We start from the raw sequence: 57,671 nt of genomic DNA, 5'->3' as shown, positions 1-57,671 counted from the left end.
GAAAACTTCGTTGACAGACTAATCAGTCATCTGAGCAAGAAGCCGACTGAAGTCGGCACTCCGGTATGCGCGATTTAATGTTAAAAAACCACTAGCGAGAGCACCGAACATTCTTGCGGTTGTTGCCATTCTATGCGATACTAACGAGAGAGAAAGTAGCAACTTGCGCCAGCATAGAAATCCACTCCAATGAAACACACCTTCTACCGGATCGTCCTCACGCTCTTTGTTTTGAGTATCGCCCTCGTTGCCTCAACAACCACGGTGCCAGCGGCTTCAACCGTGTCGGGCAGTGGTACGTCAAACCCGCTCACCGACCGAGTCATCGTACGCGTGCGCGACGAGGCCGGGGTGCAGGCACAGCTTGCCGCCGATCCCACGACCTTCACTGATGCCTTGGGCACACGCGTGCAGGCGAGCCTGACGTATGTGCGGCCCTTCGATGCCACCACCCATATCCTGGGCGTGGTCGGGGTGACGACGCAAGCCAATTTCGATCGCCTGATCCAGCGACTGGCTCAGGATGCAGAGGTTGAAGCAGTTGCTCCCGATACGCGGATCTTTGCGCAGATCGAGCCACAAGATCCGGGGTATCAAGCGTATGGCTGGTCCTTCAAATCAGTGACGCCGAACAATTACGGAGCCAACCTGCCCCCCGCGTGGACGGTCACAACCGGCAGTGCCAATATTGTCATTGGCATTGTTGACACGGGCATCCTGCTCAACCACACAGATCTGGCGGGGCGCCAGATCCCAGGCAACCCTGGCTATGATGTCATTGACGACCAGGCTGTCGCAGGCGACGGCACTGGACGTGATGCCGACCCGAGTGATCCGGGTGACTATGTCACCGAAGCCGAGGCAGCCTCGGGGCCACTCGAAGGGTGCGAAGTGAGCGATAGTAGTTGGCACGGCTCACATGTTGCGGGAACCATCGGTGCCCAAGCGAACAATAATCGCGGCCCCGCTGGGGTCAACTGGGTCTCACCGATGGTGCATGTACGCACGCTCGGCAAGTGCGGCGGCTATATTTCTGATGTGCTGGATGGGCTCTTGTGGGCTGCCGGCGAACCCGTGGTCGGCCTCCCGTTGAACCCCAACCCGGTTCAGGTGGTCAATATGAGTCTGGGTGGCGGCGGGACGTGCAACAGCTTTATCCAGGAGATCATTGATCGGGTGGTGCAGCGCGGCGTCGTGGTGGTCGTTGCAGCCGGCAACGAAAATAGGAACGTCAGTCAGACGATCCCGGCAAGTTGCAATGGGGTGATCAGCGTCGCTGCGACCGCCCAGTCAGGTAATCGGGCTGGTTATAGCAATTATGGCGAGTTGATCACGCTGGCGGCCCCTGGAGGAGATCTGCGCTATGACAATGCGATCTATTCAACGATCAACAGTGGGCGGCGCGGCCCCGAAGCGGATGCGTACGGGTTCTATCAGGGTACGAGCATGGCGACCCCGCACGTCGCGGGCATTGTCAGCCTGATGCTCTCGCTCAACCCGCTGTTGACCCCTGCTGAGGTGCGGACGATCCTTGAGGCCACCGTCACACCGTTTCCTGCTGGCAGCACATGTATTGGGGACTGCGGAGCAGGCATCATCAATGCTGGTCAGGCCATCGAAGCGGTCGCCCGCCAGATGCGACGGGTCAGTTTTGCGACCGAACAGAGTAGTACACGCGAAGGCGCAAGCGTGACAGTCACGCTCAGGCTCAACCTGCCTGCCGCCGAGCCGGTCATCATTCCGCTGACGATTGGAGGCGAGGCACAACCTGACGATTATACGCTGAACCCAGCCCAGGCGAGCTTCCCGGCGGGCGCGACCGAGACACAGATTGTGGTCGCGGCACGCACTGATACGCGGCAAGAGCCCTCTGAGACGCTGATCCTGGGCTTGCAAAGCACCACACAGGCAACCCCAAGTGCGCCGATGCAGCATATGGTGGTTATTGAAGATGTGCCGGTAGAGCCAGAGATCACCGTTACACCTGCGAGTTTTGCCTTTGGGGAGCAACAGGTTGGTACGACGAGCACCTCACGACGGATCGAGATCCAGAATAGTGGCAATGCCACCCTCGTCTTACAGGGCCTCGCGGTGAGCGGAGCGTTCCAGCGGGAAGGCGGCGATTGCCCCACGCTCTTCCCAGCGGATCTGGCCGAGGGTTCAAGTTGCAGTGTTGACCTGGTCTTCAGCCCAACGCGGATCGGGCTCCACACCGGAAGTCTTGCCATCAGCAGCAATGCAAAGGATGCCCCCACATCAATCGCGTTGAGCGGGCGCGGTGCTGTTCCAGCGCTTGGCTACACGCCAACGTGGCTACATTTTGGGGAGGCTTTTGTGCCACAACTGGTGACGATCACCAATCCGGGGCGGGCACCGCTGGTCATCAATAGCGTGACGATCAGCGACACCTTTAGCCGTCTTGAGGGAGGGAGTTGTGCCGCGACCTGGCCGGACACGCTCGCCCCAGGCGCACATTGTACCCTCCAGATCACGCCCGTTGTGACCGGGGCCACCAGTTATAGCGGCACGCTCAGCATCGCCAGCAACGTGCCAGGTGGACCATATCAGCTTGAGCTCACTGGTGGCGCGCTGATCACCGCGACGCATTCAGCGGTCATCAGCACCACGGCGCTGACCGTCACCGACACGACGATGACGATGGAAGCCACCTTGCAACGCACCGAGGGCATCACCGAAGCAGTCAGCCTTGCCTACCGAGTCATTGGTGAACGACCTGACGGCCAGGGCAACCTTGTGCTGGCACGCGCAAGCGTCACCTTTGCGCCCGAGGCAAGCGAGGCGACCTTACGGCTCAACTTCGACCGTTTCAGCCTCTATGGAGTGCGCAGCTTGCTGCTGGAGCTCGGCGAACCAGCGCTGGAAAGAGAGGTCGGTACCAGCGTCCAGGTTGCGCTGCCGCTCGAGGAGGCCTTTGTGTTCTTGCCGTTGATCAGGTAGGGGCTAGCGGCAATACGTTGCAAAGAAGGGCTGACGGACGGCATAGCCCCCTTCCCAACGGGGTGAGGAGCCAGACACCCTCCCCCAGCGGGGGAGGGATGGGGTGGGGGCGAAAGGCTTCATTGCGAGGTTCGTGCATACCGCTCCCGCCCCAGTTTTCAGGGATATGGGGTATGCTTGCTTGACCGTTTGGAGTGCCGACCGATGGTCTTTCAGCAAATGATCCGCTCTGAACCCGATGCCGTGGGGCTGAAGCCCTCGGCTCGGGGAAGCGAAGCCCGCCTGCGCGGGCTAGACCGGATTCATTTCTGGAAGATCATAAGTCGGCACTCCCATTACTGCAAACTGTCAAGCTGATTTGAAACAGGTCTTACGGCTCGATCATCACATCATTCAAGAACACTTGACCGGTCGTAGGGGTCACGATCAGCCCCTTGACCCAGGTGCGGGCAGCCACGAAGCGTCGGTTTTGCCAGAGCGGAATTTCGACGACATCGTCAACCCACATCTTCTGTAGTTCGGCATAGGCAGCGCTGCGCTCTGCCGGGTTCAGGATCTGGCGTGCGGCCTCCAGTTGCGCCTGCGAGGCCGGATTGTCATACTTGGCAAAGTTCCAGAATGGGGCACCGAAGGCCAGGGCGAAGATATCGGGATCACGCCAGCCGATGACGTCGAAGCTCAGATCGAAGTCGCCTGCGGTGAGCGTCTCGTTCACCAGTTTCGCGTCCTGCACCACGATCGTGAGATCGATACCGATCTCCTTCAGCTGGCTCTGGAGGACCTGGGCGGCCAGATTTGCTACCGAATCGTCGCTGATCAGCAACTCCACCGCAAAGGGCTGCCCGTCCTTTTCGACAATCCCATCGCCGTTGCTATCGGCCCAGCCAGCCTCAGCCAGCGTTGCCCTGGCCGCAGCGAGATCATAGGCAAATTGCTGCTGGGCATACGCCTCGGCTTCGGGGCTGTAGGCGATCATAGCCTGGTTGATGAAGGCATACTGCGGTGCCGCAACATCGCCCAGCACGGTGGACAGCGCCTCGCGATCGATAGCGTAGGCAATGGCCTGGCGGACGCGCAGATCGCTAAACAGGGGATGCTGATGGCTCATCACGAGCCCGGTGTAGCCGGGTCTGGCCAACTCGTACAACTGGATGTCAGGGTTGGCCCGTAGGCGCTCGATGGCAGAGGCCGGCACATTCATGATCAGATCAACGGCACCGGTCTCCAGCTCGCCGGCCAACGTTGTGTCCTCGGGGATCGCGCGCACGTACACTTCCGTCAGGTGCAGAGGGCCTTTGTTTTCGACAAAGGGCAAATTGGTCTGATAGTTGTCGTTGCGCACCAACAACAGGTCACTTCCAGGCGTGAACTCCGCGACGACAAGGGGGCCGCTGGCGATCGGGTTGATCGCAAACGCCGGATCGCCCACTTGCCTGGCGAGGGCCACATTCCACGGGCCACCATAGACGGTCTCCAACACCGCAAAGAGCGCTGCCGGCGGGGCAGTGAAGGTGGCCTCAACCGTGGTGGCGTCTACCACATTGATCGCAGCCAACGATTCCAGATCGGAACCAAAGGGGCTGATCTCCTTGTAGCGCAACCAGGAATCTTTCAACGCCTGGGCATCCAGCGGGTCGCCGTTCGAGAACGCCGCACCTTCCGGTAGGACGATGGTCAACACCGTGCCATCGTCTGAAAATGACCAGCTTTCGGCCAGATCAGGGATCAATGCGCCGGTTTCGCTGTCGATCCGCACGAGGGTCTGACCGATCTGTTCTACATCCAACTGGGCGCCATCGTAGCTCTGGTGGGCATCCAGAATATCGGGTAATTGGGGGGCAGCAGCCACCAGACGGGTTCGTGCGGCAACCGTGGGGGCTGCGGTCGCCGCCGCTGCGTTTGTGGCCTCAGGCGCCTGGGTCGGCGGGGCGGTGGAGGTAGCAGGCGCACCGCAGGAAACCAATACGCCCAGGACGAGCAGAGAGATGATCGCGAACTGCCAATGCCTCATGGTGTCCCTTCCTTATCATTAATCATTGCGAGATCTAGACTGGAACTGAAAATGTCAATCAGCGTGATAACCACCGCGCCGCCGATCGGTTTTTGTCGCCCGGTTGTTTGAGCAACGGCATTGATGCAATGCTCACACCGGTCAGGAATTGTCCGGCGAAAAAGATCTCGACAATCACAAAGCCGGCGTGAAAGAAGAGGACGCCGCCGGCGCTGGCCACGCTGAGCGCCCCAGCAACGCGCAGGTTTAGCTCCAGATTCTTGTGGAGCTCGTCTACCAACTCAAGAAGAGTGATCAACTGCTCAAGATGGGCGTCCATCAGCACCACCTGGGCCGTATCGGTCGCAGCAGTCGTGGCCCCGTGCAGCGAGATCGACACGTCAGCTTTCTTCAGCGCAATCGCGTCGTTGATGCCATCGCCGATAAAGCAGACCGAGCGCCCTTCCGCTTTAAGCTGGCTCACCAGATCGGCCTTATGTTGCGGCAGAGTATTGGCGAAGTAGCCATCCATGCCGAGCTCTCTAGCCAGGGTCTGGGTCGGTGCCTCCTGATCGCCGGAGATGATGTAGAGCTTCTTGCCCATGCGGCGCAAGGCCTCCATCACCTGTTGCGCCTCGGCCCGCACAGTCGTGCGCAGCTCTAGCGCGCCCACCAGCCCTGCATCCGTGGCCACAAAGACCAGCGAGTGGCCCTGCGCCTGACAGTGGGCAATCAAGGCTTGCATAGACGCCGGAATACTAACTCCCTCCAGTTCCATGAAACGCCAGCTCCCGACGCGCACCGGGAGAGCATGCGGTTGGTCAGCGAACGCTTCGATCACCTGAACCTTAATCCCGTAGCCAACTTCGTAGTGAGCGTCGGCAACCCTGGGGATGCGAAGCTGCCGTTCGTCGGCGGCAGCCAGGATGGCCCGGGCGATCGGATGAACCTGCCGGTGTTCGGCGGCGGCGGCCAGCCGCAAGATGCCCTCCTCGTCCAGCTCGGCGCAGAGATGAATCCCAATCAGGTGAGGTTGCTCGATAGTGAGGGTGCCGGTCTTGTCAAAGACCATCGTATCGACGCTACGCAGTTTTTCCAGCGCCTCCCCATCCTTCACCAGGATGCCCCGGCGCGAGCTGTCGTTGAGGAAATTCAGCAACGTCAAAGGCGCCAGGCCCAGCATACTCATAACGAAGTTACAGCCCAGGATGGCGAAAGCGGCGGCCGGGCCGCCTACAATAAAGCCAAGGCCGGAGCCGATAAGCATCGGCACAAGCGAGCGGTCGGCAAGCTGCGCCGCTCGCTCTTCGATCGAGGAGCGATAGCGGGTCGTACGGTTGAGGATCTCCTTGATCTGGGCGGCCGTGGTTTCAGTGCCGGCCCGCTCGACGCGCACCAGGATGCGCCCCGACAGCACGATGGTGGCGGCCAGCACGCTATCGCCAACGCCCAACTCCACCGGCTGTGCTTCGCCCGTCAACATATGTTGATCAATCGACGCCGCCCCTTCCACAATCACCCCATCCACGGGGATCATCTGGCTCACATCGATCACGAGCACATCGCCGACCTGCACCTGCTCAAGCGAGGCTTCGATCTCTACGCCATCAACCAGCATCCAGGCCTGGCGGGGCTGTCTACCAAAGATATCTGCCAGTTGATCCTGGGTGTAGGCTTCGCTGAGTACTTTGACCTTGCGTGCAAAGGTCATCATAATCAGACCGAGCGCGCCAATGACCAGATAGCCCCCGAACCACATGCCGGCAAAATAGATCAACTCGACGTGCGTGGAGCTGAATTTCCGATCATGCACCGCCTGCTTATAGGCGACCTTGGCTGAGGGGATCATGAGATACAGCCCGATGGCACTAGAGAAAATCCACACCGGTATGCTCAGCAGACTAGAGAGCCCCGCCAGCCCCAGGCCGAGCATACCGATAGCCAGCGAATGGTTGGCTTGCCTCTGCTGTGGGCTTAAGTCCAGATCCCGGTTGCCCAGCAAATCGCGCTGCTGTGCCTGCCGTCGTCGGCCAAAAAGCGGGTCAATATGGTCATACACCCAGCGCTGATAGTGATTATCGACTATCTCCAGACGTGCGTGGAACGCAGCCCACAGCCGGATCGCCTCGCGTCGCACCTCCGTCTGCGGCAAGCCCGTGAAGGCATTGGGGCGGTTCACGGCCTTGACTTCCGTGTCGGCCAGCACCACAGCCAGATTGCGACTGTGGATGCGGCCAGTACGTGCCCGGATGAGCTTTTGGAAGGACGCATCCATCCTGGTGAAAGCAGCAGCAGTTTCGTACTGTATTGTTTTGCCAAAATCACTTGTTTTTTCGCCAAAATTCGCAGCAACTTTTGCCATGTCAGAGGCAAATGGGTCACGGGGGGGTGCGGCTGCGAATCGGCCATCGGTGTTGGTTAAGTGGCCGATCAAGAGGGTACGCGGAGCAAGGGTGAAGACACCACGTCCAATGTTTTTCTGGCGTTGTTTCATAAGTTTTTGTATGTTTGTTTCGGATCGAATATGTCGCGGATACCATCGCTGAGGAGGTTGAAGCCAATAGCGGTCAGCAGGATCGCCAACCCCGGAAAGGTCGAGATCCACGGCGCGTCCTGCATATAATTGCGACCCTCGTTCAGCATAGAGCCCCACTCGGGGGTGGGCGGTTGCACGCCGAAGCCAAGAAAGCTGAGCGCCGCCGCCATCAACAATGCGCTGGGCAAGGTCAACGTGACCAGAACCAGCAGCGTAGGAAGAAGATTGGGTAGAATATGGTGGCGTATAATATGGGCATGACTGCTGCCCATAGCCATGCTGGCGAGCACATATTCCCGCTGCCGTATAGACATGACTTTCGCCCGGGTCACGCGGGCGAAGGGCACCCAACTGACCAGCGCGATGGCGATCACGGCCTGGAACAGGCCGGCGCCCACCGTCGCGATCACCGCCATCGCCAGAACCAGCGGGGGGAAAGCCCACACAATGTCGGTCAAGATAGCGATGGCGACATCAAGCCGTCTACCAAAGTAGCCTGCCAGTATCCCCAAGGGCACCCCAACCACCAACTCGATGACAACCACGATCAGCGCGACCAGCAACGCGATGCGCGCCCCGTACAACAGGCGGCTCAACAGATCGCGGCCCAGGCTGTCGGTACCCAGAAGAAAGCGCTCGCTCGGTGCGGCGCGGATGAAATCGAGGTGCTGCGCATCGTAAGGATAGGGGGCCAGATAGGGTGCCAGCAGCGCCGCCATAGTTATCGCCCCAAGGATCAGCAGCCCCACCAGCGCCGCACGGTGGCGCCACAACCGCCGCAGATCCGTTTGCCATGGCCTGCGTGCGGGCCGATCCGGCATAGGGAGGGGGCCAGCCTGCTCTGTAGGCTCTTGTGGTGCGGGTGCTGTCGAAGTAATCATGCGCGATGAATCCGCGGATCGAGCAGCGCCGTCAAAATATCGCCGAGCAAGTTGGCGAGCACGGTGCTGATCGCGATAATCAAAAGAATGCCCTGTACCACGGGAAAGTCTTTTTGCATTAACGCCTGGTACATCAGACGCCCCACGCCGGGCCAGGCAAAAATCGTCTCGACAATCACCGCGCCACCCAGCAGCCACGGGAGGCTGAGGGTAAGCAAGACAACCACCGGGATCAAGGCATTGGGCAGGGCGTGGTGCAAAAAAACCCAGATCGGGTGTTGGCCCTTTGCCCGCGCCGTGCGAATATAGTCTTCGTGCAACACTTCAAGCATCTCGTTGCGCACCAGGCGCGCCAACGACCCCATCTGCGGCAGGGCCAGGGTCAGCACGGGCAATACGAGCGCCCCCGGGCTCTGATAACCGGAAAGAGGTGCCCAGCGCAATTGCAGCCCAAAGACGAGCACAAGCATCAGGCCCAGCCAGAAACCGGGCATCGAAAACCAGAAGACGGACAGATAGGTGATCAGGGTATCCAGCCAAGTATGTTGCTTGATTGCCGCCAACATGCCCAAGCCGATGCCAGCCAGCGTGCTCAGGGCAAACGCAACCAGGGTCAGGCGCAGCGTGAAGGGTATTTGCTCGCCGATCAAATGAATGACCGGGCGCTTGGCCGCAATAGAGATGCCCAGATCCCCCTGCACGACGCGGCCGAGCCAGCGTCCATACTGTACGAGCAAGGGCCGATCCAGCCCCAGTTGCGCCCGAATCTCCTGCACGCGCTCCTCTGAAGCGCGCAAGCCCACCATAGTGCGGACAGGGTCGCCCGGCGACAGAAAGAGGATAGCAAACACAAGCAGTGAAACTCCCAACACCACGGGGATGGACAAGAGCAAGCGCTGGAACAAGTAGATGTGCATAACGGATTCTATTTGCTTTTCAGTTCATCCAGGGGAAGATGACAGGCGATGGTGTGACCATCCCCAGCATCCTGCCAGGGGGGAATCACCTCTTCGCAGATCGGGCCTAGCTTGTACAGACAACGGGTATGAAATGGGCAACCAGCTGGCGGATTGGCCGGACTCGGCAGTGATCCGGTGAGACGAATGGGTGGTTGTTCGCTCGTATCTGCTGCGATCACTGCCGAGAGCAGCGCTGCGGTGTAGGGATGGCTGGGTGCAGCAAAAACCTGGGCCGCCGTCCCAATTTCGACTAATCGGCCGAGATACATCACACCAATACGGTCAGCGATATAGCGCACGACACCCAGGTCGTGCGACACAAACAGATAGGCACAATTGCGTTCGCGTTGCAAATCAACCAGCAGATTCAGGATGGCGGCCTGCACCGACACATCCAGGGCCGAGACGGCCTCATCACAGACGATCAGATCCGGCGCGCTGGCAAAGGCGCGGGCAATCGCAACGCGCTGTTTTTCGCCGCCGCTTAACTGACTGGGATAACGCCAGGCATAACTGGCATCCAGGCGCACAGAGGTGAGCAATTCGCTCACGCGTGCCTGCCGTTCAGCACCATTTTTTAGGCCAAAGCGCTGCAACGTACGATCCAGAATGTATCCAATCGCATGGTGTGGGTTCAAGGTTGTATCGGGCTGCTGGAAGACCATTTGCACCGCCCGGCGCACATGGTCAGGGCGTTCAGAGGCAGGCAGCGTCACATCGCTGCCCTGAAATACGATCCTGCCCTCGCTGGGGGTCAGTAACCCGACCACACAGCGCCCCAGCGTCGTTTTGCCACAGCCGCTCTCACCCACAAGCGCGACGGTCTCGCCTTCGTGAACGGTCAATGAGACGTCGTTCACTGCCCGTACCATCCGCTGCTGGCGACCGAAGAAGGCCGTGGGTTGGGTTCCGTAGTATTTCGCGAGCGTGTCGATTGCCAGCATGGGCATGTGCCGCTCTTGCGGTCGGCCATCCACGCGATGCAGCACGTCCTGATCGGTCTGAAGGCGCTCATGCGAGCGTCGGGCAGCGATCTGCTCGGCAAAGAAGCAACGTACCGCATGGCTAGGTAGCTCGATGCTCGCCACAAGATCAGGTTCCTCCTGACGGCAACGGTCATGGCTAAAGCGACAACGGGGATGATAGACGCAGCCCGGAGGCAGCTGGGTTGGCAGCGGCACGCGGCCCTCGATGGTTCGTAGGCGACCATGGCGGTAGTGCCGATCCAACTGAGGCACACATTCAAGCAGATCAAGCGTATAGGGATGGCGTGGCCGGCGAAATACCGTGTCGATAGCGCCGGACTCAACCAATTGGCCGGCATACATCACCCCGACATGATCGCACACCCGGGCAATCACATTCAGGTCGTGGCTAATATAGAGAATCGCCGTGTCAAACGTTTGTTTGAGTTCATTGATCAGATCCAGCACCGCTGCCGCCGTGGTCGCATCCAGGCCGGTGGTCGGCTCATCCATAATCAGCAGAGCGGGGTTGGTAATCAGCGCCATCGCAATCACCACGCGTTGCTGCATCCCTCCACTGAGTTGATGCGGGTAGCGGCGCATAATCGCTTCGGGGTCGGGCATATGCACCCGTTCAAGCATCGCCAGCGCCCGTTGGCGGGCCACCGCTTCATCGGCCTGTTCATGCAGGCGAACCAGTTCCATAATCTGCACATCAATGCGCAGCGATGGGTTCAGCGCGGCCAGCGGGTTCTGATAGACCATGCCGATGCGTCGGCCACGCAGGCGGCGTAACTCATCGGCAGACAGCGTGCCGACATCCTGACCCTGCACCAACACATGCCCGCCACTGATGCGCCCGTTGCGTCCCAGGTAGTTCATAATCGCCAGCGCGGTGGTACTCTTGCCGCAGCCCGATTCGCCGACCAGCCCAAAGGTTTCGCCGGGCCTGATCGTGAGCGACACACCATGCACGACATTGACCCAGCGGCCATACTGGCGGTAGGCCACTTGCAGATCCTTGATCTGTAGCACAGGATTTTCTGGGGAGGCGAGCGAAGCGTGCGCGGGTGGCGTTCCCGGCAGCAGCCCCGTGGCCGGGTCGGGGCTGCGGAGCTGGCGATCAGACGTACTAGCGGGATCGAAGGCCGCGCTCATCCCATCGGCCAGCAGATTGACCCCGATAACCAGCGAGGCAATTGCCAGAGAGGGAAAGACCATCACCCAAGGTGCCGTCAGGATAAAATTACGTCCTTCACTCACCTGCAAGCCCCAGTCAGGTGCCGGTGGCTGCACACCCATGCCCAGGAAACTCAGCGCACTACCGATCAGGATGGCATAGCTCACATTCAGGGCTGCCTCGACAACAATCGGCCCTCTGGCGTTGGGAAGGATCTCGCGGACCATAATATACCAATTGGTCTCGCCGCGCAGGCGAGCCGCATCAACAAACTCCAGCTCACGTACCGCGAGGACAACGCTGCGGACCACACGGGCAATTGGTGGCATAGTCACAATACCAATGCCAAGAATAACGTTGATCAGGCTTGGCCCAAGTGTACTCAGCAACAGCAGCGCCAGCAACAAGGTCGGAAAGGCCAAGAGGACATCCATTGTCCGCATCAGCCAATTGTCGATCCAGCCGCGATAGTAGCCAGCCACCAGGCCAACCGTAACGCCCAGCAAAAGACCGAGGGCCGTCGCCGAGCCGGCGAGCACCATAATATCGCGACTACCCACAATCACGCGGCTAAAGACATCACGGCCAAACTGGTCGGTGCCGAACCAGTGCGCTGCCGAGGGCGGCTGCAGGGTCGCCTGCAGATTCTGGGCCGTATAGGCATACGGGGCCACGAACTCACCGGTCAGGGCCAGAAAAACATACAGCCCCACCATCAACAAGCCGGCCAAACCCGCCGGATGCCGGTAGAGCAGCACAAAACCCTGCCCAGCTCGGGCCAGGCGCGACGGGCGAGAGGTAACGGCATCGGGCGGCACCTGCGTATGATGGGTGGTTTCCTGAATTGAGTCACTTGATTCTTGAAGCATACACTTTTACGCTGAGCGGTTGGCGGCTTCGCCGTCAAACGTGCAGAGAACCCTACCCATAGCGAATACGCGGATTTAAATAGTAATACAGCAGATCCGCCGCCAGATTGGCCAGCCCGAAAATCAAGGTCACAATCAGCACACTGGCCTGGAGGAGCGGAATATCCTGATTGCTCGCCGCCAGCAGCAAGAGGCGTCCCAGACCAGGATAGGCAAAAACATTCTCGACGATAATCGCGCCGCTCATCAAGAAGCCGACATTAAGGGCAATCACGCTGATTGTGGGCAACATGGCGTTTTTCAACGCATGGCGCCACACAACAGTGTGGAGCGGCAAACCCTTGAGGATGGCCGTGCGAATATACTGGCTCTCCATCACCTCAATGATGCTGCTCCGGGTCTGGCGGGCAATATGAGCCAGCAAGGCCATAACCAGGGTCAGGGTGGGCAACACCAGAAACCGGGCCGCTTCAAGCGGGCTGATATCAGGCTCGATCATGCTCGACGAGGGCAACAGACCCAGCCAGGATGAAAAGAGCATAATCAGAAAGCTCGCGAGCACAAAGCCGGGCAACGAGAGCGTAAGCAGCGTACCGACCGTCACCAGTTGATCCGGCCAGCGGTCACGCGTCAAGCCAGCGATAATGCCGAGCAGAATGCCCAGCGGCACACCGATCAAGAGCGTCAGGCCGGCGATTAGCACCGTGTTAGAGAAGCGCTGCAACACCAGTGGGCGCACCGGCACATTCAAATAGAGCGACTCGCCCCAGTCGCCCATCAACATGCCTTGGAGCCAGCTGAGATAACGAACCAGAGCGGGCTGATCAAGATCGAGCTGGGCACGCAGCACCGCCAGCGACTCTGGTGTGGCATACTGGCCTAAAATCATCGTCGCCACATCGCCCGGCAAGACTTCTGTGACCACAAAGACGAGCACCGAAACCGCAAACAGCGTCAACAGCACCATGGCAAAGCGTTGCAACACAAATCGTAGCATCGGGTGTTACCTGGGTAGACCTCGTTCGGCTACGCCAAACCAGGATTGACCCGGTTGGTGTGGGTTCATGACTTCGCCGCGAACCCACACCAACCATTGTCAAGTGGATGTGAACTTTGTCTTACTGGTACTTATGCTGTGGTTAGCCAGGTCTCATCGAAGTACATCCAGCTTGTGGGGATCATCTGTACGCCCTGTACGTTGGCCTGTGTCGTAGACAACAGGGATTTGAAATAGGGAATGATCTCCCCACCTTCGTAGCTAATCAGTTCTTGTATCTCGCGATACATCGCTTGGCGCTGTGCTGGATCAGCTTCGCTACGTACCTCCGAAATCAGGGCATCCAGTGCCGGATCCTGGATCCCCGTTTCAAGCCAGGCTCCATCGGATCGATAGCCCATATGCAGGAGCATATCGGCATTGGCAAACACCGACCATTTACTGGTGAAGAAGTTCGTTTGCATAAATACTTCCGTCCAGTAGGTTTCGCCTGGATGGCGCTCGATAGCTACCGTAATGCCAGCGGGCTTGGCCATCTCTTGAAAGGCCACGGCCATTGGCACCATACCAGGGCGCGAATCCGATGTGGCGAGCGTAATTTCCAGGCCATCGGGGTAGCCGGCCTCGGCCAACAAAGCCTTGGCCCGCTCGGGATCGTACGCGAGCGGCGCAATGTCCGCCCAGGCCGGATCATTTGGCGCCACCGGCTGATCATTACCGGCCACACCATAGCCCTGCAGCACGGCCTGCACCATGCCCTCGCGATCCACACAGTGTTTGAAGGCCTGGCGGACACGCACATCATCAAAGGGGGCGCTGGTAACATCCATAACGAGCGAGTTGTGTTCGCCGCTGGGCGTCTTGAGCACACGGAGATCGGCGCTCTGCTCTAGGGCCGCCACAACTTCGGGTTCGATCTGCCAGATTACATCGACAATGTTGCTCCGCAGCGCCTCGATGCGGGCAGCCGAATCGGCAATATACACAAAGCGCAGTTCGTCGAGATACGGGCGGGGCGCATTCCAGTACGCTTCGTTGCGTACCATGGTGGTCTGTTCGCCGGCACGTTGCTCACTGAAGCGGAAGGGGCCGGTGCCAGATGGTTCAGTCGCCAGTTGTTCGGCAGTCCGATCGTGCGCCACAATCAGGAACCAGCCCAGGCTGGTATACGCGGGAAAATCGGTCGTTGGGGCATTGAGATAGAAGCGAACCGTCGTATCATCCACTGCTTCCACCCGATCAACCATATTCATCAAATTCAGCCCCGGCGATCCCATCTCCGGATCGAGGGCACGCTCATAGGCAAAGACAACATCCTTGGCGGTGAAGGGCGTACCATGATGGAACGTGACGCCCTCGCGCAGGGTAAAAGTCCAGATCATGTTGGTTTCGTCCGGCTCCCAGGCTACAGCCAGGCCGGGCTGTGGCACCTGATTTGCATCCAGGCGCACCAGGTGTTCATGGGTCGCCAGGGCAACGTGGAGATCCTCAAGCCTAGTTATCAGAGCCGGGTCAAACACGCCTCGTGGGATCACGAACGCCACCCGCAGAGTGCCGCCGCGCTGTGGTTCGCCAGCCGCTGGCGCTGGGGCGCTTGTACTCTCTGCTCCTTGCTGAACTGTGGGTGCACCGCAGGCTACCAGCGCTGCGGCGATCGCGGTACCTCCCAGCACCTGGAGAAAATCGCGGCGGGTGAGCAGTGTGAGCCGTACATCGTTCTTGGTCATCTGAATTCCTTCCTGATTCTTTTCCTGCTGTGCAAACAGGGCGCAGCAGATACGTCACAGCATCCTAAGTTGCCCACTCGATCTAGGCCCAATGCCTTGCAAAGAAGACCTCACAGGTCTGCTCATCTGCATTGGGACGCTATCATCAAGACCTGTGAGGTCGCTTCTCGTCCTTACTTTGCAAGATATTGGTTCTCGATTACCCTGGCGGAAGAGCTAATCTGGCGGATCAACCATGCTGACCGGATCGTTTTGCCAGTGCCGAATGATCGGCAGCATCGAGTTGGTCACGCCGGTAGTTAGACCCAGCCAGCTAAGGAGTGAGGCCACAAGAATGTCGAAGTGCCAGATATAGACACCAACCACACTGGTGATCCCAGGCATTACCGACGCCAGCAGATTGCGCCGCATCGTGGCATGAAGCTGGTCGGATAGCTCAAACAGCGTAACCAGACGGCTGAGGTTTTGGTCAAGCAAAATGATCTGGGCTGTGTCCATCGCCACGGTTGTCGCCCCGTGCAGTGATACCGAGACCTGCGCTTTCTTGAGGGCAATGGCGTCGTTGATACCGTCACCAACGAAGCATACTGATCGCCCCTCGGCATTCAACTGGTCGATCAGGTTGGCCTTTTCCTCGGGCAGCACCTCGGCAAAAAAGTGATCAATGCCCAATTCATGCGCCAGCCGTTGGGTGGGTTCGGCATGATCGCCCGAAATGATATACAGATCCAGGCCGCGCTGCTTGAGCTTCTGAACCATGGCACGTGCTTCGGGGCGCATGGTAGGATGCAGCTCAATCGCTCCAGCCAGGTGATCGTCTACGGCGACATAGACCAGCGACTGGCCCTGGGCATAACACTGCTGCTGCACGGTTTCAATCTGTGCGGGAATGGTGATGCCTTCGTGTTGCAGAAAGCGAGCACTGCCTACCCGCACGACCAACTCGTCGAGTTGCACGGTCAGGCCATACCCCAACGTGTAGGCGGCGTCGCTAATTGGAGGAATGGCAAGCTGACGTGCAGCAGCCGCATGCAGAATCGCTCGGGCGATTGGATGCGTCTGCTTGTACTCTGCGGCAGCGGCAAACCGTAGGATCGCATCGTCGCTGTACCCATTCGTCGTGTGGATCGCCCCTACGTGGGGTTGTTCCTGGGTCAAGGTACCGGTTTTGTCAAAGACCACCGTATCCACCGAGTAGACGAGTTCCAGGGCCCGCCCATCTTTGACCAGTAGACTATGATCGGCGGCCATCGCCAGGAAATTCAGCACACTCAGCGGTGCAGTCAGCCGGGTCTGATAGCCAATTGAGCATGTTATCGCCGCAGTTGCGCTCACCGGCCCCAACGCGACCAGCGTCACAAACCATACACCGAAGGTCAACGGAACACTATAATCGGCAATCAGCAGACCCTGAAGTTCGGTAGACGAACGATAGTCGGCGGTACGATCAAGCACCTTGCCAATCTGGGCCGCCACCGTATCACTCCCAGTCTTTTCGACCTGGATGTGGAGTGTGCCAGCCAGCAGGATGGTGCCCGCATAGACCGGAGCACCGGTATGTTTCTCAGCCGGCTGAGCCTCACCGGTCAGCATATGCTGATCAACACTGGCACTGCCGGTCACGATGATGCCGTCGATTGGGATCAACTCGCCGGGATGCACGATGATGCAATCGCCCACTTGCAATGAGTCGAAGGGGATTTGGACTTCGACTCCATTATGCACCAGCCAGACAAAGCGCGGCATCTCGCCGAGAATATTCGTCAGCCGTTTGCGCGAGGTGTCGCGGGTACGGGCCACAGCTTTGTTCGTCAGGCTGAAAACCACGCCGAATATCGCTAAGAGCAGGATCTGGCCAACGAGCAACCAGGAAGCGATCGCGAATGCACCCAAGAAGCGGACGCCGATCGTCCGTTTCTGGATCAACTCGTCATAGGCCTGCTGCGCAAAGTCAAGCCAGGCTAGCACCATCAGGAACACTGCCACCAGCATCAGCGGTTGAAAGAGGAGGGTGCCGATACTCGCTGTAACAAGCGCCACCGCTGCGCGCGTAATGCCCCGGTTCACAACCCGTTCTTCGGGGCGAATCTCTCGCTCTTTGTCATCGCCAAGGATCCGTACAAGGTATCCATGCGTACGTTGGTTCAGCAGTGGCCCAATATGGGTGCCAACCAGCGCCGCGCTAGCGTCATACAGATCATCAAGCAGCGGATTGATGGTGCGCTCTTGGACACGATCCAGAGCAGCGAAAACCGCATAACCGCCCTGTTTCAGCGCAGCCATCCCCTCAGGCGGCGGCAGACGCGGGGGGGTATCATCTGTCGCCAGAATCAGGTTGAACGAATGGCGGTCGCGCCACTGCTTATAGCTACGCACCCCGGCATAGGCCGCCCCGCGAGCGGCGAGGAATTCAAGCAGCATAATTAATGGAGTCCTTCTTCCCGCAGCAATGGCAGCAGAGCATGGCTAAGCCCAACAAACAGCGTCCCCTACGTGATCAGGATGTTGACTCGCTAGGCGCGGCCGGCGATGAAGATGAAGCATGCAAACTGATATAAAGCCGCGAAGTAGGCTAAGGCTCATCCTACTCGCCAAGCGCCTTAGAAACGCCTTGGCATCTGGGTCTTGGTTATGCGCACAGCGCATACCACCGCAATGAAAAAAGGCGTCTGGGAGAATCTGGTTCTCCCAGACCCTCTTATGTTCTCCTCACGTCGCAGTTGCACGCTCGGCGGTAGACAGCGTTCGCAGGTGCTTCTGCACGTCCAGCACGAACTTGCGGGAGAAGAAGTAGATCCACTGGATGCTGGAGATGAGGAGCGCTTGGCCCGAGATCATCAGCGTGATCGTAACAACGACGATCACAACCATCTGGGCACTCCGCCGCAAATCGCTAAAGCCATGCTCGATGATAACCCCCAGGTTGTAGATATCGAGCGGCAGGCCGAGCCACTTAACCGGGTCGAAGAGCAACGTACTGGCGAGATTCAGGCCGAGCGAGAGCGTTGAGAGCGTGTAATTCGTCTTGATCGCACGCTCTTCGCTCAGCGCCGTCACCTCATCGCTCTCAACAATGACGGCATAGGATTTCACCCGGCTACCGTCAGGCTGGATCAGCCAGGTGGGCGTCCGAACCTGTCTACGCTTGAGCAGGATGCGTGTACCGGCGACGATCAGGCCACCTGTGATCAAGATGGTTGCGGTAACCATTGCGACGTATCCTCCTGGTAGTAGTGCTCATGCTCAACCCGGGTGCGCACGTAGGTATGCATCAGCCGGGGGAGCGCAAAGCCTTCATGGGCGACGATCACCAGTGAGCGGCGCTTGAGACGCTGGAGCCCACTGAGCAGATCCGAGAGCCGGACAGGCAAGCTAACCTTGTTGCGGAGAGCATAGTGCAGTTGCGATGGCGCAAGGGCCTGGGTCACGCAGGCGAGCGTCGCAAGAATCATGCGCTCGAGCGGATCGAGCGCCGCAAACTCGTTGTCGAGCACGCTCCGCACGCTATCAAACAAGAACGTGTGGGCGTTGGTATAGTCAGCGAGGCGGCCAGAGCCATAGCTCTTGATCGTGCGCGCAGCGAGATGGAGGAAGAGCGGTGCGCCATCGTACTGCTCAGTCAGTCGGCGTGCAAGCAGCGAGCCTTCGATCAGACCATAGGAAGAGAGGAGGCCTTCAGCGGCCTCGTGGGGCAACCCACCGAGGCACAGCGAGTGGGTGACACTCGATGTGACTTCGAGGTAGGTACTAAGTGCAGGCATCTCGCGCCCAACCAGCAGCAGGCAGCTCTGATGCTCGCTTGCCACGATGCCCTCGATCAGCCGCCAGAAGGACTCGGCCCTGCCAGCCGTGAGCGGAGGCTCGGCCAGGCGTTCAAGATCGTCGAGCACGAGCAAGCAGCGCCGACGGCGCAACTGCGCGAGCAACAGCGCCTCGCGTGCCTCGTGCCGTGCGCCCTGATCTGGCTGTTCCCCGAGTTGACTCAGCCAGTCGTCGAGGAGTTGGTGCGCCGAGCGCAGGTCGCGGCACGAGTGCCAGAGGATTGGTGGGTTGCCCACCGTGCCAAACGCCCCCTTACTCTCGGCATGGGAGAACATCTGCGCAACGTAGCGGGCCAGGGCCGTCTTGCCCATGCCGACCCTGCCGGTGAGCATGAGCAGCCGACACTGTTCGCGGGCAATCCACTGATACAAGCGGTGCGCCTCCTCTTCGCGGCCGAAGAAGAGTGACGCCTCAGGGCGGTTCACCTGGGCTGGCGCAAGCTGCGGTTCACGCAGCGCCCACTCGGCATGCTGTCGCCCAGGCGCCCGCACCTGGTTATCACCTGGTCTGCGTAGCGGCGCCAGCGCCTTGATTCGTGCATAGATGGCCTGCGTCTCGGCGGTGGGCTCAATCGCGAATTCACTCCGTAGCGCACGCCGGCACAACTGGTACTGCATCAAAGCGCGCTCGCGCTCGCCCAGGGCTGCAAGCAGTTCCATCTGCAACTGGTGAGCCTTCTCGTTCCAGGGCTCAAGCCGCAGAAGACGCCGGGTAGCCTCCATGCCCTGCGGGTAAGCCTCCTCCTTGAGGGCCTGCACGGCGAGATCATGCAGGCTGTGCACGACAAGCTGATGCAGATGATCGCGCTGCCTGAGCATCCACTCCTCGAAAGCAGGCGCGTCTGACACATAGAAGCCGGTGAGAAAGTCGCCCTCGTAGAGCGCGAGCGCCTCGGCCATGGCCTTCAGCGATTGAGGGTGGTGATCGTCCTTGAGCACAGCGCAGAGGCGCTCGACGTCGAGCCAGGCCTGAGCGGCGGGGTTCAGGCCTACCATGTGCCGGGTGATGATCAGGTGATCGCCAAGCAGCGTACGCAGGATGGGCAGAATATTGCGCAGATTCTTCCGGGCTTGAGCATCCGGCATGTCGTACCAGAAGAGGCTCGCCAATTCATCGCGCAGGTGGTTGCGCCGGGTCATCGCCAGGTAGAAGAGCAGGGCCAGCGCTTTCTTGCTCGTAATCTCGCTGAGCAAGGTTCCGTTAAGGCGAACTTCCGGGGCACCGAGCAGTCTGAGGTAGAGCATGGTTTACCGCCACAAAACGAGCGTCAGGGTCGCAATGGTGACGCCCACAGCTAATAAAAAGATAGGCCGTATGCGCGCCTCGAGGCGCTCTGCCGCAGGATCCAAACCCGACGCACGCAACCGTGCGCTACCCAGCGCCACACCGCCGCAGAGCAGGGCTAGGCCAAAGTAGACGTAGAAGCTGTTTATGAGCGGGATGGTGGTGCCTGCCGCGCCTACCTGGCTGTTGAGCGCAGCCAGCGGCACGAGCCCGCCAAGCGCCGCGAAGACCGCGATCAGCACCCGCTCCTGGACGCGGTCGCTTGGCAGCAAGAGCGAACTGAAGAGGATCGCGCACAACACCAGTAGGGGCAGCACGGTGGTGGCAAACACGGGTAACGTGCGCCGTAGGGTGACTCCTGCCGTGAAGCCTGAAATATCGAGCCGCGCACTCAACTCGTCGCGTGTCGGGTCGCCGAGAAGCGAGTCGGTGCTCAGACCCGCACGCTGTGCGTAGATGCTGGCAACAGTCCATTCGCCGAGGTTACGCAACGCCTCTGGGTCAGCGATTCCGCCATCGACCATTGCGACGTCCGCCGTTGCACCGCCATCAAGCGGTGGGGTAGGCTCGCCGTCGCCCGTCTGGCGATCACGTGCATAGAGAATTTGCTCGGCGGTTGCATCGGCGTTGACGAAGCCAAGCGCCAGGTTCTGCTGATCGAAGGGAAAGCGTCGCAGGTCGGGCGCACTGCGAAACTCACCCCGCACGCGCCAGAGCCAGTACTCACTCCCGTCTTCCATAACCAACTGACGCACTGGCTGCTCGCGCTCAAAGGTGCCGCTCACCATGTCGGGGAAGCGCAGCTTGGTGGGATCGGCAACCCGAGCGCCATTGATGCGCGCAAAGCGCATCCATAGATAGAAGTCGGCGGTAAAGCGCGAGCCGCGCATATCGATCGACGTGAGTTCATTGATGAAGATCCCGGTATGGGCCACCAACTGAAGCCGAGCGTAGCGCCCAGGGCTGAGTTCAAAGATCGCACCCGAAGCCAGCTCGGTCGGGTCGGGCGTTAGCACCGTGACAATCTGCGCCGAGGCCGACTCGAAGTGCCCGCGGCGAAAACGGCCAACTCTGATCGCCAACTGGCGGCCCTTGCCCTCGTCAAACCAGACGGGCCCGAGCAGGCCGGGCAGCGCCTGCTCGGGGCTGTTGAGGCCACGCAGATAGACCCCCAAAGCCTCGCGCCGCGCCGGCAGGTTGCGGCTGATCGCCGGGTCGATTGCGGTAGCCCGTACCGCAGCTACGGCCAGCGTCGCCGCTTCGTAGCCAGAGACGGCTGACCAGTCCGGATCCTGTCCAAAGCGGGTTCGGTAGCGCTCAGCGAAGGCGAGGGTTGCGCCATTCGCCGAGTCAAGGATGAGTGGTGCCAGCGCGTAGAGCTGATTGGTAAAGAAGCCGGGCTGTTCGCTCTCTTCAGGCTGATTTTTCACTAGTTCGGTGAAGCTCTGCTTGCCAAACGAATCACCCCCAAGAAACGGCCCGCTCACACCGCGTCGGCGGAGGGCGATCAGAATGCGGGCACCCTCACGGTCGAGGGTCAGCAGAACGATTGCGGGAGGAGCGGGGTTCTGCGCAACCTGTTCGGCCATCTCGCTTGCCTGAATCGCATCGCTGAAGACGTAGTAGTCGGCCTGCAGTTCAAGCCCTGTGGCTGCACGCTCAAAGCCCTCACGCAGGGTCTGGCCGTATGACGTATCAGCGACGAAGACCGCCGCCTGCTTCTGACCAAGCACCCGCACAAGATAGTTGGCGAGCAACTCGCCTTGCTCGCTATTCTTGAAGAGCAACCGAAAGGTTGTCAGGTTTGACGTGATCTGGTCTGATGTCGCATTCGTCGGAAGGGCGACCATGTCTGCGGCCGCAAACGTCGGCCCAGTGGCAAGGGCGGTTGAGCTGAAAGCGGGTCCCAGCACTAGCAGCGCCTGGCTGGCCGCAATCTGCTCGGCCACGCCCCGCGCTAGCTCGCTGCTGCCCTCGTCATCGTAACTGGTGAGCTTGAATGGCGGACCCGATCCGCTGGCATTGGCTTCCTCGATCGCCATCTGAATGCCCTCTGAGGGCGGAAGGCCGCTCGCGGCCGCCTCGCCGCTGAGGGGCAACTGCACCGCGAGCTCGACGGCTCCAGCGGATGGGATCGGGATTGCCGATGGCACACGGTTGTAGATGAGCAAGCCCCCCCCACCGATGATGATCATGCCGGCTAGCAGCAGCAAGGCCTTTCGACGGCGTCCGACGCTCTGCGGTCGCAGGCGAACTGTGGTCGGTGCTGCGGCGGGTTTTTTACGGAACCAGCTTCTGCGCTGGTGCTCTCCGCCGGGTGGTCGCCGCTTGAACATCGGGAGGGAAGAAGCCTGCGCCTTGGTTGATCGACGGTACTCTGCAGAATGTCTGGCGCGAAGGACGCCAACAAGCGCACCGATGCTCAGCGCCACGAGGACTACGGCAACCAAATACACGATCACAATGCGCTCCTCCGGCGTTGTCAAAAGAGCCCCGCTAGCTGCAAGCCGCGTGCATTGCGTTCAAGTATATGGGGAGTGTCGTGAGGGCGGGATCGTTACAAATTGATGATTGACTAATGATGCTGCGGATCGAAAGAAGCGATCCGCAGCAGGGCGGCTCACCGACTGGTCTCGAGGATCACACTGGAGGGGAGCGCTAGGTTTTCAGGCCAGGTCGTGCTGGCATCGTAACGCACGCCGTTCAGCACCAGGCCAATGAGCGGTTCGCCGCCGAGCGCACCCTGCGCTTGCGCGTTTGGTACCACGGCCTGCCCAAGCCTGGCCCGGTGCATCCGGGCACCTGAGAAGATCACCCGTTCGCGGAACTGCGTGCTGACAAAGCTGGCACCCTCGATCCGTGCGCCGCCCATATTGGTACGGGTGATCGTCGCCTTATCGAACACGCATTCGCGCAAGTCGGCCCCCGAGAGCGTCGTTGTATCGAGCGTTGCCCCGATCATGGTCGCCCCGCGCAGGTTGGTACCCGACAGGTCGGTATTGCTCAAATTTGCGCCGGTCAGATCAACTTCGCGCAGATCCGCGCCCTGAAAGCTTGCGCCAGATCCCTCCGTCTCGTCGCCAAGCACACTCCCGGCGAGGTTCGCGCCTGCCAGGTTCGCGCCACGCAGGTTGGCGCCGACCAGGCGCACGCCGCTGAGATTGCTACCCGCAAGGTTGACATTGATCATGCGGGCCTGCTCAAGCGTCACGGCGGTGAGCACCGTAGTGCTCAGGTCGAGTCCCGTCAGGTTGGCCCCAGTCAGGTCGGCACTACTCAGGTTGGCCTCGGCCAGATTTGCGCCGGTCAGGTTGACTTCAGTCAGGTTCGCACCCTTGAGATTGGCACCCCGCAAATCTGCGCCGCTGAGCACTGCGCCGGCCAGATTCGCACCCGCCAATTCGGCCGCACGGAGATCGGCCCCAGCCAGATCAACCTGGGCAAGAGTGACACTATTGAGCTGCGCACCGCGCAGATCGACCCCTCTAAGGCTGGCGTTCTGCAGATTGACCTTTGTGCAATCTGGCGGGCAGCCCAGCGGAAGCTGAAACCGCGCCACACATCCGCTGAGCAACAGTAGTCCGGCGAGCAAGGCCAACAGATACAAGCTTCTGCTGATCACAAACACCTGCCTCACTTGTTCGCATCAGTGGCAAGCGCTGTTTGAAGGGCTGCCGCTGAGGTACGCAGAACGGTTTCGCTTGGTGGAAAGATGCCTATCTCCTGGCTGGCTGCATTCGCCTGCCGCAAATAGAAGGCGATAAAAGCCGCGACCTGGGGCTTCCTGCGCAACGTCGCGGTATCGGCGTAAAGATAGAGCGGCCGGGCCATGATGTAGCGACCCGCTTCGACATTCTGATAGTTTGCCGCCACACCCGCGACTCTGATCGTCTGGATCGCGTCGATATTCGCCTGAAAAGCGGCATAGTCCAGAAAGGCGATGCCATAGGGCGTGTTGGCCAGCGCCGCCCCGAGCGCGACCATATCGTCGCTCATAATGGTGTTGCTCGCCGAGCTCAGCTCCTCCTCGGTCACGCCAACCGTTTGCTCGAAGAAGGTACGCGCACTGGAACCGGCAGACGGCACAAAGCGCTCAATTGGCTGGCGCGGCCAGCGTGGGTTCACATCGAACCAATTTTTGGCGGTGAAGATCCGTCGCAACTCATCGAGTGAGGCATTCCTAAGAAACTCGTTGCGCGGATGCACCACAACCACAACCGCGTCTGTCCCGACCCGTAGGCCCACCGGTTCGTGCGCGTTTTCCGCACAAATGGCGCGCTCTTCAGCGGTGATGAGACGGCCGGCGTTCACAAGATCGAGATCACGCGCTTCGCACAGGCGGACGAGACTAGAGCCGGTATCCGTAATCGCGATGCTCAGCGTGCCGGGATATCCCGCTGCCTCAAACTTGTCGGCAATCGCACGGGTCAGCGGGTAGACCATCGCGCTGCCTGCCATCGCGATCGCCCCCTCGTAGCGAGCAGGGACAACGGTGCCGAGATCGATCCCGCCGACGTCGGACACCTCGGTTGTGACAGGCAGCACAAGCTCGAAGCCAAGCAGGCTCTCCAGAGCCGTCTTGCTATCGGGCGACCAAACGACCGTATCGTCAAAACGCACGCCCTTGAGCCGAGCATTGCGGAGCACCTGGTTGAACTCGTTTTCGCGCAGTGCCGCAAAAAGCGGATCAACCTGGAGATCAAGATCGGTGATGGTGCTTACCAGGAAGCGGGCACCGCTAATGGTGGCACCGCGCAGATCAGCGCCGTCAAAATTCGCCCCGATCGCGGCTACGCCACTCAGGTTGGCCCCATTGAAGACGACCGAGGCGAGGGTACTGCCGATGAGCGTTGCCCCGGCCAGGCTCGCGCCGGTCAAATCAGCCCCGGTGAGATCGACAAGATTGAGCCAGGCACCACTCAAGTCCGCCCCGCTCAGGTTAGCCCCGCTCAGGCTGGCCCCGCTCAGATTGGCCCCGCTCAGATTGGCCCCGCTCAGGTTGGCCCCGCTCAGGTTCGAGCCACTCAAATCAACCCCGCTCAGGTCAGTTTGGGCCAGATTGGCCTCTACCAGCAGCGCATCGGTGAGCAGCAGGCCATGCAAACTGACTGCGCCGCGCAAATCGACGCTGGTCAGATTGGCCCCGCTGAGATTGGCACCGCTCAAGTCGGCCCCAAACAAAGTTACGCCACGCAGATCAGAATTGCTGAAATTTGCCCCCACCAGCTCGGTGCCGCTGAGATCGGCGTTGAGCAGGATCGCGTCGGTGACGCTCGATCCCGAGAGGTCGGCCCCAGCGAGTGCGGCGCGCTCAAGCGTCGTACGCGCCAGATTGGACTCGACCAGATTGACCTCACTGAGATTGGCCCCATTCAGGGAACTTCCGGCCAGGTCGGCCCCCATACAATCGGGGGCACAGCGCACAGGGTTAAGCACCGTGACCAGACTCACGACGACAAGCGCGCCGATAATGACGGTAAGCTGGAAGAGGCGCCAGAGGATCAACCGCACGATCATTCCTCACTCTCTGCCTTGAAGTCGTGTCGGCTTCAGTTCACGCTGGAAGCACATGCCGACGAGGCTACCATACCGTACCACCGCCTTAAAGACGCCTTGAAACATGCGAAGCCTTGCCTAAAGGCCAACAGTATCTTTCAAAGAAGACCTCACAGGTCTGCTCGTCGGCATTGGGATGCCATCATCAAGACCTGTGAGGTCTGTTCGCGTCCTGCTTTGAAACGTATTGCACCTAAGGCGTTCTTAAGGCGATCGCCCACTATGCTAGACCATGCCGACTAGCAACGGGAGGATGAAGTGTTCCTTGAGATCATCGTCAATGCCATCAACATTATCAGCATGTTGGGCTGGACGGTCTTCATCATCTTTGGCTTGTTTACCTTTTTTCGTCTGCTCTTCCGCTATGGCCCGCGGAAAGCGTTGCGCTTTTTGCTCTCGTTGCCGGTGCTGATCACAGTGGTGCTCCTGATCGCCTTTAGCGGCCTGAGCTTTGCGGTACGATATGTGCCACCTGAAAACGTCGCCGTCGTGCCCTCGCTGCTCTCACCGCGCGGCATCAGACCCCAGGCCATGCGCCCGGGTTTTCATATGATCTTTCCTTTTATTGAGTCGACGATTGAATATCCGGCCTACTGGCAGACGTATACCATGGCGAGTGCGACCGAGGATGCCGATGCAGCCGACGACACCTCTATTCGCGCACGTACCAGTGATGGACAGGAGGTGTTGATCGACTGCTCGGTTATCTTTCGGATCGACCCGGTTCAAGCCGTACTCGTGCATGTAGACTGGCAGAATCGCTATCGCGACGACTTTGTGCGTACGGTGGTACGCGGCCAAATCCGCACCCAGATCTCGCAATTTACTGCCGAAGAGGTGAACAGTTCGGCGCGTCTCGAGCTTGAGGATTTGCTCAACGAGTTGCTGCGTGAAGAGTTACGCCGCAAGGGCTTCATCCTCGACCAACTCGTCATTCGTGATATCTCATTCTCAGCTGAGTTCGCAAGTGCGATCGAGCGCAAGCAGGTGGCTTTGGAAGATCAGATCGCGAGCCAATACCTGGCGCAGAGGCAACGTCTCCTCGCGGGGGGGCGTGCCGACGCGCTACTGATCGAGGCGCGGGCGCGGGCCCAGGCGCTCAAGGTGATCGGCGAAGCCCTGGCGACCAGTCCAGAACTGCTGAGCTACTACTACATCGAGCGCCTCGCACCCAACATCCAGGTGATGCTACTGCCTGCCGATCAGCAGTTCATTCTACCAATTCCCCAGCTCACCGCAACGAGTTCGGTCAGTGCAACCAATCCGCTTACGCCCACCGTCCCGCTGACCGACCTGAACACGCTCAATACGACGCTTCCGTTACCCGCTGTCCCCGAGTTCGACGACGCCGCATCGAGTGAACCGTAGATTATGTGAAGGAGTCGGAATTATGAGTCTTTTCATCTTTGGAAGCATTGTCGCCATCGTTAGCGTGATTACCGGCATCTATCTCGGCGGCCGCATGGCCGAGCGCGAGGAGCAAAAAAGCAAAGAACTGCCCGTGGCAGCACCAACTCCGGTGAGTGAAGCGACTTCAGATGCGCCTGCTGAGAAGCGCCGTTTCTGGTTTGGTGCTTCCAACCAATCCGAACAGGCCCTCCAGTTCCAAAAGTGGGCCAGCGCCAACCTCCCGAATGCCGAACTACGCACCTGGATCGACGGCCTCTCTAAAGAGCAGGTGAGCGCCCTGGCCGATCAACTCGCCCATTTCTGCACCAATCTCGGTTTCAACCTAGACTGGCTCACCAACCAGCGCCTGTCCGGCAACCCCAGCCTCGAGAAGGCGGCGATCGCGATTGTCAATCACTACTGTAGCGCCTGTTTTCAGGCTACCACGATCCAGGGCGATTTCGAATTCTTCAAGCAGGCGCTTGAGCTGCTCGATCAACCCTTCAGCCGCGAGCACAAGCTGATCACCCAGAAGATCTACGCTGATCTGGTACGGCGCGAGGCCGCCCCGGCGCTCTCACCCGATCTGATGGTCGCCAACGAGCAGGCTCGTCAGGAGCAGATCGGCGTTATGCTGCGCGAGGCCGCGACCAACAACTGGACGATCTTCATGGCCGTCTTTGAAGAGGCGAGCCGGGCCGATGGTGCGACGAAGAAGCCAAGTTGGGGCAGCAGTCTGCGCAACACCTTCCGCCGCCGCGAGCCGACATCTCACGCCGCTCCAGCAGCGAGCGCCGAACCGCAGGTCGTTGCGTCCAGCAATGAAACAGCCTGATCGATTCAGGCTTCTCCCCTGCTTGGGCACGACGTGAAGAAGCATTCGCGCCCCTCCTCTCCCGTGCAGGGAGAGGAGGGGCGCTTTCACATGCACCCGGCGGGCCTACGATAGCAAGCCCAACGTGCGCGCACGACTGACGGCCTCGCGGCGATTGCCCACCTCAAGCTTGGCGTAGATGTTTCTCGTATGGGTGCGTACCGTCGTCACCGCGATGATCAACTGCTCGGCGATCTCCTGGTCGGTGCGACGCTCTTGCAGCAGCAGCAGGATCTCTTGCTCGCGCTCGGTCAGCAACGCCGGTGCCGCAGCCGAGCCGACACTCAACTGCTGAACGGGGGAAGCGGGTACCGACAACAGCGCCTGGCCGTCGGCACACAGGCTGAGCAAGTGGGTGATATACGCACGATCCGGGTGATCAGGCAGCAACTGGTGCAGCAGTGGGGCCAGGGTTGGCCCGCAGTCCAGCAAGGAGCGCACGAAACCGCGTGGCGCAGCCAGAGCGACCACCCGTGTCAGCAGCACCAGGGCCGCCGCCACGTCGCTGCGGGCCTCATGCACCAGGGCAAGTTGCGCACCGGCGCGGATCTGCCCGAACAGATTGTGCGCCGCCTCGGCCTCAGCCACGTAGCGGCTCAGGTTCGCCTCAGCCTCGACCAGACTCGCGGGCGTCGCCTGGTGGATCTGCACGAGGGCGTGGTGCCAGCGGCCATGCCCCAGCCAGAAGGTGTGGCCCGCGTAGATCCGGGGATTGATCAGCTCCAGCTGCAAGCCGGCGCTGATCAGGTCGTTCCGCGCCAGCGCAAGCAGGGCGTCGAGCGCTGCCGCGAACGCAAACAGGTCACTGCGAGCGCGATCGCGGGCGAAGGCGCGCATCCGCTGCGCGTACGCGGCGGCCAGATCGAAATCGCCGCGCAGCAGTGCGATCTGCCCCAAACCGAGCAGACTGTCTTGATATACGTGCTCCTGCGCATGGTGCGGATAGCGGCTCGCACGAAGGAAATGATCTTGCGCAGCGTCGAGTTCGTTGCGCTCATAGTGATAGCGCCCGAGCAGGTAGTTCCCCCAGCAGAGGAAGAAGCGGTCGGTGCTGCTAGGATCCGTCACCATAGGGCTAATGTCGCGCTCGAAGGTGCCGAACTGTCCGGCGATATGGTAGTTATAGCCGAGCCCAAATAGGATCGTCATGCGGGCCGTGAGGGCCTGCGCATCGAACTGGCCTAACTCCTGGTGCATGAAAGCGATGCCGCCCGCACTATCGCCGAGATGAACCATGGCCACCGTATAGTGGATGACCGCGAGCGCAAAGATTTGCCCCCGCCGCCGCGGAATAAGCTGCAGCGCCTGTTGGGCATGGCGCTTCGCCGTGGTGTAGTTGCAAGCCCAAAGCGCGGCGATAGACTGGATCAGCGCGATGTCGCCGCGCAGTTCCTCGTCCTCCGCGCCGCTCGGGTGCGCCGCGCTCCTGGCTTGCCAGGCGCTGATCTGTTCGACGATCAGCGGGAGGCTCGTGAAGTTCAAGCGCACAAAGCTCACGAAGGCGCGGGCCAGCAGCAGGCGCGGGCGCTCCGCGATCACCGCCTCGGGCAGCAGCGCGAGCAGGGACGCAAGCCGGACGAGCCCGTCCTCGCGCTCAAGAAGCACGGCATAGCTCTGCTCGATCAGGCTGGCCGCCAGATCTGGATCACTGGCCTTGAGCGCGTGACTTACCGCCTCATCGATCAGCCCCTCCCCGGCAAACCAGGTGCTGCAGCGGCGGTAGAGCGCCACGATCCCGGCGTCGCCGACAAGTTCGTGAAGCCGAAAGACGAGCAGATCGCGCACCAGATGGTGATAGCGATACCAGACCTGCTCGTCATCGAGCGCCACCAGGAATAGCCCCCGCCGCTCGATCACGGCAACCGTCGCCCGGGCTACCTCCAGGGGCATGTCCTCCAGCAGATGCACACACAGCCCGGGGCAAAAGCGCTCGGGTAGCGCCGAGTACAGCAACACACGTTGCAGGTCCTCCGGCTGATCGTTCAGCACCTCGTCGAGCAGGTAGTCGGCAATGTGGCGGCTCGTCCCGCGCAGGCCCTGGGCTAGGGCGCGAACGTCGGGCGAGCTACGCAACGAGAGGCTGGCAAGCTGGAGGCCCACCGCCCAGCCCTCGGTGCGCTGGTAGATCAGGTCAACAAGCTCATTGGGCAGCTCGGTACGGAGACTCTCGCTGAGCAAGGCCCGCGCCTCGTCAGGCGTAAAGCGCAGGCTGGCGGCGCGCACCTCGCCGAGCATGGCTCGACCACGCAGGCGCCCCAGCACCCAGGGCGGCGAGGTGCGGCTGATCACGACCAACTGGACGTGGTCGGGCAGATAGGCAACCAACCAAATCAGAGCGTCATGGATATTCTGATCCGCAATCTGGTGAAAGTTGTCGAGCACCACGGCGAGGGAGGCGGGCAGATTGGCCAGATCGTTCGCCAGCGTAGCGGCAAGCTCATGCACCGGCGGGAGCGGTTGACTATTGAGCAGGGCCGCACTCTCGCTGCAGCTTGCAGGGCAAACTTGTTGGATCGCTGCGACGAGGTAGCGCCAGAAGTGCCCGACCGCGTTATCCTGCTCGTCAAGCGAGAGCCAGGCAAACGGCATCCCACTCTTGGTCAGCCACTGGATAACGAAGGTTGTCTTGCCAAAGCCAGCCGGGGCGACAACCAGGGTTAGCCGACGCACGGGTTGTTCGCCGAGTTCTGCCAGCAGACGCAGCCGTTCGACCAGGCGATTGGTTATGCGCGGTGGACTGAGTTTCGTGCGAATGAGGGGAGGGGCCATGATCATGCCTGACGTGAGCAACAAGGTCACTACGAGAAGTATACCATGGCCGCTGTTGACCACAATCGGCAAGGCCCAAGGTGGCTCAATGCAACCATGTTGCCCGACGCCACGATGAAACATGGTCTTCTGAGAAAACCAAGGTTCTCCCAGGATCACTTGCCGGGCCTATGGTCACATTTAGGTGCCTGGCGTCAACTCCGGCTCCTGCCGAGGTCTGAGGTCGCTCCACAGCAGCGGCAGATACACATTGGCCATGCTGCCAAGCAGGCTGACATTAGAGAGCAGCACGGCCGTCGCCAGCCCCCAGTGCAACAGAAAGACGCCGCCAATACAGACCACGCCGGGCACAGTTGCCAGGAAGAAATTGGAGCGCATGGTATCGCGGTACGCATTTCCCAGATCGAAGAGGGCTAACAGGTGTTGCAGGCTGGCGTCCATCAGTACGACCTGCGCCGTGTCGGTGGCGGCGGTCGAGGCACCGCGCAGCGAGACCGAGAGGTTCGCCTGCCTGAGTGCAATCGCGTCGTTGATGCCGTCACCAACAAAACAGACCTTCCGCCCCTCCTGCTGCAGGCGCTCCACCAGCGCCGACTTCTCCTGCGGCAGCACCTCGGCGATGTAGTGATCAATGCCAAGGTGCTCGGCCAGCCGCCGGGTTGGCTGCGCATGATCGCCAGAGAGCAGATAGATCTGGAACTGGCGCTGCTTGAACTGCTCCACCACCATAGCCGCCTCGGGGCGCAGCGTGGGGTGCAGTTCGAGTGCGCCCACCAACTCCTGGTCACGCGCGACTAGCACCAGTGAGTAGCCCTGTTCGTGACAGGCGGCCTGGACAGCGGGCAGCGTCTCCGGCAGACGCACCTGCTCCTGGATCAGAAAGCGCTCGCTGCCGACGCGCAGCGTGTGCCCTGCGAGGCTGACCGTGATCCCGTAGCCGATCTGATAGTGGGCGTCGTCAATCTCGGGCAGATCCAACCCTCGCTCGTGCGCCGCGTGCGTGATCGCCCGCGCGATCGGGTGGCTCTGGCGCTGCTCTGACGCTGCGGCCCAGGTGAGCACCTCGTCTGCGGTGACGCCGTTGTAGGTGTGGACAGCACCGATGTGGGGTTGCTCGATGGTGAGGGTGCCAGTCTTATCAAAGACCAGCGTATCGATAGTCGGGAGCAACTCAAGCGCCGACCCATCTTTGATCAAAATGCCCTGGTGGGCAGCAACCTGGAGCAGATTGAGCAGACTGAGCGGCCCGCTCAGGCGCAGGTTGTAGCCAAAGCCCGACTCGAGCGACTCGAGCAATGCCAGGGCGCGGTTGGCCCCGACAAAGGGCAACGCGAGTGCGCTCAGCCCCAACGTCAGGGGGATAAAGCGCTCGGCCAGCGTGATGCCGCGCAGCGCGAGCTTCTCCTTAAACCGGGCCGTCTGGTTCAGGATCGTGCCGATCTGGGCCGCAGTGGTCTCCTCGCCGGTACGCTCGACCTCGAGCGCGATCTTGCCCGCCAACACCACGGTAGAGGCCAGCACTTGGTCGCCACAGCCCTTCTCGACTGGCTGCGCCTCGCCGGTGAGCATGTGCTGATCGACCAAGGCGCTGCCCTGCGTGACGCAGCCATCCACTGGGATCACTTCGCCAGCACCAACGGTCAGGATATCACCCACGCGCACGGCCTCAAGGGGCAGTTCACACTCAGAGCCGTCCACCAGCACCCAGACCGAGCGGGGTTGCTGGCTAAACACCGTGACCACGCTCGCGTGCGACTGGTCTTCGGCCCTGATCAGCGCCCGCTCGGCCATAAAATAGAGCGAGGTATTCAATGCCGAGGCAAAGAACGTGCCGGCCAGCAATTCGCCGCCGAAGGTGATCGCCTGATACAACTGCAGTTTGCGCTGCTGGCGCTGCTCCTGGAACGCCCCGTAGGTGTTCGTGAGAATCGGAATGTAGAGGTAGCCCAGCAGCGGCGCACTGAGCACGACGAGCGGCGCGTGGACGATGGCACCCGTCGCGCTGATGCCCAGGGCTGCCAGCGCAACGCCAAGTTGGTGGGTGACAGCGCGCTCGCGCTCGCTCGGTTCAAGTGTAGCACCGGACAACTCGGCCATCTGCTGGCGACGCAGGTCGTGCCTCAGTACCTGGGGGATCAGCCCCGCCCACAGCGCGGCGGGCCGTGGCGCGACGGTGTCGGGCAGCGGCTCCCGATCCGCGATCGCGGGCACAAGCGGGCGCCCAGGCGTTTGGGCGAGTAGTACCCCCAGGGTGGGCTTACTGGCCCGGCGCAGGTAGGCCTGGGCTCCGGCGTAAGCCATCCCCCCGGCAATGGCAACATTGAGTAGCAGCATAGTCATATGGTAGCACAGAAACGCCTTGCGATGGCCTTGGGTACGAAGAGGCGTTTCTAAGGCGCTTGGCTGGTAACATAGCTTTTATTCAATCGACAATGCCGTCGCTGTGTGTACATAACCCGCCCATTACTCGTGCCGGTAACAAGCACGCCCACAAGGAGGTTGTATGCCAAATGGTGGAGCCAACCCAACCATCTCAGAACCGGCTTACTACTGCATTCGTGCTCGCGGCGCGCTCGATGCACGCTGGATACGCTGGTTGCACGAAATGGAACTGGTCGTTGACAGGTGTGCTTCCGGCGATGCAGTGCTGACCTTGCGCGGCAGGTTGCCCGATCAGGCGGCTTTAATGGGCGTGCTCAATCAGCTGAATCATTTGGGCCTACCGCTGATCTCGGTCGAACTGTTGGCGGTGGGCACCGACTCAGACATGGTGTTGGCGGGTCACTGAGTAGTGTGTAAATACATTTTCTGATGTTTTTGCATAGCAAAAACATCAGAAAATGTATTTACAAAAAAACCAAGGGACGAGATCAACGTGCTACCCCAGATGATACGCACACACCTGACCCCGCCCGAACTCTCGACGCTGGCATGGCCCACTGACCAGGGGGCCGCAGCAGTGGAGGCCCTAGCCCGCCGGGCCGGCCTCCACTCCGGTGCCCACGCTCCACCCGCTCCCGGCTCGCCTTCACCAGAGCAACTCGCACGGCAGGTCGAGGTCGAGGCCGCACGTCTCGGCCTCGAGGCCGAGACGGTAGCGGCGAGCTACGGCGACATCGAGGCGCTCCTGCTCAACGGAGGCCCAGCCCTGCTTCGCCTGCCGCCACACCCCGCGCCACCTGCAGGGGCTGCAGACGAGCAAGGCAACACCGGCCCGGGGCTGATCGCCCTGCTCGGCCGTGGGTGGGGCCATCTGCGCGTGCTCACCCCCGCGCTCGAGGTGCGGCGCGTGCCGCTCAGGCTGATCCGCGATCGGCTCTGCGCCAGGCTCGAAGAACCTTGGCGCCCCGACATCGACCGGATGCTCGCCGAGGCATCCATCACCGACCAGCAAGCCGAGCGCGTCCGCCGCATGATCCTGGCCGAACAACTGAGTGCGCTCCCGATCGAGGCTGGCTGGATGCTGCGACTCACTCCGGCCGCCAACCTGCGCCAGCAGGCCCACCATGCCCGCCTGAGTGCGCCCCTGGGGACGCTGGTCGGAGCGATGCTGATCCGACAGGCCTTGCTCATTCTGACCTGGTGGCTCATCGGGCGTATCGTCTTTGGCGGCCAGTTCGATCCGATCTGGCTCTGGGCCTGGGTGCTCCTCCAGGCCACGGCCCTGTTCTTCGATCTGCTGATCGTGCGCACGGGGGGCCTCATCGCCGTCGCCACCGGAGCCATCTTCAAGCAGCGCTTGTTCGCCGGTATCCTTAAGCTGCGCCCCGAGGAGATCCGCCACGAGGGCATGGGCCAGTTCATCGAGCGGGTGATGGGTGCCAACGCCGTCGAACTGCTGGCCCTGAACGGAGGTATCGTCGCCCTGCTGTCGCTGATCCAGCTTGGTACAGCGGCGCTTGTGTTAGCCTGGGGCGCGGGAGGCTGGCCCCACGCCGTGCTGCTGCTCGGCGTCACGCTGCTGCTGGTATTGTTGACTGGTGCCTACGTGCAGCGCCAGCGCGGCTGGAACCGCCTCCAGATCGCGCAGACGAAGCTGCTCGTCGAGCATATGGTCGGTCATCGCACCCGCCTGGCCCAGGAAGACCCGGCACGGCGACACCAGGAAGAGGATCGCCTGCTCGACGGCTCCCTGCTCCAGACTGGGCGACGCGACCAGGTCGGTGCCTGGATCAACAGCCTGCCGTCGCTCTGGGTGTTGCTCGGCATTGCCGCGCTCGGGCCGATTTTGATTGACGGCACCGCCGGACCCGTGGCCCTGGTGGTCAGTCTGGCCGGGATCATCCTGGCGGCCCAGGCCCTGACCCAGGTTATCGCCGGACTCGAAGGCCTGGCCCAGGCGATGATTGCCTGGGAAGAAGTCGCGCCACTGTTTGACGCCGCAGCGCGCCACGAGCAACTCCCGGCCGTCGAGCTAGCTCCGGCAGGCTCGCCGGGTGGCCCGCAGCCACTGCTGCTGGCCCGCGAGCTGAGTTTTCGCTACCGCGACCGGGGCCAATACGTGCTTCAGGGCACAACTCTCCAGATCCGCTCGGGCGAGCGGCTGTTGCTAGAGGGGCCCTCGGGGGGCGGGAAGTCCACCCTCGCCGCCTTGCTCGCCGGCCTGCGTGATCCTGAGGCAGGGCTGCTGCTGCTCCACGGCTACGACCGGGCAAGCATCGGCGCTGCCGATTGGCGGCAACGGGTCGCCGTGGCACCCCAGTTCCACGAGAACCACGTCTTTGCCGAGACCTTCGCCTTCAACCTGCTGATGGGTCGGCGCTGGCCGCCGCAGCCCGAAGACCTCGCCGAGGCGAGCACCATCTGCGAAGAACTGGGCCTGGGCGAATTGCTGACGCGAATGCCCTCGGGCATGGGTCAGATCCTGGGCGAGAGCGGCTGGCAACTCTCACACGGTGAGCGCAGCCGCCTCTTTATCGCCCGCGCCCTGCTCCAGCGGGCCGACCTGCTGATTATGGACGAGAGCTTCGGCGCCCTCGACCCCGAGACCCTGGCCCTGGCGCTGCGTTGCGTGCTGCGCCGCGCCCCTGCCCTGATGGTGATTGCGCATCCGTAGGCTGCTCGCTCAGTTGCCCGTCGGCGATGCGGATGTGGCGCCAGATGGGCCCCTGCCACAAACCCCGCCGCGCCTGCTCCTCGGCGGCGAGCAGGTCGCCGTAGCGTGAGTCGGGCCGCGAGGCGAGAACCTCGGGCGGGCCGTCCTCAATGATCGCACCCTCCTCAATCACCAGCACCCGCCCGAAGTCGCGCGTCGCGCCGACATCGTGGGTAATACAGATCAGGGTCGCGTCGCGCCAGTAGGCCCGTGCCCGCGCCAGCAACGCGTGGCGCTGCTCACGGTCGAGGCCGCGGAAGGGCTCGTCGAGGATCACCAGCCGCACCGATTCGCGGCCCAGGGCTCGCCCAAAGCGCACACGCTGGCCCTCGCCCCCCGAGACCAGCCCGCCGCCCTCACCCAGAGGTGTCTGTAACCCGTTGGGCAGCCGCTCAAGCACGGCGAACAGGTCGGCTTGCTCCACAGCCTGGCTCAACGCGCTGTGCTCGGGCCGGTTGCCATAGGCCAGATTCTCCAGTAGCGAATGGTTCCAGAGCTGCACCGCCGGGTCGAGCCAGGCCGTCACCCGGCGTAGCCCGGCAATGCGCGCCCCGCTGAGCGGTTCGCCATCGACGAGGCAACGCCCGCTGGCCGGGGTGTGCCAGCCCAGCAGCAGCCCCGCCAGACTCGATTTGCCCGCCCCCGAGGGGCCGACGATGACCAGATGCTCGCCCGCCGCCACGCCCAAATTGAGCTCGTGCAGGATCGTTCGCCCGCCGGCCTGGACCGTCACCTCCTCAAGCGTGATCGCCACACCGCCAACCCCAACGTCGAGCGGCGCATGATCCGCCGCGTCCGCCAACTCCTCCTCTTCGGGGGCAGTCAATGGCTCAAGCAGGCGTAGCATCGTATTCCGCACCCACGGGTAGCGCTCGAGCTGCTGGAAAAGCGTGCCCGCCAGCAACGGCAACTTGAGCGTCCAGTAGAAAAGCAGCGGCGAGAGACTGGCGGCACCCCCGACTAACTGGAAGGCTAAGGCAGTAACAAGGATGAGGAAGAGCAGCCCGCCGGGCACCCGCGCTAGCACCCGCAGCTGCAGAAACCCCAGACTGGCGCGCGCCCACTGGGTAAGTAGATCCTCAAACTCGCGCCGGGCCGCACGCTCAGCCCCGTGGGTTCGTAGCGGGGTCAGCCCGCGCAACCCGTCGAGGTAGAAACGGCTCAGGGTTCCGTTGAGCGTGCGCAGACGCATGTCGCCCTCTTGGAGCACCGGCCAAGCCAGGCCGCCCACGACAACAAACGCAGCGCTGAGCAGCAACACCCAGCTTCCGATCGCCGGGCTGAGCCAGAAGATCCCACCCAGGGTTAGCAGCAGTTCGCAGCCTTGGCGCAGCGTGTCGGCACCGATGCGCTGGATCTGATGGATCTGCCTCAGGTCGTGGGCGCGCTGGGCCATGTCCGAGGTGAGTCGACTATGGAAGTAGCGGTCGCCCAGGCGCGGAATCTTGCTCAGGAAGGCCAGCCGCAACCGGGCCTCCAGCCGACGGCCCATCCGTGCGATCGTCATTTCGCTGGAGAGGCTCAGCGCAAAGCGGGCCAGCAGGAAGAACAACAGCGCCGCGAACAGGGTGACGCGCTGCTCGATCAGCGGCAGCCGCGGCCCAAACCAGATCAGGCCCTGGAGCAGCAGAATCTCGATCATCGTGGTCATGGCCCCCAACAGCAGAGCCGACAGCAGCAGGGCCGGGGTCAGCAGACCGTCCTGGCGCATCGCCGCGACCAGGGTGCGCAAGGGCATGGGTGCCGGGGCACTCAGGGCTGCCGCCAGCGCGGGGGGCAACGCTTCGCCGGATTCCTCCGCAGCATCCGCCAATGCGCGACGGCCGGATACGTGCAACGCCACAACGCCCCGCAGCAACAACTCGTCCTGACCGTCCGCGCCTGTGCCGACGGGCCTGACCGACCAGAACGGCGCGGGGATGACGGGTCTCCGCACATCATTACCCTCGGTGTCCGACGGCTGCTCGTCGTCCGGGGGGGCCACGACGCGCGTCAGGAGAGCCTCGGCGGGTAGGCCGCGGCGCAGGCCGCCGCCACGCACCAAGGCGGTCAGCATGCGCGTGGCCGCGTCGAGGGTCGCCAACCCACGCCAGCCCTCGTCGGCGAGAGCACGAGCAAGCAGATCGTCAATAGTCGCGGGGGCGAGTTGCAAATCAGTCAGACGCCTGCGCAGAGGGGCGAGCATCCCGGTGCCACCGGCCCACTCACGCCAGAGGGCCGCGTCAATGGGCACCGTGTGGATGAACAACTCGTCGAGCAGGCGGCGGGCGCGCACCCAGCGCCGTCCGCCGCCCGGATCCATCACCTGGATGAGGCCGCCGTGACGGCGCCAGACCACCACAAAGTGAGTGAAGCCGTTGGGCAGGCGCATGACCACCAGGGCTGGCAGCGCTCCGGCCTCGGGCAGCAGCAGGTGATCGGCGGGCAGCATCATCTGCTCGGCCTCGAGACCAAGCTGCACGGCGATCTGCTCGATCGTATCAATCGAGGTGCCATCCACACTCGTTTGGCACGCCTCGCGCAGACGGGGGTAGCTTACAGCGATGCCGAAGCCCTCAAGCAGAGCCTTCAAGGCTGCTGGGCCACAGTCCATCGCCGAAGTCTGCACCACCTCGGGGATGATCCAATAGCGCTCGTCGGGCGACGGATCCTTTCCCTCGTCCGAGGCTTCAGGCGCGACCGTGTCGTCGGCGCTCATGAGCCAAGCCCGCGCAGCACCAGTTCGAAGGGCGTCACTGCGGCAACCTCGATGCGAATCTCGCCACGCAGCGGCTGCGGCGCACCGCGAACCCGCAGTCGCACCAGGTCATCGGGGCTAGAGCCCTGCCCAGGCGTCTCCAGCACCCGGGCCGGCAGCGCGTAGGCCTGCTCCTCGTGGCTCGCCGGAACGATGAGGCTGGCCGGTTGATCACGCCGAATCCGGGCCAGATCCTCTGGGGCAAAGCGGGCCACCACCGAACCATCGCGCCCCAAGGCCAGATCCTGGCTGCGCACATAGATCGGCAACTCGGCCAGGATGAGCCAGGCGACCCAAGCCAGCAGCAGCACCATAGCTACGGCGATGCCGATCAGGGCCGTGCGGCCCGTATCGCGGCTGAGCGAACGCAGCGAACGGGGGAAGGCAAGCGACATAGGGTAGTGCCGGGAATATGGCGGGGAAGCGGAGCAAGCTGATCCTCCGCTTCCCCGCTACAGGCTCAGACCAGCCTCAGTTCACACCAGGAATCAGCCCTGGCTGATCCTGCCGACACCGCTATAAGCTGGGGGGCATAGGGGGCATAGCCCCGGCCCGCAGGTCGGTGCGCACCGCTACGCCGGCCTTGCCCGATTTCGTAGTGGTCTTAACCGTCTTGGTGGTCTCAGGGGTCTTCATCCTTACCATCCTCCTTAAAGATCTGCGCTACTTGCCAGCGAAACGCAGAGCATGCTCTTGCCGCCCTGCAAGCACATCATAACGGCCCAACGCCTTAGAAACGCCTTGTAATCAGCCAACTGAAAGACCATGAGCCGGCTCATGGTTTTCCAGAAATGAATCCGCCCGACCAGACCTCACAGGTCTGCGAGACCTGTGAGGTCTCGCCCGTGTCGCGTTTACCGGATTATGGACTGAAAGACCATGAGCCAGCACTCCAAACATTGCAAATGATCAAGCTCGTTTGAACCATACCTACGGCATGGTTCAGCATGGGTATGCTTGCGTGACCGTTTGGAGTGCCGACTTCAGTCGGCTTCCGGCTCAGCCGGCTAAAGCCGGCACTCCAAGCACCGCAAATGATCAAGCTCGTTTGAACCATGCCGTAGGAGCGGAGCGAAGGATCCCTGGCGTCCCAGCGCCCGAGATGCTTCGCGGTGCCCAGCATGGCAAAGGTCGCGTGGGACGTCAAACGACGCCCAGGCTACCCCGCTGGCGCGGCCCGTTGCACGACCAGCCGCAGCCCCCCAGCCATGGTATACTTGACCCACACACGACCAGAATGTTGCCGGGCCGTGCAAGCCCGAACTGCACTATATGCTGCCCGCGGCGACGCGTGTCCCGCTGGCACGCCGCCTGGTAGCCGATTTCAACTATTTTGTCATTCACGCCCCTCGTCAGACCGGCAAGACCACCTCGATGATCGCGCTGGCCCAGGAGTTGACCGCGTCTGGGGCTTATGTCGCTGCACTGGTCTCGGTCGAAATGGGGACAGCGTTTAACAGTGACCCCGGGGCGGGCTACACTTGGCGTCCCACCGCGTTCCCCACGTCGCTCGCGCTGATCGGGATGCGCGATGTGCGCGACTACAAGGTGGTGTCAGGCGGCAGCGAGCGGCTCAACACCGCCAGTCCCTTCAATGTGAAGACGCGCTCGCTGACGCTGGGAAGCTTTACCCGCGACGACGTGGCGCGGCTCTACCAGCAGCACACCGACGACACCGGCCAGGTCTTCGCGTCTGCGGCCATTGACCACGCCTTCGCGCTGACCCAGGGCCAACCCTGGTTGGTCAACGACCTCCGCGAATACGCCATCGGCACGCGGCGCCATGGATCTCTGCCTGCGCTACGGCGGCCCACAGCCCGTCACGATGGGCATGGAACTCAAGGTCTGGCGCGACGGCGAAAGCGATCCCCGCGACGAGGGGCTGGCCCAACTCGACCTGTACCTGGCCGGGCTCGGGCTCGAGCGCGGCTGGCTCGTCGTCTTCGACCGCCGCAGCGGCCCCCCCCATCGCCCAGCGCACCACGGTGGAAGCGGCCACCTCGCCGCAGGGACGCACGATCGCCGTCGTGCGGGCATAAGTAGTGTGTCAACGAAGTTTTCTGGGGTCGTTCGCCGACCACGAATGGGGGGACGAATAAACGAATACCGCACCGCAACGCCCATATTCGTTTATTCGTGATCAGTATTCGTGGTCGGCGGCGCTATCGGGAAACTTAAGTTACACACTACTAAGTAGCGTGTAACTTAAGTTGTCTGCTGATTTGACGCAAAGGCGCAAAGGGTGTTGAGAGCGCATCTGCACGCCAAGCATGCGACGGATAGGTAAACCTGACCTTGCACTACTCATGGCACGCGAGGAAACTGGGCGTGCCCGCTCGTCTCACGATCTTCGCTCAACGGAATGCCGCTATCTTCAAGCACATTGCCATAACGATCGGTGACACGCAGCGTATACGGCCCCAGACCCATATTGAAGCCAACAAAATAGTTGTAATCGTGGCGCACCAGCGGCTGCCACTGCCCCTGCGCATTACGATACGCCAGACTCACAATTGGATTGCGGTGATGACGCACCTGGATCGCCGTCCACCACTGATTGCTACCCGGCTTGATATGGTAAGCAATGGGGCGGTCGAGCTCAGGGCTTACCACACGCCAGGTAATCGGCACCAGGCCTTTTTCAAGCGGGGCAATGCGGGCAAAGGCTTCGCGGCTGAGATCGAGGTGCCCACTGGTACAGATGGCATCGGGGCACTTATCAACAATGCGCACGATCGCACTACCCAATTCACCTGTCACTTCGACATACGCGCCACAATAGATCGCAGCGGGGCCACCAGTCGGATTTGTGACAGGATCAGCATTGCCATAATCTTCGTGGCTGATGGCAGCCACCAGCAGATCCTGGGGTGACGGCCCAAACATGCAATTGCCATCGCCAGTCGCATCGTAATACGTCGCGCGCCCGGTACGCAGATCAGCAGGGAGGCTGGCAGGTTGGATGACGAGTGGCAGGTAAGCCCGCAAGGGAGGCTGAGCCAGCAGGGGCGTGCGCACCACGAGCAGCACGCACAGCCCAAACAGCACGCACAGCCCAACGAGCCGGCAATGCCTGCACATCTCAAGCATGCCAGATCGCCTGAGGAATGGCCTGGGGGGACGTGAAAACCGGCACAGGCGCACCGAGGGTCAGACCTTCCGGGGTAAGAGGCGCAAGATACGCATAGATCTCAACGCCTGACGTGATGGCCGTACGCAGAGTACGGGCAAAGGCGGGATCGACCTCTTCATCGGGAACCAGCGCTTCGGCAGCGTGGCGCTGAATAATAAAGACCGCAGCGCAGCGCTGACCACTCCGCGCAATCTGCGCGAGTGCTTCGAACTGCACGCGCCCACGTTCGGTGGGGACATCAGGAAACCGAGCGAGGCCACTGCTCACCCTGGTCACCGACTTCACCTCAAGTAAACAGGTATGGAGGCCCTCACCGAGGCGAAAATCAAAGCGATGCGCACCAATGGTCACATCGCGTTGCATCCGCAGATAGCGCACAAACTGAGGGAAAGCCCCGGCAGCGAGCCCGGCAACCACCAGACGATGGGGCAACTGGGTATCGAGCGACACCACCTCATCGCCGTGGTAGACACCGACGACCTGAAACGACGTCTTGCGGCCAACTTCGTCGCGAGGCGCCAGCAGCAACCGGATACCAGGGTTAAGCAGATCGATCAGCCGTCCACGATCAGCCATATGGGCACGGATCGTACGTCCATTGAGACGCACCTCAACGATAAACTGATTTGGTCGACTTACAAACGTCGCCTCAGTAATCGGCCCGGTCGTAGTCAGTGGAACACGGACAGGCATAGCAACCCCAGGTAAAAGGGTACGAGCCGCAACCCAGACAGCGGCACGCCAATTCCGCGTGGATTATAACACAATCAACCGAGGCCTACCGGGTTTTGCGCTTGCGCTCACGGCGTGCATCACGGCGACCAGTCGTAGCAACCGGGCGCGGCGCAGCAGGCGCTTCACCCGCCCCACCAGAGAGCGTGCGGGACGCGCCTGTTTTCCCGGGCTTGACCCCAGCAAGCCGAGCTTCACGGATCAGGTTGGGCAACACATTGCGCACATAATAAAACACATAGCCTGCAGCACCAAGCTGGATCAGAAAGAGCAGCCAAGACCAGATCCGCATATTCATCGTCGGAACATTAAGGAGCCGCAGCACCACTAGGAGGGTTCCAACCCCACCCAACACCATCAACCCAAGGCCCAACTGATGAAGAAAAGTCTGACGAACGGGATGCCGTTCGATATACATAAAGCGCAAATAGGCACCGGCCCCCACGCCTAGCAATTGTCCGAGAAAAAAGAGCCAGCCAAGCGTACCAAACTCAGGAGCTGCCGTTGTAAAATAGTTGATGAACCCCATAATGCCTCCGCGCAAACAACCCTCAGAAAAGGGACTGAGCGATTATAGCAGCGACACCTAGCCGCGTCAATGTGATGCGTGAAATCCTTAGGGCGATGACATCTTCGGTGGTACGTGCCACCAGGCTCGCGGATCGCTCCCATCCGCCCCCACCGTCGCCGTGAACGGCTTCGGCTACGGATGGCAAAGCCGACCTGCGTCGGCTGGATCAGGCCACGCAGGTGGCCTTCGCTGGTCAAAAGCCGAGCCGTTCACGGCATGAAGATGCCATCGCCCCGGCCCTTGCTCCGCTCCTAGCAAAGATAGACAGAAAGGCAAAAGATGGTTAAAATAAACCTAACATCCACGCCAACACTCTGCAAGATACTGGTTTGCAGCAGCAAGGGATACCATGACCTTGTTTTCGCCTGATGAGTTGACGTTTGTTGAACGTTGCCAGGGCTATCTGGAGCGCTTAGTTCGGGCTGTAGATCTGGCCGAGCTTGACCAATATAGCGCTGACCTCTTTCAGGCTCTGCTCCCTGAGCATCAATCTACCGTGGTGTGGAATGATGAGCAAGAAGCAACCACCTCCCTGACACACGCGACCAGCAGCTTGAGCCAGCACCATGTTGTCACTGAGCCTGAGCATGATCGGGTGGTGTTTGCGTTGCGTGCCACGGGCCATCTGCTCGGCTCTGTCACGGTCACACCGGGGGATCTTACCCCCGCGCAGATCGCCGGGATCAAGCTGGTAACGTCGGTGATGGCCCTGACCCACTCTACGCTGACCCATCCGGTGCCCAGCGCCCTCGAGCAACGCAAAGCCCGGTTGCGCCCCGCACTCGAACGGCTGCGTGATGCCGTAACGATGGAGCCGTTGCTGCACGATCTGTGCGCCTTGCTGCGCTCGGTCTTGCCCTTCCGGGTCGTCGCATGTCTGCTCCGCTACCGCAATAGTGTCTGGCTCGAAATGAGTTATATCAATAGTGGTGATGTGGCCGAGGTGCCACGCCTCTACTGGCGCCTCGATGCCGGGCTGATCAGTGCGGTCATCACGAGCAAGCAGAGTCTCTATGCCGAAGATTATGTCACCGAGTGTCAACGTCGGGGGATCGCACCCCTGACAGCCAACAGCCCGACGCCGATCTTTGCCTGGATGGGGGCACCGCTCTACTCAAACAAAGAGTTATTCGGGGCGATGATTACCTATAGCGACGTGCCCGATGTGCGCCTGAGTGCCGACGATCAGGCGCTGTTTGCATGGGTCGTCACCGAGATGGCAGGCCCGATCCGCAGTGCCCAGCGCTACGAACGCGCGGCCGAAGAGGCGCGCCAGCGCGACGCGCTGAATCGCATCGCACGCGCGATTAATTCGAGCCTCGATCCGGATGCCGTGCTTCGCCTCATTGTCGAACGCGCCCCGATCCTGCTGCACGCCGAAGAGAGTTCGCTCTTGTTGCTCGATAAGCAGACCGGTGAACTCGTCTTTCGGTGTGTCGCCAATCCTTCGGGGCATCAATTGGTCGGCCAGCGTATTCCGCCAGGGCAGGGGATCGCCGGCCATGTGGCAGCCACCGGCCAGGCAAGCATCATCAATGACACTAGATCAGATGGACGCTTTTATCGCGAATTCGACAGCGAAAACGGATTTACCACTCGCTCGATCCTCGCTGTTCCACTGCGCGGTGTCGATGGCATCAAAGGGGTCATTGAGGTGCTGAACCGCCGTGACAATGCCCCTTTTACCGACTATGATCGCGGCCTGCTCGAAGCCCTGGCCGATCAAGCGGTGATCGCCCTCGAAAACGCCCGCCGGTTTGCCTCGGTCGATCAGGCCTTGACCGAGCGCTTGTACGAGCTCGACCGTTCCAATGCGCGCCTCTATACGATCCTGCGCGCCTCGAATGTGCTGCGCTCGGCCCGTCAACTCGAGTTGCTCTTGCCAGAACTCGCCACCCTCTTGAGCAAAAGCTCGGGCTTTACAAGCACAACCATCTTTCTAACTCAGCGCAATGATACCGGCCAGAGCTATCTCGTTCAGGTGGCCCGGTCGGGGGGCGGGCAAGCGGTTGTGCCCGAACAGATTGCGCTGGAAGCCTTCGAGACAATGTTGTGCTCGGCTGCCACCCGTGGGCGCATCACCTATCTGGTTGAAGGCACCCCACCACCTGCCCCCCCAGAAGCCCCTGCACCCGAAGATCATGCGCCCCAACGCCAGCGCTGGCAGGCGAACGACCGCATCTGGTGCAAGCTCTTTGATCATCACGGGGCCTTGCTCGGTGCCCTAGGTTTTGATGATCCCGAGGATGGACTCCGTCCAGATACAGTTCAGGTGCAGATCCTCGAGATCCTCACGAACCAGGTGGCGACGGCCATTGAAAATGCCGAACTCTATGCTGCCCAGCAGGTCAATTTGAACCGTATGCTTGCACTCAATGGGCTGGGTCAGGCGATCAATACCAGCCTGCGCTCACCAGAGCAGATCTATGCCTTTACGACCCACGGCATGCAAGAGTTGAGCGAAGCTCGCTGGGCCAGAGTTTTTTTGTTCCACGCAACGAACCAAGAACTGCAAGCAAAGTTTCACACGGGCGCACAACCGGTGGATCAACAGCGTGTGCTGCACCTCGCCCAGCGTGCGATCGCGACCCGGCGCCCACAAAAGCAGGCCCATAGCGAAGCCGAAGCACGCGAGGGCATCCTTGCCCTGCCCCTCCCTGGTACCCTCAAACCCGCTGGGGCCATCTGTATGGGCTATCGTCAAAGTGTGCCTGAAGCCGCCGAAATTGAGACCTTGATCCTCTTTGCCAGCCAGGCGGCGCGTGCCGTTGAACATCTCCATCTGCTTGATGTGATCCGTCAGGGTCGGGATCAGCTCGCTTCGATTATGGCCTCGACCCGTGAGGGGATGCTGCTGGTCAATCAACAGCAGCAGATCGCCGTTGCCAATGCTTCGTTTCTCCACCTGGCTGGCACGGCTGCCTGGTCACCAGGCATCGAAACCCCAGAGGCGCTGGACGGGATGCGACTCGACGCCTTGCTTGCGCTCTGGCAGCACAATGTTGAGGCGCTGCCGGATGAATTTGACCTGCTGGCCCAGGGCATGGCAGCCGTGGCGCGTGGCGATGAACCCGCAGCCTATGGTCAGTTGCAGAACTGCATCCGTGGGGCACGCTTTCTCGAATGGTCGGTGCTGCGTGTTGCGACAAGCGAAACCGTTCGGTATCAAGCCTCGCCGGGCCAACTGATGTCGCCGCATGCCATCCTGGTGACGATGCGCGATACTACCGCAGCAAAAGAGGCGGAAGAACTGCGCAGCGAATTGACCAATATGATGGTTCACGATCTGCGTAGCCCTCTGACCAGTATTATTACCTCGATCGATATGGTGCTGCGCGGGCGCTTTCATCCTGGCAAACCAGCGATCCAGCACGAGATTCTTTCGATCTCGTATGATAGTGCGCAAAAATTGCTCGCGATGGTGACACTGCTCCTTGATATTAGTCGCCTCGAAGATGGTAAAATGCCGCTGGAGTATATGACCCTCGCGGTCGCTGATCTCGTGAGGCGGGTGCTCGATCAGATGCACGTGATCGCTGAAACGAAAGAGATCAGCTTCAAACTCGAACTCGATCCTCAGGCCCAAACACTTGTTGGTGATGATGAGTTAATCCAACGGGTCTTCCAGAATATTATTGATAATGCGCTCAAGTTCAGCCCGTCACGGTCGCACATTACCCTTCAGGCGCGGCGCATCAATGGCACCGAACTGAATTTGATGAAGTCCGTAGTTCCTGACGATCAAGCCCCGCAGATTGACCCGACTGCTGCGATTGAGTTTGCTATTCGCGATACAGGCACCGGAATCAAACTCGCCGATCAAGAGCGAATCTTTAGCCGGTTTGCCCAGGCGGGTACCCGCCGTAAAACCGGAAGTGGCCTCGGGTTGGCCTTTTGCAAACTCGTTGTCGAGGCCCACGGGGGCCAGATCTGGGTCGAGAGTAGCCCAGAGCAGGGCAGTACCTTCTTTTTCACGCTCCCCACGGCAGCCAGGTAAGGTGATGATGTTGCTCCGTTGTTTGCTTGTGATGCTCGCCCTGGTGCTCGTGGCTGGATGCGGTTCGCCGCCAGCCAGTGCAGGCGTGGCCGACGTTGCCATCCAATCAATCCCGTCGATGACCGCTGTGCCTCAGACGGCAATAGAAGATACGGCAACACAAGTACCTCCTCCGTCCCCCACCCCCGAACCGACGGCAACGCCACAACCGACACCGCCCCCTCTTGTGGCCTCTGCCGGAGCGTCAACGGCGCGTGCGGGACGGCTCGTCATTCCAGCGATCGGGCTCGATCGCGAACTCTTTCCGGTGGGTCTGGATCGAAATCGCGTACCCATCGTGCTTGACCACGAGATTGCCTGGTACCAGACCAGCGCGACACCCGGCCAGGGCGAGAATATCGTGCTTTGGGGGCATGTCTTGCGTTTCCGCGCAACCCCAGATATCCCGGCACCCTTCGCCCGCCTCCAAGAACTGAGCCTCGGGGCACGGCTCACGCTCTATGGGCGCGACGGCAGCGGCTATGACTATACCGTCACGCGCCAGGTCTGGGCACGTCCCGAAGACGTCCACTACATGCTGCCCCAGGGCCGCGAGATGGTCACGATGATCTCGTGCATCGGCGAGAAGGTGATTGTGGATGGGAGCGTCGAAATGACGCACCGCTTGATCACCATTGCGGAACCAGTGCGGTAAGCCTCCGGCGGGGGTTTGGGGGCCTGCGGCCCCCAGGAAGCTCGCTTGTGCTGGGGAAATTGGGGGCCTGCGGCCCCCAGGAAGCTCGCTTGTGCTGGGGAACACAACCAGCGAGGCTGGTTGTGTTCCCCAGCACAAGCATGAGTTTTTAGGGCACCAGCCTAGATCAGCGCAAAAAAGGCAAAAACCCCCACGAGCACCACCAAAATAACAATGAAAAGAAGGCAGATCACCCGTTCCCAGTTAAAAAAACGCCAGTCGGGGGGGATGAGGTTTTCGAAACCATAGATCGAGAGGCGGTAGAGGCTATCTTCGTCGGTGCTGCCGAGATCAAAGAGCACGTCAGTCACGGGGATAAGGCTGATGCTCAACTCGCTGAGCACGATGCGGGTGTCGGCATCGAGGTGCGCCTCGGCCTGCTGCTGCAGCCCGGCCACCGGCTCGATCAGCTGCCACGTAGGATGGAAGCCGCCCGCCTGACGTTGCTGATAGATCAGTTCGGCCTGACAGGTACGGGCCAGCCAGGTTTCATCAACCAGGGGCAGATCATCCTGGGCCTCAAAACGGCGTGCGTTCCGGCTCCAATGAAACGTCTTGCGCTGGATCAGGCGCGTGACACCCTCGCACTGCGGACAGGTGAGGCTCCCACGGCCATCACAGTCAGGACACGAGATCAGGATCTGTTGCGGCTCGGGGGTGGTTGGCGTGCCAGTACCTGACGCCGAGGCCCCCGCAGCCGTGCCCTGCGCCGCGGATGGGGTCGTCGCCGGACGTGGTACATAGATGCGCTGTTTGCCCTGGCAACGCTTGCACACAAGCAACCCCCGGCTCTTGCAGTTTGGGCAATTGATGACGCGGGTCGAACCAGGGAGGGTACGGCGTTCGCCGGGGTGATCGGCAAAGGTCTGCGGTGCATCGAGCGGCACCTTCCACCGTTCGATTTCGCGTTCGAGCGGAAAGGCTTCGCCGACCAGGTCCGGCTCTTCTTCATCCTCACCAGCCACCCGGCGTTCATAGAGCACCTGGAGTTGATAGAAGTAGACATTGTGGCTGGCAATGCGATGCATCCGGGCGAGACGACCAAGCAAGGGGCGACCACGGAAGCGATCCTGGGCCGACCAGTGATCGAGCAGCGCCTTGACCACCACCTCATTCATCAACTCATTGGCGCGGCGATGCGCCCGTTCGATCACGGGGCGCTTCAACTCGTTCCCGAGCACCTGCTCGACGACATTCGGTTCAACCCCACTCGCCTCAAGCTCAACCAGACTCTCGGCGGGAAGCATACCAATATTCAAGACCTGCGTCTCGGTCTCGTGGCGCTTGAGCAGTTGCTCTAAGGCATGGATTGCCGCGCTGCCCGAACCGAAGCGCTGCGTCGGATCATGGGCCAAGAGCGTCCCCAGCACCTCGTCGATCCCACGAGGAATGCCCTCGACCCCCCGTTCGCTGAGCGGGATCAACGTACTGAAATCGGGTTGCTCAGGATTACGCCCGCTTTGCGCCCAGGGCACTTGCCCACAGAGCAACTGATAGAAGATAATCCCCAGACAAAAAAGATCAGAAAGGTGGGTAACGCTCGTGGCTGAATCAAGGTGTTCAGGTGAGAGATAATAGGGCGTGCCCATGATCGCATTCGAAACCGTGATGGGATGGATGGCATCACGAGCAATGCCAAAATCGGTGAGCACCGCACGCCGGGTTGTCTCTTCGATCAGGATATTGCCAGGGGAAACATCGCGATGCACAATGCGCAAGCTATGGGCATAATCAAGCGCCTCGGCGATCTGCTTGAAGATATGCACCGCCTCGGTCAACGGCAGCGCCCCACGACGCTCGATCACCTCGCGAAGCGACAAACCCTGGACATACTCCATCACGGCATAGAAGATGGGCGGCGTCTGAGCGAAGTCATAGAACTGCACAATATGAGGATGATGCAGCCGAGCGGCAATGCGTGCTTCACGCTGAAAGCGCTCAATCAACTCGGGCTCGTGCGACATCAGCAACTTGACCGCCATGACGTGATCATGGATCTGGACGTGGCGCGCTAGCCAGACTTCACTGGACGCACCACGCCCGATTATGCGCACCAGTTGAAAGTTGCCGAGTCTGGTTTGATGAGGTACTGATACCATGAGATGGTTATGAAGAACTACATCCGGGAGTGCCGACTTACGTCGGGTGAACCGGAGGCCGACGTAAGTCGGCACTCCCATACTCCCCTATACCCGCTTTCATGCTTCCTCGTCATTACCCGGCATAGCCCTGGGGATGCGTCCGATGCCACTCCCAGGCACTGGCAATGATCGCCTCGAGGTCAGGATAGCGTGGTTGCCACCCGAGTTTCGCACGGATCGTCGTTGACGAGGCCACCAGGGTTGCCGGATCGCCGGCGCGCCGGGGCCCAATCACATGAGGGATCGGATGGCCGGTAACCTTGCGAGCCGTCTCGATCACCTCGAGGACACTGAAGCCACTGCCATTGCCAAGATTATAGACCTGTGAGCCAAATTGATCGAGCGACTCCATCGCCAGAATATGGGCCTGGGCGAGATCGACGACATGGATATAATCGCGGACACAGGTACCATCAGGGGTCGGATAATCGTCGCCAAAGACCGTAATATGGGGACGCTGACCGAGCGCGACCTGCAGCACCAGCGGGATCAGGTGGGTTTCGGGATCGTGATCTTCGCCACGATTGGGCGTATCGCCACTTGCATTGAAATAGCGGAGGCAACAGTAGCGCAGGCCATAGATGCGTTCAAACCACGCCAGCACCCGCTCGATAAAAAACTTGGACTCGCCATAAGGCGAACCAGGCACAATGCGCTCGTGCTCATCAATCGGCATCCTGGCCGGATCATCAAAGAGGTTGGCGGTGGAAGAGAGAATAAAGCGTCGCACGCCCGCCGCAACGGCATATTCAAGCAGATTCGCCGCATTGACCAGATTATCCCGCAGGTAAAGCAACGGTTTGTCCATGCTTTCGCCGACGAGCGTATACGAGGCAAAGTGCATAATGCCATCAATGTCGGGATGGTCAGCAAAGAGTCGGGCGAGGGCGACGCGATCCGCAAGATCGGCCTGGACAAAGGTTGCCTCGGGGGGCACGGCAGCCCGATGGCCCTGATAGAGATTATCGAGCACCACCACCTGATGGCCTGCCGCGAGCAACTCAGCCGTTGTCATTGAGCCGATATATCCGGCTCCACCTGTCACAAGAATCTTCATCGAACGTGCTCCTTCTTTGCTGTTGTTCCATGTTGGCGGCAAAGCCGCCAACATGGAACAACAGCACAGCGTTGGGAATCTGCCCCTTTGACCACCTACTCAGCCGATGCAGGCTGAACTCGAACATCCTGAACTGGGGCCTCAGAGGAGGGCACGGGCGCATTGATCATCGCGGTGCCAAGGGGATAGAGCACCTGAATATGGTGCCGATTGAGGCAACCAAAACTGCGCGTCACCGGAGCACCGCTATGATGAGGATAGATCGTAATATTGCGGAGGGGCACAAAATCATCGTTCATCTCACTCAGCATTTCGATCAACTCGCGGTCGGTACGCTTGTAGAAATCGGCTCGTAGCGCAAAGAGTGGGGTAAAAAACATCATCGGCTGCGTATTGCGCGGCGGCTGAGCATGTTTGAAATCGGGGGGCGGATCAGGCTCACTGATCGTCGCAACAAGCAACGCATCACTCCAGTCAACCAGGATCTGGGGCACCTGCTGGACATGTTGCACCCGATCAGCTGGCGCGATCGTTGCATCACGCAGCACAAGATAGCGATGCAGACGACTATTGAGCGCATCGCTGACCCGACGATAAAGGGGCAAGTCATAACTCCCCGTAATAACGAGCGCAGAGGTATAAATCTCAATCGTGAACGTATAGCGTTTACTCATCGCTATGGTACCTATGCCCTTTTTCACAGCCGACTCACCCAAGACGTGCGAGGGTCACCCAGAAGGCGGGATAGCTCACATCGGCACACGCCGGATTATCAACGATCACATCGCCTTCAGCCACCAGGGATGCGACGGCCCAGGCCATCGCGAGGCGATGGTCGCCGTGGGTCGCCAATGTTGCGCCCTGCAGCGCAGAGCGCCCGAGGCCTACAATCCCCATGCCATCATCAGTTGGTTCAACCGTCACCCCGAGAGCCTGCAAACCTGCCACCACGGTCGCAATTCGATCACTCTCTTTGGCGCGCAATTCAGTGGCATCACGAATGACGGTATCGCCCTCGGCGCAAGCTGCCGCCACGGCGAGCACCGGAATTTCATCAATCAGGCGGGGGATAAGGGAACCACTGATCGTCGTGCCGCGCAGGTGCGATGACTGCACCAACACATCGCCGACCGGCTCACTCCCTTCGATCCGCTCATTCGTAATCGTCACCTCGGCCCCCATCGCTTGCAAAACCTCCAGCGCCCCGGTGCGCGTCGGATTCAAACAGACGCCAGGAGTGAGCAATTCGGCAGCGGGATGGATCGCGGCGGCAACCCACCAGAAGGCCGCTGACGAAGGATCACCGGGCACGCGCAACGAGAGGGGATAGGGAAAGACGGGATGCTCGGGCGGATGCAAGACCAATTCATCATCCGCAACCTTCAGATCAAGGCCCATCGCCTGGAGCATCCGTTCGGTGTGATCCCGTGACGCGATCTTACCCGTCAGCGTCAACGGCCCCGTACCACCGAGGGCCGCGAGCAGCAGCGCCGACTTGACCTGCGCCGAAGCGACGGGGAGGGCATAGGTACCCCCTTGCAGATCACCGCCACGAACCACAAGCGGAGCCCGATCACCGTCAAGGCGCCCATCAATCGTCACCCCGAGCTCGCGCAGCGGGCTCACGATGCGGCGCTGAGGGCGCGAACGCAGCGAGGCATCGCCGGTCAGCACCGCAAAGAGCGGCATCCCGGCCAGCAAACCCGTCAGCAAGCGCAGCGTCGTCCCCGAATTGCCACAATCGAGCACATCACCTGGCTCACGCAACCCTTGGAGGCCCACCCCGCGCACAAAGACATCGCTCTCATTACGGTGGACATCGACCCCGAGGGCCTGCATGCACCTAATCGTCGCCAGGCAATCGGCCCCCGCCAGGAAATTAGTGATGCGCGCATCGCCATTGGCAACGGCATTGAAGAGCACCGCACGATGCGAAATCGACTTATCACCAGGCACATGCACAATCCCGCGCAGGCTGGCCGGAGCGCTCAAGGTAAGTGCTGACATAGAACCTATGGTACTGATGGGCAATTATGCCTCGGGCGTTGTCACAAGTTTGTAGCCAAACCCACGCTGGGTCACCAGATAGCGCGGATGCGCGGGATCGGGCTCGATCCGCTGGCGCAACCGATAGACCAGCGCATCAATCGCATTGTAGTCAAAGACTTCATAATCCCAGACCTGGCGGGCGATCTCGTCTTTGCTGATCACCTGGCCCGTGCGTTGATAGAGCAACTCGAGCAACTGGAACTCTTTCACAGTCAACTGGGGTTGCACCAACTGGCCCTTCACAAAGACCTCTTTGGTGCGACTATCAACGCGCACCTCTTCGCGCGCGGCACGCAGCAACTCGGGCGGGACAACCCCTTTGACCGTGGCTTCGGGGTCGTGAAAAACAATCATCGTATCCGCAATAAAGATCTGATCTTGATTGTGTAGATGGACAAGACCTTCGATGCGTTCTTGATTCACAAAGGTACCATTGGTACTCTCAAGATCGCGGAGCAGAAAGGCATCCTCGGTCTGCTCAAGACGAGCGTGTCGTCGCGAGGCGAGAGGATGATCGATCACAATATCATTGGCCCCATCACGCCCGATCGTCAACTGTTCGCGATCCCAATCGAGTTCACGATAGTGACCATCCTGACGCTTGATGATCAATTTTGGCGCAGGCGCAGCGACCATGCCTGGGTTCCTCTGTACAACTTTGAAACCAAAGGTGCGATGTGGTACAATCGCTCTAATATGCCTGATTATACCATCAGGCTGGTAAAAATACCACACTATCTGTTGAGCACCATCCTGTGCAGAGTGTCACCGGTCTGATCGGGCGCCGTCTAGGGCGCTACGAGATCCGCGCCGAATTGGGTCGCGGCGGCATGGCCCGGGTCTATCTGGCCCTGGACACGCAGCTGCAGCGCCAGGTTGCGCTGAAGGTTCTGGCGGCCCAATTAAGCCTCGATACCGAGTTTGTGCGTCGCTTCGAGCGTGAGGCTACGACGGCGGCGAGTCTCCGCCACCCTGCGATTGTGACCATCTATGATGTGGGCGAAGAAGACGGCCTGCATTATATTGCGATGGAGTATATCAACGGGCAGAGTCTGGCTGCGGTGCTCCAGGAGCGTACCCGGCTTGACGCGGGTTATGCGGTGAGTCTGCTTGAACCCGTCGCCCGGGCGCTCGATTATGCGCATGCACAGGGCGCGGTGCATCGTGATATCAAGCCGCACAATATTCTGGTTGACCGGGAAGGCCGAGTCTTGCTGGCCGATTTTGGCATTGCGCAGACGAGCGAGGCCGATGGCGAGCGCCTGACGCGCACGGGGATCTTTATGGGCACCCCCGAGTATTTGTCGCCTGAACAGGCTGAGGCCCGCCGGGTCGATGGCCGCAGCGATCTTTATGCGCTGGGGGTGGTGGCCTATGAGGTGCTGACGGGGCGGGTGCCCTTTGCGGGTTCACCTCCGCAATTGATTGTCGCCCATGCCCAACTGCCGGCCCCGCCCCCCTCAAGCGTTGCCGCGCACCTGCCTGGTGAGTTTGATGCGATCATGGCTCGCGCCCTCGCCAAACCGCCCGAGGCGCGTTATCCATCAGGGCGCGAACTGGTTGAGGCGCTTCGGTCGGTGCTCGTCTATTACGGTATCCCGCTCGCCACCCGGGCGCAACTAGCCGATCTCGCGTATCCCATCGGGAGTACGCCCGAACCGCCGCAACTCGACGTGCTTCCCCCGCCCGCAGCCTATGTGCGGCCACCCGCACCCGGTGCGCCGCCAGCGGTAGCGCCACCTCCTCGGGCCGAAACGCCACCCTTGCCACAGCAACCCGCCAGCAGTGCTGGTCAACCAACCGACCGCGCCGAAGCGGCCCCACCGGGCCTCCGGGTGCCTCCGCGCACCTCGGCACGCCCACCGCTGCCGCGCGCCGGGCGAATGCGTGCGCCCGAAGCCGAGGGTACGCGTTCGGGGGTGCTGCCGATGACCGTCATCGGCGCGCTCCTTGTGCTCGGAACGATCCTGGTGATCATGGCTGCCGCCCGGGGTTTTGCCGGGGATGGGCGCCCGCCCCTCTTTCCATCGCCAACCGCCACCGCCACCATCGCGCCAACCGAGCCCCCGGCGGCAACCGCGCCGCCCCTGACAGGCAGTGCCATCCCAGTGAGCACACCGACCGCCACCGAGGCCCCACCGCCGACGGCAACACCGCTTCCCGTGCGAACCGCAACGCCGGTACCACCACCACCAGTGCGCTCGCCGACCCCGGCACCGCCAACCATCGAGCCAACGGTGACCCCACCGCCGACGGCCACGCCGACAGTGCCCCCCACCGCCACGCCGACAGTGCCCCCCACTGCCACGCCGACGCCAACCGATTCACCTACGCCAACCGAGTCGCCGACACCCTCGGTGACACCAACGCCAACGGCGGCGTCGCCCACGCCCACGCCGACCCCGTCGCCCACGCCGTCGCCGTCGCCCACGCCGACGGCGGCGTCACCCACGCCGACCCCGTCGCCCACGCCGACCACGGCGTCGCCCACGCCAACCGCGGCTGACACAGTGACAGATACACCGACGCCATCAGCGTCTCCAACGGAAGCGCCGAATCCTACCGAGGGGCTTGTGCCAACCGGAGGGCCGACGGCAACATTTATCTTGACAGTGACCCCAACCGAGGATCCGTTGCTTGCCGAAACACCAACCACCGAGGTGGTGCCTGAAGTGACGGTTTTGCCAGACCCGTAGAAGCCATGCAGATTGCCTTTTTATTTATTGCTCATATGCCCTACGTGCGCCATGCCGGGCCTCAGCCAGAGGGTGAGGATGCCTTGCATGCAATGATCGCGCAGAGCCTCTTGCCGTTGGTCGAGATGCTGGTGGAACTGCATAGTAACAGATTACCGATCCAGGTCGGCCTAGCCTGTTCGCCGCTTTTGCTCGAACAACTTGCCGATCCGCTGGTACAGAAACATTTTGTGCTCTGGATGGAGAAGGTGATTGCACAACGCGAGGCGAGTCTGGCTGAGGCCGAGGCGCGGGGTGACACGCATGCCGCCTACCTTGAGCGTTTTTATGTCGAGTGGATCGAGCAACGGCTCAGCGCGTTTACCGAGCGGTTCAACCGGCACTTGCCTGCGTGGCTGCGTGAACTGACGGTAGCGCGGGTGATCGAACCGCTGGCATGTCCGGCAAGTTACGCCTACCTGCCGCTGCTGGGGCGTGAAGAGTCGGTGCATGCGCAGATCGAGTGTGGCATGCTGCATACGACCCGTCATCTTGGGCGGCTCGACGGGCTCTGGCTACCGGGATGCAGCTGGCGTCCGGGGCTTGAAGGCATGATGGCCGAGATCGGGTTACGGTATGTGGTGGCCGACCACAGCAGCCTGGTAGCGCAGCAGTCGTCTGCGCCAATCAACGTGATCCCGGGGCGCGTGGCGGCGCTCTTTCCTGACGAAGAGCTCGCCCGCCATATCTGGTCCGAAGATCTGGGCTACCCAGGCGATCCGCTCTACCGTGACCCCGACGATCCTTCGGGGTACCACGCACGCAGCGGGGCGCTCTACGATCCTTACCACGCCCTGAGGCGCGCCCAGAACCACGCGGTTCATTTTACCCAGTTGCTTGTCGCCGAAGAGGCCCGCGCCGGAGCCGACGATTTGCGGCTCATCCTGCTCGATGCCGGCCAACTCGGCACCCGCTGGGTCGAAGGCCCAACCTGGCTCCAGGCAATGTTGATGCTCAGCACCACGCACGGAAGCCTGCACCTAACCACACCGGGCGCATATGTGCGCAACCACCGCCCACGGGTTCAGGGGTTGCTCAAAGAGGGTTCTTGGGCTGCGGGGGTTCACGGCGCGTGGCAAGGTGGGGTCGCCGAGGTCTACTGGCAAGAGATCCATCGGGCTGAAGCGGCGATGGTCGAACTGGCGCTGGCCTTCCCCGATGCAGTCGCCGAGCACGAACGCCTGTTGAACCAGGCGGCACGCGAACTCTTTCTCGCGCAGACGAGCGACTGGCCGGCGCTTTTGAGTGCCGGCACAGGCGAAGAGGGATGGGCGGCCCGCTGGCGGACCTATCTCCAGCGCTTCGGCCAGCTTGCCGAACTCGCCCGGCACCGTCACCTCCACGAAGCCGATCTCGCGCTGCTCGACCAACTCGAAGAAGAAGACGGGCTCTTCGCGAGCCTCAACTACCGCATCTTTGCGCCGACGTCGTAATTAGGTTGCTGTGCGCAGCATGACTATCCGTGGATCGACCTTGTCACCCTGCGTACCCCATGGCCCACGGGCCAGTGACGCCGCGAGCAACAGGGTGAGCGCCGGTCAGACCTCACCGGTCTTGATGAGGGCGTCCCAAGGCCGACGCGACGAGACCTGTGAGGTCTCGCCTTGTTTTGCCGTGCCGATCAAGGATTGCAAGGAAGAGACCTCACAGGTCTTCTCGCCCGATGAGGTCTCGTTCAAGACCTGTGAGGTCTCGCCTTGTCTTGCCGTGCCGATCAAGGATTGCAAGGAAGAGACCTCACAGGTCTTCTCGCCCGATGAGGTCGCGTCCAGACCTGTGAGGTCTCGCCTTGTCTCGCCGTGCCGATCAAGGATTGCAAGGAAAAGACCTCACAGGTCTTCTCGCCCGATGAGGTCGCGTTCAAGACCTGTGAGGTCTCGCCTTGTCTTGCCGTGCCGATCAAGGATTGCAAGGAAGAGACCTCACAGGTCTTCC

Annotated in this window: 34 protein-coding genes and 1 pseudogene; 10 read left to right on the top strand and 25 right to left on the bottom strand. The window is 61.1% G+C overall.

The features are described 5' to 3' along the window. Positions 1 to 189: 189 nt before the first annotated feature. Complete coding sequence (locus EKD05_RS12070; protein WP_129673011.1) at positions 190 to 2,958, top strand: S8 family serine peptidase; 2,769 nt, start codon at positions 190 to 192, stop codon at positions 2,956 to 2,958. A gap of 370 nt (positions 2,959 to 3,328) precedes the next feature. Here EKD05_RS12070 and EKD05_RS12065 read toward each other — a convergent pair whose 3' ends face one another. The 13 genes from EKD05_RS12065 to EKD05_RS12005 form a co-directional block, all read right to left on the bottom strand. Beyond that, positions 3,329 to 4,969: an ABC transporter substrate-binding protein gene (locus EKD05_RS12065; protein WP_129673009.1), complete on the bottom strand. Its 1,641-nt coding sequence runs from the start codon at positions 4,967 to 4,969 to the stop codon at positions 3,329 to 3,331. Positions 4,970 to 5,027: 58 nt separating this feature from the next. Further along, positions 5,028 to 7,553 carry a heavy metal translocating P-type ATPase gene (locus EKD05_RS12060; protein ID WP_129673007.1) on the bottom strand — a complete coding sequence of 842 codons (2,526 nt, stop codon included), beginning with the start codon at positions 7,551 to 7,553 and terminating at the stop codon, positions 5,028 to 5,030. Further along, on the bottom strand, positions 7,439 to 8,365 hold the full coding sequence (locus EKD05_RS12055) for an ABC transporter permease (RefSeq protein ID WP_205703931.1): 927 nt from the start codon (positions 8,363 to 8,365) through the stop codon (positions 7,439 to 7,441). The genes EKD05_RS12060 and EKD05_RS12055 overlap by 115 nt, the downstream gene beginning before the upstream one ends. Further along, positions 8,362 to 9,282, bottom strand: coding sequence for an ABC transporter permease (locus tag EKD05_RS12050; protein ID WP_129673005.1), 921 nt, complete (start codon positions 9,280 to 9,282; stop codon positions 8,362 to 8,364). The genes EKD05_RS12055 and EKD05_RS12050 overlap by 4 nt, the downstream gene beginning before the upstream one ends. Positions 9,283 to 9,290: 8 nt before the next feature. Further along, complete coding sequence (locus EKD05_RS12045) at positions 9,291 to 12,338, bottom strand: dipeptide ABC transporter ATP-binding protein (protein ID WP_129673003.1); 3,048 nt, start codon at positions 12,336 to 12,338, stop codon at positions 9,291 to 9,293. 52 nt (positions 12,339 to 12,390) lie between these two features. After that, complete coding sequence (locus tag EKD05_RS12040) at positions 12,391 to 13,335, bottom strand: ABC transporter permease (RefSeq protein ID WP_129673001.1); 945 nt, start codon at positions 13,333 to 13,335, stop codon at positions 12,391 to 12,393. Positions 13,336 to 13,466: 131 nt separating this feature from the next. Beyond that, on the bottom strand, positions 13,467 to 15,062 hold the full coding sequence (locus EKD05_RS12035; protein ID WP_129673071.1) for an ABC transporter substrate-binding protein: 1,596 nt from the start codon (positions 15,060 to 15,062) through the stop codon (positions 13,467 to 13,469). 216 nt (positions 15,063 to 15,278) lie between these two features. After that, positions 15,279 to 17,483 (bottom strand): heavy metal translocating P-type ATPase, encoded by a 2,205-nt coding sequence (locus tag EKD05_RS12030; protein WP_129672999.1) that lies wholly within the window; start codon positions 17,481 to 17,483, stop codon positions 15,279 to 15,281. Between the two features lie 288 nt (positions 17,484 to 17,771). After that, entirely contained in the window at positions 17,772 to 18,272 is a 501-nt protein-coding gene (locus EKD05_RS12025; protein ID WP_129672997.1) for a hypothetical protein, read from the bottom strand. Further along, positions 18,251 to 20,128, bottom strand: coding sequence for a BTAD domain-containing putative transcriptional regulator (locus EKD05_RS12020; protein WP_129672995.1), 1,878 nt, complete (start codon positions 20,126 to 20,128; stop codon positions 18,251 to 18,253). The genes EKD05_RS12025 and EKD05_RS12020 overlap by 22 nt, the downstream gene beginning before the upstream one ends. Before the next feature lie 3 nt (positions 20,129 to 20,131). Continuing rightward, a complete protein-coding gene (locus EKD05_RS12015; protein ID WP_129672993.1) occupies positions 20,132 to 22,630 on the bottom strand; it encodes an ABC transporter substrate-binding protein in 2,499 nt (832 codons plus the stop codon). A 158-nt stretch (positions 22,631 to 22,788) separates the two neighbouring features. Continuing rightward, positions 22,789 to 23,790: a pentapeptide repeat-containing protein gene (locus tag EKD05_RS12010; protein WP_165360708.1), complete on the bottom strand. Its 1,002-nt coding sequence runs from the start codon at positions 23,788 to 23,790 to the stop codon at positions 22,789 to 22,791. Between the two features lie 11 nt (positions 23,791 to 23,801). Beyond that, positions 23,802 to 25,679, bottom strand: coding sequence for a pentapeptide repeat-containing protein (locus EKD05_RS12005; protein ID WP_165360707.1), 1,878 nt, complete (start codon positions 25,677 to 25,679; stop codon positions 23,802 to 23,804). 303 nt (positions 25,680 to 25,982) lie between these two features. Here EKD05_RS12005 and EKD05_RS12000 point away from each other — a divergent pair, with 303 nt between their 5' ends. Together EKD05_RS12000 and EKD05_RS11995 are read left to right on the top strand one after the other, a co-directional pair. Beyond that, positions 25,983 to 27,092, top strand: a complete 1,110-nt coding sequence (locus EKD05_RS12000; protein WP_129672987.1) for an SPFH domain-containing protein — start codon at positions 25,983 to 25,985, stop codon at positions 27,090 to 27,092. A gap of 22 nt (positions 27,093 to 27,114) precedes the next feature. Continuing rightward, entirely contained in the window at positions 27,115 to 27,948 is an 834-nt protein-coding gene (locus tag EKD05_RS11995; RefSeq protein ID WP_129672985.1) for a hypothetical protein, read from the top strand. Between the two features lie 105 nt (positions 27,949 to 28,053). On the opposite strand, the gene EKD05_RS11990 is transcribed toward EKD05_RS11995, so the two are convergent. Further along, positions 28,054 to 30,879, bottom strand: coding sequence for a LuxR C-terminal-related transcriptional regulator (locus EKD05_RS11990; protein WP_129672983.1), 2,826 nt, complete (start codon positions 30,877 to 30,879; stop codon positions 28,054 to 28,056). A 57-nt stretch (positions 30,880 to 30,936) separates the two neighbouring features. Next, positions 30,937 to 33,096: a heavy metal translocating P-type ATPase gene (locus EKD05_RS11985; RefSeq protein ID WP_129672981.1), complete on the bottom strand. Its 2,160-nt coding sequence runs from the start codon at positions 33,094 to 33,096 to the stop codon at positions 30,937 to 30,939. Between the two features lie 163 nt (positions 33,097 to 33,259). Here EKD05_RS11985 and EKD05_RS11980 point away from each other — a divergent pair, with 163 nt between their 5' ends. Together EKD05_RS11980 and EKD05_RS11975 are read left to right on the top strand one after the other, a co-directional pair. Continuing rightward, on the top strand, positions 33,260 to 33,544 hold the full coding sequence (locus EKD05_RS11980; protein ID WP_129672979.1) for a hypothetical protein: 285 nt from the start codon (positions 33,260 to 33,262) through the stop codon (positions 33,542 to 33,544). A gap of 99 nt (positions 33,545 to 33,643) precedes the next feature. Next, positions 33,644 to 35,812 (top strand): ABC transporter ATP-binding protein, encoded by a 2,169-nt coding sequence (locus EKD05_RS11975; protein WP_129672977.1) that lies wholly within the window; start codon positions 33,644 to 33,646, stop codon positions 35,810 to 35,812. Here EKD05_RS11975 and EKD05_RS11970 read toward each other — a convergent pair. Next, a complete protein-coding gene (locus EKD05_RS11970) occupies positions 35,709 to 38,549 on the bottom strand; it encodes an ATP-binding cassette domain-containing protein (RefSeq protein WP_129672975.1) in 2,841 nt (946 codons plus the stop codon). The genes EKD05_RS11975 and EKD05_RS11970 overlap by 104 nt on opposite strands. Then, on the bottom strand, positions 38,546 to 38,983 hold the full coding sequence (locus EKD05_RS11965) for a hypothetical protein (protein ID WP_129672973.1): 438 nt from the start codon (positions 38,981 to 38,983) through the stop codon (positions 38,546 to 38,548). Before EKD05_RS11965 ends, EKD05_RS11970 begins: the two co-directional genes overlap by 4 nt. Positions 38,984 to 39,860: 877 nt before the next feature. On the opposite strand from EKD05_RS11965, the pseudogene EKD05_RS11960 reads away from it, so the two are divergent. Next, a pseudogene (locus EKD05_RS11960) lies at positions 39,861 to 40,627 on the top strand (hypothetical protein). A gap of 265 nt (positions 40,628 to 40,892) precedes the next feature. Here the strand turns inward: EKD05_RS11960 and EKD05_RS11955 are convergent. The 3 genes from EKD05_RS11955 to EKD05_RS11945 form a co-directional block, all read right to left on the bottom strand. Continuing rightward, positions 40,893 to 41,678: an expansin EXLX1 family cellulose-binding protein gene (locus EKD05_RS11955; protein WP_240695757.1), complete on the bottom strand. Its 786-nt coding sequence runs from the start codon at positions 41,676 to 41,678 to the stop codon at positions 40,893 to 40,895. Continuing rightward, positions 41,671 to 42,414 carry a DNA/RNA nuclease SfsA gene (gene sfsA / locus EKD05_RS11950; protein ID WP_129672971.1) on the bottom strand — a complete coding sequence of 248 codons (744 nt, stop codon included), beginning with the start codon at positions 42,412 to 42,414 and terminating at the stop codon, positions 41,671 to 41,673. Before sfsA ends, EKD05_RS11955 begins: the two co-directional genes overlap by 8 nt. 85 nt (positions 42,415 to 42,499) lie before the next feature. Continuing rightward, on the bottom strand, positions 42,500 to 42,982 hold the full coding sequence (locus tag EKD05_RS11945) for a hypothetical protein (protein WP_129672969.1): 483 nt from the start codon (positions 42,980 to 42,982) through the stop codon (positions 42,500 to 42,502). A 391-nt stretch (positions 42,983 to 43,373) separates the two neighbouring features. Here EKD05_RS11945 and EKD05_RS11940 point away from each other — a divergent pair, with 391 nt between their 5' ends. Continuing rightward, positions 43,374 to 47,021 carry a GAF domain-containing protein gene (locus tag EKD05_RS11940; protein WP_129672967.1) on the top strand — a complete coding sequence of 1,216 codons (3,648 nt, stop codon included), beginning with the start codon at positions 43,374 to 43,376 and terminating at the stop codon, positions 47,019 to 47,021. A 4-nt stretch (positions 47,022 to 47,025) separates the two neighbouring features. After that, entirely contained in the window at positions 47,026 to 47,715 is a 690-nt protein-coding gene (locus EKD05_RS27075; RefSeq protein WP_129672965.1) for a sortase, read from the top strand. Between the two features lie 161 nt (positions 47,716 to 47,876). Here the strand turns inward: EKD05_RS27075 and EKD05_RS11930 are convergent, their stop codons facing one another. The 5 genes from EKD05_RS11930 to EKD05_RS11910 form a co-directional block, all read right to left on the bottom strand. Further along, positions 47,877 to 49,853 (bottom strand): serine/threonine-protein kinase, encoded by a 1,977-nt coding sequence (locus tag EKD05_RS11930; RefSeq protein ID WP_165360706.1) that lies wholly within the window; start codon positions 49,851 to 49,853, stop codon positions 47,877 to 47,879. A 115-nt stretch (positions 49,854 to 49,968) separates the two neighbouring features. Next, a complete protein-coding gene (gene galE / locus EKD05_RS11925) occupies positions 49,969 to 50,952 on the bottom strand; it encodes a UDP-glucose 4-epimerase GalE (protein WP_129672961.1) in 984 nt (327 codons plus the stop codon). A 95-nt stretch (positions 50,953 to 51,047) separates the two neighbouring features. After that, the gene (locus tag EKD05_RS11920) at positions 51,048 to 51,626 is read right to left on the bottom strand and encodes a hypothetical protein (RefSeq protein WP_129672959.1); all 579 of its coding nucleotides are present in this window, start codon (positions 51,624 to 51,626) and stop codon (positions 51,048 to 51,050) included. Positions 51,627 to 51,660: 34 nt separating this feature from the next. Further along, positions 51,661 to 52,959: a 3-phosphoshikimate 1-carboxyvinyltransferase gene (gene aroA / locus EKD05_RS11915; protein WP_129672957.1), complete on the bottom strand. Its 1,299-nt coding sequence runs from the start codon at positions 52,957 to 52,959 to the stop codon at positions 51,661 to 51,663. A gap of 24 nt (positions 52,960 to 52,983) precedes the next feature. Beyond that, positions 52,984 to 53,637: a winged helix-turn-helix domain-containing protein gene (locus tag EKD05_RS11910; protein ID WP_129672955.1), complete on the bottom strand. Its 654-nt coding sequence runs from the start codon at positions 53,635 to 53,637 to the stop codon at positions 52,984 to 52,986. 119 nt (positions 53,638 to 53,756) lie between these two features. Between EKD05_RS11910 and EKD05_RS11905 the strand changes: the two genes are divergently transcribed. Together EKD05_RS11905 and EKD05_RS11900 are read left to right on the top strand one after the other, a co-directional pair. Further along, positions 53,757 to 55,697 carry a serine/threonine-protein kinase gene (locus EKD05_RS11905; protein WP_240695756.1) on the top strand — a complete coding sequence of 647 codons (1,941 nt, stop codon included), beginning with the start codon at positions 53,757 to 53,759 and terminating at the stop codon, positions 55,695 to 55,697. 5 nt (positions 55,698 to 55,702) lie between these two features. Further along, positions 55,703 to 57,169, top strand: coding sequence for a 1,4-alpha-glucan branching protein domain-containing protein (locus EKD05_RS11900; protein WP_129672953.1), 1,467 nt, complete (start codon positions 55,703 to 55,705; stop codon positions 57,167 to 57,169). Positions 57,170 to 57,671 lie beyond the last annotated feature (502 nt).

Origin of the sequence: Candidatus Chloroploca sp. Khr17, assembly GCF_004138165.1 — a bacterium.
Taxonomy (GTDB): domain Bacteria; phylum Chloroflexota; class Chloroflexia; order Chloroflexales; family Chloroflexaceae; genus Chloroploca.
The sequence above is the reverse complement of the archived record's forward strand: the minus strand, read 5'-3'. Positions and strand labels throughout refer to the sequence as shown.

Coding starts and splice junctions, on each gene's coding strand:
- EKD05_RS12070 (WP_129673011.1), top strand. CDS start 190: ATGAAACACACCTTCTACCGGATCGTCCTCACGCTCTTTGTTTTGAGT.
- EKD05_RS12065 (WP_129673009.1), bottom strand. CDS start 4,969: ATGAGGCATTGGCAGTTCGCGATCATCTCTCTGCTCGTCCTGGGCGTA.
- EKD05_RS12055 (WP_205703931.1), bottom strand. CDS start 8,365: ATGATTACTTCGACAGCACCCGCACCACAAGAGCCTACAGAGCAGGCT.
- EKD05_RS12050 (WP_129673005.1), bottom strand. CDS start 9,282: ATGCACATCTACTTGTTCCAGCGCTTGCTCTTGTCCATCCCCGTGGTG.
- EKD05_RS12045 (WP_129673003.1), bottom strand. CDS start 12,338: ATGCTTCAAGAATCAAGTGACTCAATTCAGGAAACCACCCATCATACG.
- EKD05_RS12040 (WP_129673001.1), bottom strand. CDS start 13,335: ATGCTACGATTTGTGTTGCAACGCTTTGCCATGGTGCTGTTGACGCTG.
- EKD05_RS12035 (WP_129673071.1), bottom strand. CDS start 15,062: ATGACCAAGAACGATGTACGGCTCACACTGCTCACCCGCCGCGATTTT.
- EKD05_RS12030 (WP_129672999.1), bottom strand. CDS start 17,483: ATGCTGCTTGAATTCCTCGCCGCTCGCGGGGCGGCCTATGCCGGGGTG.
- EKD05_RS12025 (WP_129672997.1), bottom strand. CDS start 18,272: ATGGTTACCGCAACCATCTTGATCACAGGTGGCCTGATCGTCGCCGGT.
- EKD05_RS12020 (WP_129672995.1), bottom strand. CDS start 20,128: ATGCTCTACCTCAGACTGCTCGGTGCCCCGGAAGTTCGCCTTAACGGA.
- EKD05_RS11995 (WP_129672985.1), top strand. CDS start 27,115: ATGAGTCTTTTCATCTTTGGAAGCATTGTCGCCATCGTTAGCGTGATT.
- EKD05_RS11990 (WP_129672983.1), bottom strand. CDS start 30,879: ATGTTTCATCGTGGCGTCGGGCAACATGGTTGCATTGAGCCACCTTGG.
- EKD05_RS11985 (WP_129672981.1), bottom strand. CDS start 33,096: ATGACTATGCTGCTACTCAATGTTGCCATTGCCGGGGGGATGGCTTAC.
- EKD05_RS11980 (WP_129672979.1), top strand. CDS start 33,260: ATGCCAAATGGTGGAGCCAACCCAACCATCTCAGAACCGGCTTACTAC.
- EKD05_RS11975 (WP_129672977.1), top strand. CDS start 33,644: ATGATACGCACACACCTGACCCCGCCCGAACTCTCGACGCTGGCATGG.
- EKD05_RS11970 (WP_129672975.1), bottom strand. CDS start 38,549: ATGAGCGCCGACGACACGGTCGCGCCTGAAGCCTCGGACGAGGGAAAG.
- EKD05_RS11965 (WP_129672973.1), bottom strand. CDS start 38,983: ATGTCGCTTGCCTTCCCCCGTTCGCTGCGTTCGCTCAGCCGCGATACG.
- EKD05_RS11955 (WP_240695757.1), bottom strand. CDS start 41,678: ATGCTTGAGATGTGCAGGCATTGCCGGCTCGTTGGGCTGTGCGTGCTG.
- sfsA (WP_129672971.1), bottom strand. CDS start 42,414: ATGCCTGTCCGTGTTCCACTGACTACGACCGGGCCGATTACTGAGGCG.
- EKD05_RS11945 (WP_129672969.1), bottom strand. CDS start 42,982: ATGGGGTTCATCAACTATTTTACAACGGCAGCTCCTGAGTTTGGTACG.
- EKD05_RS11940 (WP_129672967.1), top strand. CDS start 43,374: ATGACCTTGTTTTCGCCTGATGAGTTGACGTTTGTTGAACGTTGCCAG.
- EKD05_RS27075 (WP_129672965.1), top strand. CDS start 47,026: ATGATGTTGCTCCGTTGTTTGCTTGTGATGCTCGCCCTGGTGCTCGTG.
- EKD05_RS11930 (WP_165360706.1), bottom strand. CDS start 49,853: ATGGTATCAGTACCTCATCAAACCAGACTCGGCAACTTTCAACTGGTG.
- galE (WP_129672961.1), bottom strand. CDS start 50,952: ATGAAGATTCTTGTGACAGGTGGAGCCGGATATATCGGCTCAATGACA.
- EKD05_RS11920 (WP_129672959.1), bottom strand. CDS start 51,626: ATGAGTAAACGCTATACGTTCACGATTGAGATTTATACCTCTGCGCTC.
- aroA (WP_129672957.1), bottom strand. CDS start 52,959: ATGTCAGCACTTACCTTGAGCGCTCCGGCCAGCCTGCGCGGGATTGTG.
- EKD05_RS11910 (WP_129672955.1), bottom strand. CDS start 53,637: ATGGTCGCTGCGCCTGCGCCAAAATTGATCATCAAGCGTCAGGATGGT.
- EKD05_RS11900 (WP_129672953.1), top strand. CDS start 55,703: ATGCAGATTGCCTTTTTATTTATTGCTCATATGCCCTACGTGCGCCAT.